This is a genomic window from Kitasatospora sp. NPDC127060, assembly GCF_042724935.1.
GTDB lineage: Bacteria > Actinomycetota > Actinomycetes > Streptomycetales > Streptomycetaceae > Kitasatospora.
The window spans coordinates 1-57,440 of the sequence record NZ_JBHXEG010000060.1; the positions used below are offsets into that span (position 1 = coordinate 1).

Below are 57,440 nucleotides of genomic sequence, written 5' to 3' on the forward strand. Positions count from 1 at the left end.
ACCCACACCCTCGGACCACCCCGTACCGTCCGCACCCACCCCGAACGACTTGCACCGACCGTCCCCCGCCAACCCCTGCTGACGCGAGAACTCGACGAAGGTGGTCGGGGTCGCCATGACGCTGACCCCGCCGGCGAGCGCCATCGTGCACTCGCCGCGCCGCAGCGACTGGACGGCCAGGTGCAACGCCACCAGCGACGACGAACACGCCGTGTCCACCGTGATCGCCGGACCCTCCAGACCCAGGGTGTAGGCGATCCGGCCCGAGGCCACACTCGCGGCGGCACCCGTCATCAGGTAGCCCTCCACCCCGTCCGGCACCTGCTCGGCCCGGGCGGCGTAGTCGTGGTAGGCCACGCCCATGAAGACGCCGGTGCGGCTGCCGTGCGCGTCGGCGACGGGGATGCCGGAGCGCTCCCAGGCCTCCCAGGACACCTCCAGCAGCAGCCGCTGCTGGGGGTCCATGGCCAGCGCCTCCCGGGGGCTGATGCCGAACAGGCCGGCGTCGAACTCCCCGGCGTCGTACAGGAACCCGCCGTGCCGGGTGGCCGAGCGGCCGGGCCGGTCCGGGTCCGGGTCGAAGAGGTGCCCGGTGTCCCAGCCGCGGTCGGTCGGGAACTCGCCGATCGCGTCCACCCCGTCGGCGACCAGCCGCCACAGGTCCTCGGGCGACTGCACGCCGCCCGGGAAGCGGCCCGCCATCGCCACCACGGCGATCGGGTCGTCGTCCTGGCCGGCGCCGCCCGCGGACGGGTGTGCCGGGCGGTCGGGCGCGGTGGCGGGGGCCGCCTCCGCGCCGTCGGGGCCGAGCACCCGCTCGCGCAGGTACCCGGCGAGGGCCAGCGGGGTCGGGTGGTCGAAGAGCAGGGTGGTCGGCAGCGGCAGGCCGGTCGCGGTGCGCAGCCGGTTGCGCAGCTCCACCACGGTCAGCGAATCGAAGCCGGACTCCCGGAAGGCCCGCTCCAGCGGGACGGCGTCCCGGTCGGCCGCGTCGTGGCCGAGGACGGTGGCCGCGTGGGCGCGGACCAGGTCCAGCAGCTCGCGGTCCTGGTCCGGCCGGGACAGCCCGGCCAACCGGGCGGCGAGTCCGTGCTGTTCGGCGACGACCGCCCCGGGCCCGGCGCTGTCGGCGCGGGTCGGCGGCCGGACGATTCCCCGCAGCAGCGCGGGCAGGTCCTGGTCCCGGGCCCGGTCGCGCAGCGCGGCCGAGTCCAGGTTCGCCGGGAGGAGCAGGGCGCGCCGCGTCCCGAGCGCCGCCGTGAGCAGCGCGAAGCCGTCCGCGGTGGTCATCGGGGCGAGGCCGGTCCGGCGCAGCCGCGCCAGGTCCGCCTCGGCGAGCCGCCCGAGGCCGCTGGCCTGCTCCCACAGCCCCCAGGCCAGGGAGAGCCCGGGCAGGCCCTGGGCGCGGCGGCGGTGGGCCAGCGCGTCGAGGGCGGCGTTGGCGGCCGCGTACGCGGACTGCGCGGGCGTGCCGAGCACGCCGACGGCGGAGGAGAAGAGCACGAACGCCGTCAGCGGGAGGTCGCGGGTCAGTGCGTCGAGGTGGAGCGCGCCGTCGGTCTTGGGGCGCAGCACGGCCGCCAGGCGCTCGGGCGTCATGGCGTCGAGCGGTGCGTCGTCGACGGCGGCCGCCAGGTGGTAGACGCCGGTGAGCGGGTGCTCGGCGGGGATGCCGGCGAGCAGGGCGGCGAGCTCGGAGCGGTTGGCGACGTCGCAGCGGCGGACGGCCACCTCGGCACCGGCGGCGGCCAGTTCGGCCCGCAGCTCGGCCGCGCCCGGGGTCTGCCCGCCGCGCCGTCCGGTGAGGATCAGGTGCCGGGCACCCGCCTCGACCAGGCGCCGGGCCAGCTCGGCGCCGAGGCCGCCGAGGCCGCCGGTGATCAGCACGGTGCCGTTCGGATCCGCGGCGGGGACGGGCGAACCGATCGTCCGGACCAGACGGGGGACGAGAACGGTACCGTCGCGCAGCGCGGCCTGGGACTCCCCGGCCGCCAGTGCGAGCGCGGCCGCGCGGCGCACGGCGCGCTCGTCGGTGCCGTCGGGACGGGCGGCGTCGTCGGGCCGGGCAGTGCCGTCGGGACGGGCGGCGTCGTCGGGCCGGGCAGTGCCGTCGGGCCGGTCGGCGGCGGGGTCCGTGTCGAGCAGCAGGAACCGGTCGGGGTGCTCGGCCTGGGCCGAGCGGACCAGGCCCCAGACGGCGCCCTGGGCCGTACCGGTCACCTCGGCGTCGCCGCCGACCGCCACCGCTCCCCTGGTCAGCACCACGAGCCGGGCGGCCGGCCGCTGTTCGTCGGCCGCGAAGGCCTGGAGGGTCTTGAGCACGGGGGCCAGGACGGCGGCGGTCGCCGGCTCGGTCGGTGCTGCCCCGTCCTCGGCGGGCGTGCCGTCCCCGGCGAGCGCGGCGGCGTCGAACAGGACGAGGGCGGGCTCGTCGACCGGCCGGGCCGGCAGCGGCTGCCAGTCGAGGCCGTACAGGGCCCCGCCGCCCGTCGGGCCGGCCGTCAGGCCCGCCACCGGGACGGGCCGCAGCAGCAGCGACTCCACGTCCAGCACCTGGGCGCCGGTGGCGTCGGTCGCGGTCACCCGCACCGCGACCCCGCCCGCCGGGGCGACCCGTACCCGCAGCGCGGTGGCGCCGGCCGTCGGAACGCCCACGCCGGTCCAGCTGAACGGCATCCGCAGCTGCCCCTCCCCGGGGGCGGCGGCGCGCAGGAGTTCGGCGTGCAGGGCCGAGTCGAGCAGCGCGGGGTGGACGGCGTAGCGGCGGGCGTCGCCGTGCCGGTCCGGGTCGAGGGCGACCTCGGCGTACATCTCCTCGCCCAGTCGCCAGGCGGCTCGCAGGCCTTGGAACGCCGGTCCGTAGCCGTAGCCGTCGGCCGCGCGGTCCGGGTAGAAGCCGGTGACGTCCACGGGTTGCGCGCCGGGCGGGGGCCAGGCGGCCGGGAACGGGCCGGGGGCCGGCGCGGCGGAGGCCTCGGCCAGCGCTCCGGCGGCGTGGCGGGTCCAGGGCTCGTCCGCGCCGGTGGCCGGGCGGGCGTGCACCGTGACGGGCCGTACGCCGTGCCGGTCGCGGGCGCCGACCGTCACCCGCAGTTCGGCGGCCGTCCCGGCGGGGAGCAGCAGCGGCCGCTCGACGGTCAGTTCCTCGATCCTCGGGCAGCCCACCTCGTCGCCCGCGCGCAGCGCGAGTTCGACGAAGCCGGTACCCGGGAACAGCGCGGTGCCGCCGATCGCGTGGTCGGCGAGCCACCCGGGCGATCGTGGCGCCACCCGGCCGGTGAGGACGACCTGGTCGCCGTCGACGGCGGCGAGCACCGCGCCCAGCAGTGGGTGCCCGGCGGGCGTGAGGCCGGCGGCCTGGACGTCGGCCGGGCCGGTCCCGGGCTCCAGCCAGTGCCGACGCCGCTCGAAGGGGTAGGTGGGCAGGGCGGTTCGGCGGGCCCCGGTCCCGGCGAGGGCCGGGGTCCAGTCCACCGCGACACCTCGGACGTGCGCCTCGGCGAGCGAGCGCAGGAACCGCCCTCGGCCGCCCTCGTCGCGTCGCAGGGTGCCCAGGGCCGTCGGCTGGTGCCCGGCCTCCTCCGCAGTGTCCTGCAGCGCCGAGGTGAGCAGCGGGTGCGGGGAGCACTCCACGAAGGTGCGGTGGCCGTCGCGCAGCAGGGCGAGCACGGCGCCCTGGAAGTCCACCGGCTCACGGGCGTTGCGGAACCAGTAGTCCGCGTCGAGGTCGTCGGCGCCGAGCGGGCCGGCGGTCACCGTCGAGTAGAAGGGGACGCGCGGCGGATGGTGGGCGACTCCGCCGATCAGCTCCCGCAGCGGTTCGCGCAGCGGCTCCACCAGCGCGCAGTGCGAGGCTCCGGCCCGGACCACGACGCGGGCCCGGATGCCCTCGGCCTTGCAGCCGGTGACGAAGCGTTCGACCTCGTCGGGCTCCCCGGCGACGGTGACGGCGAGCGGGCCGTTCACCACGGCCAGGTCGAGGCGCGCCCCCCGCTCGGCGATGCGCTCCCGCACGCCGTCGGCGGAGAGCTCGACGGCGGCCATCATGCCCCGGCCCGGCAGTTCCTCCGACCAGAGGCGGCTGCGCCGCACCACCACCGTCGCGGCGTCCTCCAGCGTGAGCACCCCGGCGACGCAAGCGGCGGCCAGCTCGCCCTGGGAGTGGCCGACGACGGCGTCGGGCCGCACTCCGTGCGCCTCCCACAGCGCGGCCAGCGAGACCATCATCGCGAACAGCACCGGCTGGGCGACATCGGTCCGTTCGGGGTCAGCGGCGGCACCGGGGCCGCCGAGGAGGGTGTCGAGCAGCGACCAGTCGACGAGCGGGTCGATCGCGGCCGCGCACTCCCGCAGGCGCTCGGCGAACGCCGGGGCCTGGGCGTACAGTTCGGTGGCCATGCCGGGCCACTGCGACCCGTGGCCGGGGAAGACGAGGACGCTCCGGCCCGGCTCGCCCGCGGTGCCGAGCACCACGGAGGCGTCCGGGGCGCCGCTCGCCAACGCGTCCAGGGCGCTCGCGAAGCCGGCCGCCCCCGGGGCGACGACGACGGCGCGGTGGGCGAGGTCGGCGCGGCCGTGGACCAGTGAGAAGGCCACGTCGGCCGGGGCCGGCGGCCGCGGCTCGCCGAGGCGGGCGCGCAGCCGGGCGGCCTGCTCCCGCAGGGCGCCCGGCGTCCGCGCCGACAGCGGCCAGGCCAGCGGGCCGACCGGGTCGAGCTGAACGGCCGGGGCGAGCTGAGCGGCCGGAGCGGACGGGTCGGGGGCCGGAACGGCGTCGGAGTGGTCGGACGCCGGGGGCGCCTCCTCCAGGATCAGGTGGGCGTTGGTGCCGCTGATGCCGAACGACGACACCCCCGCCCGGCGCGGCCGCCCGGGCGCGCCGGGCCAGTCGACCGCCTCGGTGAGCAGCCGCACCGCGCCCGAGCTCCAGTCGACGCTCGGGGTGGGCTCGTCCACGTGCAGGGTGCGCGGCAGCACCTCGTGCCGCAGGGCCTGCACCATCTTGATGACGCCCGCCACCCCGGCCGCGCTCTGGGTGTGCCCGATGTTGGACTTGACGGAGCCGAGCCACAGCGGCCGGCCCTCGGCGCGTTCGCGACCGTAGGTCGCCAGCAGCGCACGGGCTTCGATCGGGTCGCCCAGCCGGGTACCGGTGCCGTGCGCCTCGACGGCGTCGACGTCGGCGCCGGTCAGCCCGGCGGCCGCCAGGGCCCGTTGGATGACCCGCTGCTGGGCCGCGCCGTTGGGCGCGGTCAGGCCGTTGGACGCGCCGTCCGAGTTGACGGCCGAGCCGCGGACCACGGCCAGCACCGGGTGGCCGTGGCGGCGGGCGTCCGAAAGCCGTTCGAGCACGAGCAGCCCGGCGCCCTCGGCCCAGCCGGTGCCGTCGGCGGCCGCCGCGAACGCCTTCGAGCGGCCGTTCGGGGAGAGCCCGCCGAGGCGGCTCAGTTCGGCGAACACCCCGGGCGTGGGCATCACCGTCACGCCGCCCGCGAGCGCCAGCTCGCACTCCCCGCCGCGCAGGGCGCGGGCGGCGTCGTGCACGGCGACGAGGGAGGCGGAGCAGGCGGTGTCCACGGTGACGGCCGGGCCGCGCAGGCCGAGGACGTAGGCGATCCGGCCGGAGGCGACGCTCGGGGTGCTGCCGGTGTAGAGGTAGCCGTCGGAACCGTCGCTCGGCTCGCCCAGCCTCGGCCCGTACTCCTGGGCGGTCGCCCCGACGAAGACGCCGGTGTCGGTGTCCCGGAGCGAGGCGGGGTCGATGCCGGCGTGCTCCAGGCTCTCCCAGGCGGTCTCCAGCAGCAGGCGCTGCTGCGGGTCCAGGGCGGCGGCCTCGCGCGGGCTGATCCCGAAGAACGCGGCGTCGAACCCGGCCACGTCGGCCAGGAAGCCGCCTTCGCGGACGTACGAGGAGCCCCGGCGCGCGGGGTCGGGGTCGTACAGCGCCTCGACGTCCCAGCCCCGGTCGGCCGGGAACCCGCCGATGGCGTCGACGCCTTCGGAGACGACGCGCCACAGCTCCTCGGGGGAGCCGACGCCGCCGGGGAAGCGGCAGGCCATGCCGACGATGGCGATCGGGTCGGCGTCCTCGGCCGCTGCCGCGCCGGTGGAGCCGGAAGCCTCTGCCGCCCCGTCGGCCCGCTCGGGGGTGTTCGGGCCGTGGGCCAGGTGGCGGGCGAGCAGGCCGGGCGTGGGGTGCTCGAAGACCAGGGTGTCCGGCAGCGGCAGGCCGGTCGCGGCCGCCAGCCGGGCCCGCAGTTCCAGGGCGGTGGCCGAGGTGAGGCCGAGGTCCCGGAAGGCGGTGTCCGGCGCGATCTCTCCGGGGGTGTCGGAGCCGAGGACGGCGGCGGTGTGCTGCCGCACCAGGTCGAGCGGGTCCCGCAGCGGCGCGCCGGCGGGTGTGGCGGCGCTCGGCCCGGGTTCAGGCGCGCCGGGTTCAGCCGCGCCGGGGCCGGCGATCCCGGGCCCGGCGGTCCCGGCCGACTCCCCCGGTTCGTCCAGCCCGGCCAGCCAGTGCCGGCGCCGCCGGAACGCGTAGGTCGGCAGGGCGACCCGGGACCCGCCGCCGATCACGGCGGCGAGGTCCACCTCGGCGCCCGTCGCGTGCAGTCCGGCGAGGGCCTCGACCACGGTCGCGGGCTCCGGCCGGTCGGCGCGCAGGGCGCTGAGGAAGGTGCGGTCGTCGGGCAGCGCCGCGCGGGCGGCGGGGGCCAGCACCGCGTCCGGCCCGAGCTCCAGGTAGGTGGTGACGCCCGCCGCGTCCAGGCGGCGGACGCCGTCGAGGAAGCGGACGCAGTCACGCACGTGCCGCACCCAGTACTCGGGGTCGCACAGCTCGGCGGCGCCGGCGAGGTCCCCGGTGAGGTTCGACACGACGGCGAGCCGGGGCGGCCGGTAGGTCAGCGAGCGGGCGACCGCGCGGAACTCGTCGAGCATCCCGTCCATCAGGTGGGAGTGGAAGGCGTGGCTGACCCGCAGCCGCCGGGTGCGGCGGCCCCGGGCCCGCCACCGGTCGGCGAGGGCGTCGACCGCGTCGGCGTCGCCGGACAGCACCACGGCACGCGGTCCGTTCACCGCCGCGAGGCCCACCCGGCCCGCCGACTCCGCCAGTTCGGCCGCCAGTTCCTCCTCGGCCGCCTCGACGGCGACCATGGCGCCCGTCTGCGGCAGCGCCTGCATCAGGCGGCCGCGCGCGGCGACCAGGGTGCACGCGTCGGGCAGCGACAGCACCCCGGCGACGTGCGCCGCCGCGAGCTCGCCGATCGAGTGGCCCAGCAGGAAGGAGGGGCGCACCCCGAGCCCGGTGACGAACCGGTGGAGCGCCACCTCCACGGCGAACAGGCCGGGCTGGGCGAACTCCGTACGGTTGATCAACTCTGCGTCGGGCGAGCCTGGTTCGGCCCAGATCACCTCGCGCAGCGGCCGGTCCAGCACCGCGTCGAAGCGGGCGCACACCTCGTCGAAGGCCGCCGCGAAGGCCGGGTGCGCGGCGTGCAGCCGCCGCCCCGTGCCGAGCCGCTGGGCGCCCTGCCCGGTGAACAGCACGGCCACCGCGCCGTCCGTTCCCGCCCGGCCGACGACCGTCCCCGCACCGGCCGCTCCCGCGCCCAGGGCGTCCAGCCGGGTGAGCAGCGCCTCCCGGCCCTCGGCGACCACGACGGCGCGGGTCGCGAAGGCCGTACGGGTGGTGGCGAGCGAATCGGCGAGGCCCGCCGGCGGCAGCTCCGGCCGCTCGCGGATCCACTGCGCGAGCCGGCCTGCCTGCGCGCGCAGGGCCGGCTCGTCCCGGCCCGACACCGCGAACGGGAGCGGCAGTTCCGGCCGGCGCCGGTCGTCGGCCGGAGCAGCCGTACCGGCCGCGCTCCCGGTGGCGGGCGGTGCCGATGAGAGCACCAGGTGGCAGTTGGTGCCGCCCATCCCGAAGGAGCTGACCCCGGCGACCCGTGGCGCGTCGGCGTCCCGCCACGGGGCGAGCCGGTCGTGGACCCGCAGCCGGAGCTCCTCCAGCGGGATGAGCGGGTGGGGGGTGCGGTAGTTGAGGCTCGCGGGCAGCTCGCCGGCCCGCAGCGCGAGCACGACCTTCAGCAGCCCGGTGACCCCGGCGGCGCCCTCCAGGTGTCCGACGTTGGTCTTCACCGAGCCGACGAGCAGTGGCCGGTCCGCCGGGCGGTGCCGGCCGAGCGCCTCCCCGAGGGCCCGCGCCTCGACCGGGTCGCCGACCCTCGTCCCGGTGCCGTGCAGTTCGACGTAGCCGACGTCACCGGGCGCGACCCCGGCCCGCCGGTACGCCGCCTCGATCACCTCCCGCTGGGCCCGCGGGTCGGGCGTGGTCAACTCCGGGCCGCCGCCGTCGTTGTTGACGGCGCCGCCGCGGATCACGCACCGGACCTCGTCGCCGTCGGCGAGCGCCCGGCCCAGCGGCTTGAGCACCAGCACCGCGCCGCCCTCGCCCCGCACGTAGCCGTTGGCCCGTGCGTCGAAGGTCCAGCACTCGCCGTCCGGGGACAGCGCGCCGAAGTGCTCGACGCCGACGGTCGCGGCGCCGGCCAGGTTCAGCTGCACGCCGCCCGCCAGCGCGAGGTCCGACTCCCCGGACCACAGGCTCTCGCAGGCGCGGTGGACAGCGACCAGCGAGGAGGACTGGCCGGTGTCCACGACCATGCTGGCCCCGCGCGCACCGAGCAGGTAGGACAGCCGGTTGGCGACGAGGGCCCGGTTGAGCCCGGCCAGGGTGTGCGGCGAGACGGCGTCGGCGCCGGCCCGGGCGGTCAGCCGGGCGTAGTCGTCGGCGGTCGCGCCGAGGAAGACGCCCAGCCGGGTGCCGCGCACCCGGGCCGGCACGATCCCGGCGTCCTCCAGGGACTCCCAGCCCAGTTCCAGCGCGAGCCGCTGCTGCGGGTCCATCGCGGCGGCCTCGCGCGGGGTGACGCCGAAGAACTCCGCGTCGAAGTCGGCGACCCGCTCCAGGAAGCCGCCCCGCGGGGTGCGGACGGCGGCGTCCCGCCAGCGGTCGGCGGGGGTGTCGGTGATCGCGCTGCGCCCGTCGCGCAGCAACTGCCAGAACGCGTCGGGATCGGCCGCGCCGGGCAGACGGCAGGCGATTCCGATGACGGCGACGGGTTCCGGGGATTCGACGGCGACGGGATCCGGGCATTCGAAAGCGGGATCCGGGGATTCGACGGCGACGGCTTCCGGGGATTCGAACTGCGCATTGACGGCCACGTCGAACGACGATAGGCACGGCGGTCCACCGCCCGGCAACTCGCTGGAATCCGGCCGCCGGGAATTCCCGGTGAACCGTCGATTACCCGACCCGCACTAGGTTGCGCACCGGACCAGACGGAGTAGGGAGCTGCCGTGAACCCCTTTTTGGAAGCGATCGTCGAGAACCGGCCGCCGGAGGCCCTCGAACGCCTGGAGTTGCCGGGAGAGTTCGCGGCCGCACACCTGCGCGCGGACGAGACCGCGATGTTCCGCGGCGTGGCCGACAAGGACGTACGCAAGTCGCTGCGCGTCGGACCGGTGGCCATGCCGGAACTGGCCCCGGACGAGGTGGTCGTCGCGGTGATGGCCAGTTCGATCAACTACAACACCGTGTGGTCGGCCACCTTCGAGCCCGTCCCGACCTTCGAGTTCCTGCGCCGCTACGGCGCGCAGGGCGGCTGGGCCGCCCGGCACGACAGGCCGTTCCAGGTGGTCGGCTCGGACGCGTCCGGGGTGGTGGTGCGGATCGGCTCCGGCGTGCGCCGGTGGCGGGTCGGCGACCACGTCGTGGTGCACCCGGTGCACGTGGACGAGCAGGAGCCGGTCACGCACGAGGACGCGATGCTCGGCACGGAGATGCGTGCCTGGGGCTACGAGACGAACTACGGCGGGCTCGGTGAGTTCGCCGTCGCGCGCGCCAGCATGCTCGTCCCCAAACCACCGCACCTGACCTGGGAGGAGGCCGCCGTCACCCCGATGTGCGGCAGCACCGCCTACCGGATGCTGGTCGGCAGCCACGGCGCCCGGATGAAGCAGGGCGACGTGGTGCTGGTGTGGGGCGCGGCCGGCGGCCTCGGCACGTACGCGGTGCAGCTCGTCCGCAACGGCGGCGGCATCCCGGTGGCCGTCGTCGGCTCGGAGCGCAAGGCGGAGGCGGTGCGCCGGCTGGGCTGCGAGGTGGTGGTCAACCGCTCGGAGATCGGACTGAGCGACGACCCGAACCCCTCGCCCGAGGCCGTCCTGGCCGCGGGCAAGCGGCTGGGCGGCATCATCCGCCGCGAGACCGGCCGGGACCCGGACATCGTCTTCGAGCACGTCGGCCGCGCGACCTTCGGCATCTCGGTGTTCGTCGCCGGGCGCGGCGGGACGGTGGTCACCTGCGGTTCCAGCACCGGCTACCACCACGAGTTCGACAACCGGTACCTGTGGATGCGGCTGAAGCGGGTGGTCGGCAGCCACGGCGCCAACCTCAAGGAGCAGCTGGACCTCGGCCGGCTGGTCGCCACCGGCGCCATCGCGCCCGCCCTCTCCGCGCTCTACCCGCTCGCCGAGGTCGGCGAGGCGACCCGGCTCGTCCAGCGCAACGAGCACATCGGCAAGGTCGGTGTGCTGTGCCTGGCCCCGGAACCGGGCCTGGGCGTCACCGCACCGGAGCTGCGCGCGCGGATCGGCGCGGACCGGATCAACCCCCTGCGGGACTTCGCGCCCGCGTCCTCCCTGTGAGAGCAGGACTGCCCATGCGAGGAGCGCACTGATGGAAGAACTGGTGGAAGAACCGGCGGAGAGCCTGGCGGCGGAGGAGCCGGCGGAGGAGCTGGCGGAGCGTTACCTGAGCCAAGCCCTGTCCGTCTGGGGCCTGGACGTCGAGTACGTCCGCGCCGAGGGCGACACGATGTACCTGCCGGGCCCCGAGGGCGGGCAGAGCCCCGTCGTCGACTTCGTCGGCGGCTTCGGCTCGCTGTTCTTCGGGCACAACCACCCGGAGCTCGTCGCGCACGCCACCGGCCTGCTGACGGCGGGCACACCCAGCCACGCGCAGCTCTCCCGGCGCACCGAGGCGCAGCGGGTGGCGGCGGCGCTGAACGCCGTCACCGACCGGGAGTTGGAGGCCGGCGAGCCGTACGAAGTGGTCTTCGCGAACAGCGGGGCCGAGGCCGTCGAAGCGGCCATGAAGCACGCCGAGCTGGCGCGGGTCCTCCGGCTGGGCGCGCTGGCCGCCGAGCTGGCGGAGCACGCGCGCGAGGTCCTCGACGCGGCCGGCACCGGCCTGCAGCTGGGCCCGGAGGCGGCCGAACTCGCCGGTCCCGGCGGGGACGTGGCCGCGGTGCTGGCGGAGGCGGAGCGGCACAACGCGAAGGCGCTGGGCCGCTCGCCGGAGTTCTTCGCGCTGGAGGGCGGGTTCCACGGCAAGCTGGTCGGCAGTCTCCAGCTCACCCACAACCCGACCTTCCGGCTGCCGTTCGCGGCGCTCGGCGCCCGGGCCCGCTTCGTGCCGGCCGGGCAGCCGGAGGAGGCGCTGAAGTACGTGGCGGCGGAACAGCCGTACGCGCTGGACGTGCTGGTGCTGGACGGCACCGTCCAGGTGCACCGGCGGCCGGTGCCCTTCGTGGCCGGGTTCGTCGTGGAGCCCGTCCAGGGTGAGGGCGGCATCCGCGAGCTGACGGCCGAGCAGGGCGGGCGGATCGCCGAGGTCTGCCGGGCCCTGGAGTGCCCGCTGATCGTCGACGAGATCCAGAGCGGCGCCGGGCGGACCGGGGCGTTCTTCGCGAGCGCGGGGATCGGGCTGACCGGCGACTACTACACCCTGGCCAAGAGCATCGGCGGCGGCCTGGCCAAGACCTCGCTGCTGCTGGTCCGACGCTCCCGCTACGTCAAGGAGTTCGAGCTGCTGCACAGCTCGACCTACGCCAAGGACAGCTTCTCGTGCTCCGTCACCGAGAAGGTGCTGGAACTGCTGGAGCGCGACGGCGGGGCCGCCTACCGCCAGGCCGCCGAGCGCGGGGAGCGGCTGCGCGCGGCACTGGAGGAGGTCCGGGCCGAGTTCGGCGACGTGGTGCGGGACGTGCGGGGGCGGGGCCTGCTGGTCGGCTTCGAGTTCGCCGACCAGTCGGACGCCGAGTCCCCGGTGATCCGCGACTACGCCCGCGGCGGATTCTTCGGCTTCGCCGTGGCGGGCTTCCTGCTGCGCCGCCACGGCCTGCGGCTGATGCCCACCGGCAGCGCCCCGCACACGCTTCGCATCCAGCCCTCGTACGCGATCGGCGACGAGGCGATCGACCGGCTCGCGGCCGGGCTGCGGGACATCTGCGCGCTGCTGCGCCGCCAGGACGCGCTGCCGCTGGTGCACGCCCTGACCGGCGTCGACACCCCGGCGCCGCGCGCGCAGGCGCGGGACTTCCGCACCACGCGACGGGCCGGCGGGAGCGACGGAGCCGGTGAGAGCGACGGAGGCGACGGGGCGCCCGCGCGCCGGATCGCGTACGTCGCGGAGCTCAGCACGCCGGACGCCCTGCGCCGCTTCGACTCGACCCTGGCCGACCTGGACGACGCGACGCTGCGGGCCTTCGTGGCCCGCTCGGCGCCGGTGCGGGCCATGGCTCCGCTGCCGCCCGTCCGGTGCGCGGCCACGGGCGGCGCGGGGGCAACGGTCGGTGCCGAGGTGACGGTCTTCCCGCTCCTGGTCGACGAGGCCATCGGCGGGGCTCCGGGCGCCGGTGCGGGCACGCTGCCCGCCGATGTCGCCGGCCAGGTCGGTGCGGCCCGCGCGGCGGGCCACCAGGTCGTGGTGGTCAGCCCCTGGCTGTGTGGCCTGACCGGGGCCGAGGTCCGCCCGGAGACGGTGCGCGGCCCGGCCGGTTTCGCCCTGCCGGCCGGCTTCGGAGCCGATGGTGCCGACGAGGCCGACGGAGCCGACGGCGGCCCGGTGCTGCTGCCCGTCGAGCTGGCCGAGGCACTGTCCCCGGCGCCCTCGGGCGCCTGACTGACGGCCCCACGGCAGAGGCCCTGCCCCGGCGCGATGCGTCGGGGCAGGGCCTCTGCCGTGGGTACCGGGCTCAGAACAGCAGGGAGACCGGGGCGCCGGTGCCGAGCAGCGACCGAGCGTAGTCCTCGAAGATCATCGGACGGTTCAGCGCGGTGTGCCGGCTGCCGATCTCCAGGTCGCGCCAGTACCGCTGGACGGGGTTGGCCTGCGCGAAGCCGCTGGTGCCCGCCAGGTCCAGCAGGCGCTGCATGGCCTCCCGGGCGCGCTCCAGCGAGGTCACCATGTGCATGCGCAGCCGGGCCCGCTCGGCCGGGGTGGCGTCCTGCCCCTCCGGCACCGCGTCGAATCCGTCGGCGACGGCCAGCATGTGCATCACGGCGGTGTCGATCAGGTGCGTCGCCTCGGCGAACTCCTGCTGCACCGAGAGCGAGTCGACGGCCCGGGAGTAGGTGGAGAAGGCTAGCGGCTTGTGCTCCTCCAGCTTCGCGCGGACCAGGTCCAGCGCGCCGTGGGCCGCGCCCACCAGCGAGGACAGGGAGTGCAGGTTGCCCTTGATCAGCACGGTGGCCGGGACGGGGGACACCGGCTCGCCGGACGGCTCCAGCGGAGCGAACTGCACGAAGCGGTCCGGGACGAAGAGGTCCTCGGCGATCATCGCGTGGGTGCCGGTGCCGAGCAGCCCGGCCACCTTCCAGGTCCGCTCGATCCGCAGGTCCGAGGGCGGCGCCAGCAGGTTCGCCACGCCGGTCTGCTTGCCGTCCTCGTCGTACACCGGCACCCAGGCCAGGAAGGCCCAGTCGGAGAGCTCGCAGCCCGAGGCGTACGGGAAGCGGCCGTTGACCTTCAGCCCGCCGGCCACGACGTCGGCGCGCAGGGCGGGGTCGAGGCTCGCGGCCGAGAGCATGACGGCGTCCGGGTCGGCGCCGTAGATCTCCTCCAGTCCGGGCTTCGGCATCAGCATCACGAGGTCGACGGAGGCGGCGTGGTTGGCCGCGATCCAGCCGGTGGACGGGCAGCCCCGCCCCAACTCGGCGAGCACCTCGACCTGGTGACGCATCGGCAGCTCCCAGCCGCCCCAGGCGCGGGGCGTGCTGAGTCGCAGCAGACCCGCCTCGCGCAGCGCGGACATGTTCTCCGCCGGGACTTTCGACTCCCGTTCGGTCAGGTCGGCATTACGGCGCAGCAGGGGGACGAGCTCCTGTGCGCGGCCGATCAACTCCTCACGCGTGGGGACTGTTTCGGCGGTGTGCTGAGACATGGTGGTTCCCTTCTCGGGGCCGACCGCGGGGCGGCGAGGTTTCGCGTCCATGGGGATTCCGCGAAGCGGTCGCCCGGGCCGTCGGCCCCAACGTCCCGGAGAAACGCGCGAATTCACCCATGCCGGCCCACGCTAGCGGTCGCCTCCCGAACCGCGCCCACGGCGCCGTAATCGGTTGTCCACCGCTGCGGAATCCTCCATTACCCGCCACAGAACGGGCGGTGGAAACCCCCGTTCTACGGTGAGCGGGTGAATGGCGGAACACAAACCCAGCGTCAGGTCCGCATCCTCGGTGTCGGCGGTTCCACCCGTCGGGGGTCCTCCTCCGAACGGGCCCTGAACGCCGCCCTGGCCGCCGCGACCCGGCACGGCGCGGCCGTGACGGCGATCAGCGGCGCCGACCTCGTCCTGCCCATGTACGACCCCGCGGACCGGACCCTGCCGCCGCCCGCCGAACGGCTGTTGGCCGCGCTGGCCGACGCGGACGGCGTGCTGATCGCCAGCCCGGCCTACCACGGCAGCACGTCGGGCCTGCTCAAGAACGCCCTGGACTACGTCGAGGAACTGCGCGACGACGCCCGCCCCTACCTCAGCGGACGCGCCGTCGGCTGCCTGGTCGTGGCGCAGGGCTGGCAGGCCGGCGCGTCCACCCTGGGCGGCCTGCGCACGATCGTGCACGCGCTGCGGGGCTGGCCCACGCCACTGGGAGTGGTACTGAACACCACGGCGAGCGGCTTCACCGAGGACGGCGAGTACGCCGACCCCCGGGTCCGCGAGCAGGTCGAGACGATGGCCGGCCAGGTCGTCGACTTCGCCCGGGCCCACCGCTCCGCTCCCCGGGGACCTGGCGCGGCCGCTCCCTAGTCCCTGGCGCGGCTGAGTGCCGCCGGGCGCCTCGAACCCCGAGCATGGGGGCCACACCCCCGCTCCGAGGAAGGGCGCCCGACCCGATGAACCACCCCAGCCCGCAGAACGCCCGCCCGACGGCGCCCCGGCGCCGGTGGCCGGTGGCGGCCGCCGTCGGGCTGCTGCTGTTCGCCGCCCTGGCGGCGCTGCTCGCCGACCACGGCTGGGCGCCGTACGGCTTCGAACGGGACGCCAACGACTGGAGCGCCGCCCACCGGCCCCCGGCGGCCCGGGCGGCGGCCGTGGTGGTCACCTCGCTCGGCTCCGCCGTGGTGCCGTACCTGCTCGCCCTGACCGCCGGGGCCGTCGCCGTCCGGGCCCTGCCCGTGCCGCGGCCGAGCCGCCTGGCCGTACCGCTGTTCCTCGCGCCGGTGCTGTGGCTGATCGCCGGCCAACTGGTGCGCCTGGGGCTGATGCACGTCTTCGCCCGGCCCCGGCCGCCGCGGCCGAGCTGGGCGACCGACGCATCCGGCTTCTCCTTCCCGTCCGGGCACTCCTTCACCGCGGCGGCCTGCGCCGGGCTGCTCGCCCTGGCCGTCGCCCGCGCCCGACCGACGGCCGCCCGGGGCGCCGCCGCGGGAGCCGCCCTGTTCGCGGTCGCCGTCGGCCTCAGCCGGATCTACCTCGGGGTGCACTGGCCGCTGGACGTCCTCGGCGGCTGGCTGCTCGCCGCCGGCTGGCTCGCCCTCGGCACGGCGGCGACGGCGGCAGCCGGACCAGCGCCGACGCCCCCCGACGGCGGCCGTGACGCATGACACCAGGCGGGCTGTCACATGAGGGCGGGCCCACCGCGTTACCTGGACATGGATCAAGAATCGAGTGCGGGCGCCCAGGCCGAGCCGCCCTGGCCGGAGTTCCCGGCGTTCGTCGCCTCGCGGGCGCGGCATCTGTTGCGGACGGCGTTCCTGCTCACCGGGGGTGACGCCCACCTCGCGGAGGACCTGGTGCAGGAGGCACTCGGCCGGGTGTACGTCAAGTGGCGGAAGATATCGCGGCTGGAGAACCCCAGTGGCTACGTCCAGACCGTGCTGGTCAACACCTTTCTGTCGTACCGGCGCAAGCGCAGCGCCTCCGAGCGCGTCACCGACGAGTTCCCCGAGGTCGGGGTGCACGACCCGGACCCGGCCCTGCGGCTGACGTTGCTGCGCGCGCTCGCCGAACTGCCCGCGCCGGACCGCGCGGTGCTGGTGCTGCGGTTCTGGGAGGACCGCAGCGTCGAGGAGACGGCCGCCGCGCTGCGGCTGAGCGGCACGGCCGTGCGCACCCGGTGCCGCCGGGCGCTCGCCCGGCTGCGCACGGTGCTGGGCGAGGACCTCGCCGCCGCCCTCGGCGACTCGACCGGAACGGACCGACCCGACCCCTCTCCGCAGAAGGCGGTGCTGCGCCATGCCCAGTGACGACGAGTTCGCCGACGAGTTCGCGGACGGCTTCGCCCGTGCCCTGCGCGGGGCCGCCGAGCTGGCGCCCGAGCCGGTGCGGCACACCCTGGCCGCCCGGGCCGAGCAGCACGGTCGCCGGTGGCGCCGCCGCCGGCGCACGGCCGTCGCAAGCGCGCTGGTGGTGCTGGTGCTGGCCGGGGGCGGTTTCGCGGCCGCCGGGCCGGGCGGGTTCGACCTGGTGGGGCCGACCGGTCCGCCGGAGCCGAGCCTGCCGACGATGGACCCGCGGGAGATGGTCGCGCTGTTCAGCGGCCTGCTGCCGAAGGGCACGGTGACGGAGCTCAACAGCGCGCCGCCGAAGAAGGTGGACAGGCACCGGACCGGCGCGACGCTGCTGTTCGACGACGGAGCGGGGGCGAGCATCGTCGGGTTCTCCGCGGAGCGGACCAACCTGGCGCCCGAGGCCGCCGCGGTCTGCATGGACGGGTTCCAGACGCCCCAGGACTCCTGCGAGCGGACGGTCCGGCCGGACGGCTCCGTGCTGGTGATCGACAAGCTGCGGAGCACCAACACCCAGGGCGGCCGCGAGTGGCGGGTCACTTGGGCGGCGCCGGACGGGCGCCGGGTCGGGTTCACCGAGTACAACGGGCAGCCGGCCATCGCCAACCGGCCGAGCCCGCCGGTCTCCGACGACACCCAGCTGACCGACCTGGTGACCTCCCCGGTCTGGGACCAGATCTTCGCCACCCTCGCCCCGGCCGAGGGAGCCCCGAAGCCGGCCCACTCCCCCGCGCCCACGGCCACCGGCCCGTCGAACGCGGACCTGCTCGCGAAGCTCGTCCCGCTGCTGCCCGCCGGGGCGAAGGTCGAGGGCCAGGACCCCGGGCACGCCGCACTGACCGTCACCTTCGAGGGCCGCACCAGCATGCTGACCGTCGCGTTCGACCCGCCGTCCCAGCGCGGCCGGGACGAGCTGGCGACCATGGACCGCAATCTCCCGACCCCGCTGGAGGTCCGGGAGAAGCGCCCGGACGGCTCGCTGGTCGTCACCAACCGCTTCGGCAACGGGAAGACGGCGACCAACCCGGTGCTGCACTGGCTGGGCGCCGTGTACTACCCGGACGGCAGCCAGGTGCGGATCAACGAGTGGAACGGCCCGAACGCGTACACCTTCGAGCCCGGCGACCCGGCACTCGACGTGGACCGGCTGAAGGCCGTCGCCACCGCCCCGGTCTGGCACCCCTGACCGGCGAAGGCCCGTCCCCGGAGCGGGGACGGGCCGGGGCCGGTCTACCGCCGCGCGGAGCCGCAGCCCGCCGGGACGTCCGGCGCCCGGTCGGCGCCCCGGCCCGCGTCTCGGTCGGCGCCCCGGCCCGCGCCCCGGCGGGAGTCGAAGTCGGCGAGCCAGCGCAGCGCGTCGCCCTCCGAGGCGTCCCAGCTCGCGCCCAGTCCGACGGCGTCCTCCAGCGCCTGGTGCAGGCCGGAGGCCTCCAACGGGCCGGCCGGCTCGGCGCTCTCGCCGACCAGGGCGACCCGGCCTCGGACCCGGCCCGAGGCGGCGGCCCGGTCGGGGACCGTCCGGACCCGCCAGTCGCGGCCCATGGTCAGCACGTTGCGGGCGGCGTAGCCGATCTCCGGGAAGGCCCCCAGGACGTGTTCCAGGTCCACCCGGGCGCCGTCGAGGTCCGCGCCGTCGAGGTCCGCGCCGACGTGGTCCGCGCCGACGTGGTGGTGCCGGGTCGCGGAGAGGCTCAGGTACCGGGAGTCGGGCAGCGGGTAGTGCGCCACGTGCCACTCGGCGCCCACCCAGCAGGTGGCCGCGCCGTCCTGCCAGCGGTCGGCGACCAGCTCCATCGGGATGACGGTGTGGTAGACGGCGAGCCGCGGCCGCAGGGCGCGAAGGCCGGACCAGCGCGGGTCGTGGCGGACGACGGAGCGGGCGGCGCCGGAGAGGATCAGGGCGTCACCGGTGACGCTGCGCCCGTCGGCGAGGGTGGCCACCACCGATTCGCCGTGCTCGGTGTAGCCGACCACCCGGCTGTCGGCGCACAGCCGAACGGCCTCCAGCTCCCAGCAGGCTTCCAGCAGCGGCTCGTACACGTCCAGCCGGTGGGCGGTCGCGTGGGTGGCCCGGCCGTCGCCGTGCCGGGCGGGCAGCGCGATCGAGCTGACCAGTTCGCCGCTGGCGCCGTCCATGATGCGGAACCCGTCGATGACCAGCGACCGGTCCCGGACGGCGTCGCCGACGCCGAGCCGGTCCAGCAGCCGGAACGCGGGCGGCGCCAGCCGGACGCCCGCGCCGCCCTCGGTGAGCACCGGCCGCTGCTCCAGGACGAGGACGTGATGGCCTCTCGCCCCCAGCGCGACCGCCGAGGCCAGACCGCTGACTCCACCGCCGGCAACCAGAATTCGCATGGTCCGATGATGGCTCCCGGGCGGCGGGCCGGGCGACGCGGTCAGGGCGCCTGTGTCAGAACCTCCGACGGAGGTGACACAGAACCAAGTCAGAGGTTTGAACCGCTCAATGTGCTGAAATGTCCGTTTCTCAGTGTTCAGAGCGCGCGTCCCATCCGGCTCGTCGGACCCATCCGTCCCACCTGTCCCATCCGCTCCATCGACACCATGCAGTGCGTCCACGGCCGGACCCGGGCCCGCGCCGCGGCGACCACCTGGGCCACGTGCGCGGCCGCCGCCAGGGTCATGTGCCGGTGCCAGCCGTCGGAGCCGCGTCCCTCGTAGTCGTCCAGGGCACCGGCGTGCGAGGCCGACCCGGCGTGGTCCAGCTCCACCCGCTGCGGGAACGTGGTCAGCCGCAACAGCACTCCGAGCGGCGTCGCCGTCAGGTTGGTCAGCCAGCACCCGACCGGCTGCTGCCGCTCGGGGTCCCACTGGCCGAGCAGCAGCAGCGGGAGCCCGGCCCACTCCACCTGGACGCCGCCGACCAGGCTCCGGCGCACGGCACCGGTCGCCGGGTCCGTCCACTCCACCGGCCGCCGCAGCATCCGGTGCAGCTGCAGCACCCGGGCGGCGGGCAGCGGACGGGCGCCGCGCCCCGCCCCCTGGTCCAGCACCGGCAGTTCGGCGGGCACGGCGGACAACAGCGGTGCCCCGGCCCGGGCGTAGCGCTCGAAGACCGGCCGCAGGTCGGCACCCGGGATGTCCAGCACCACCGGGCGGGGCCCGATCGTGCTCGGGTCGCACACCCGGGCCGCCGTCGCCACACAGGCCGCCGCCCGCTCCCCCGGCGGCAGCAGGCTCCACTTCACGGGCACGGTGATGTCGCCGCCCACCCCCCACATCCCGATCGCCCGCCGGCCCTTCCTGGGGACGGGCAGTGCCTTCACCACCCAAGCGGAGAACCGCAGTTCGTTGTCGGCGTGGCGCTGCAGCGCGCGACTGACGGGTTCCCAGTCCCAGGTGGAGGAGGCGATGAAGTGGTGCAGGCTCTGGGCGAGTTCGGGGCCGCCGACCTGCGCGGCGATGTTCCGGATCGACTTGCGGCCTTCGGCGGCGATCAGCCCGCGCAGGTAGAGGGCCCCCTTGGCCCGCTGGTCGCTGCGCGGCAGCGGGGCGAAGAGCACCTCGGCCAGCTCGTCCAGGACGGTGCTGCCGGTCAGGGCGGAGGAGTCGGTCAGGGCGGACGGGCCGGGCGTCTTCCGGGCAGTCCGGCGCGGTGCGCCGGACTGCCCGGACCGAATGAAGGTCGTATCCACACCAACCGCAACGGCCGCACCGCCGGGCCTATTTCCGCTCCGCCCGGCTTGGCCGAAACTCGTCCTCCCGGTACGTGCGGTGCACGGCGCAGCGGGCCTGACGAGCCGCCGCACCGTCCCGCCGGTGGACGGTCGGCGGTGCGGCGGTGCGGCGGTGCGGCGACCGTACGGGAGTTACGGCTTCCGGGCCAGCCCGGCATCGACGGCCTCGACCGCCCCGACGGCATCCGGCTCCGCGACCGCCGGGGCCGCGGCCACCGGCGCCTCCTCCCGACGGCCGCGCGCCCACATCACCACCGAGAGCCCCAGCGCCAGCGCGGTGGCGAGGGCGGCGGTGAGGGTGACGGCCCGGGCGTCGTAGCCGAGGTCGATGGTGGCGCCGCCGAGCCAGGCCCCCAGCCCGTTGCCCAGGTTGAACGCGGACACGTTGGCGGACAGGGCGAGGGCCGGCGCGGCGGCGGCCACCGCGAGGATCCGTGCCTGGAGCGCCGGGATGATGGAGAAGCCCGCGGCACCGAACAGGAACAGGGCGATCGCGGCGGGGATCTGGTGGGGCGCGGCGAACCAGAACACCAGCAGGGCGACCAGCAGGGCGCTCTGGGCGCGCAGCACGCCGCGCATCACGTTGGCGTCGGCGGCCCGGCCGCCCAGGATGTTGCCGAGGACGGAGCCGATGCCGAAGACGATCAGCAGGATGCCGACCATGGCGGGCGCGAAGTGGCCGATGTCGCGCAGCAGCGGCGCCAGGTAGGTGGAGGTGGTGAAGACCGCGCCCTGGGCCAGCACGGTGATCAGCATGGAGAGTTGGAGACTCCCCCGGCGGAACACCTTCAGTTGTTCGCGCAGCGAGAGCCCGCCCTCCGCGCCCGCGTCGCCCTCGGTGGACAGCGCGCTGGGCACGAACCTGACGATGAGCAGCAGGCAGATCACCGCGAAGGCGGTGACGTAGCCGAAGGTGGCGCGCCAGCCGAAGTGCTGTCCGATGAAGGTGCCGATCGGAGAGCCGAGCACATTGGCGAAGTTGAAGCCGAGCGCGATCTTGGCCATGGCGGTGGCCTGCTTGTCCGGTGGGGACATCAGCGCGGCGACGTGCCAGGCGACGGCCGCGAAGGTGCCGTGGCTGAGCGAGGTGAAGATCCGCGCGCCCATCAGCGTCGGGTAGTTGGGGGCGAGCACGGCGATGACGTTGCCGAGGATGAAGACGCCCATGAGGCCGAGCAGCAGGCCTTTGCGGGACCACTTGGTGGTCAGCAGCGTGATGATCGGACCCCCGATGGTCACCCCCAGCGCGTAGCCGGTGACCAGCAGACCGGCCGTCGGGATGGTCACGTCCAGGTCGGCGGACATCTCGGGCAGGATGCCCGCGATGACGACCTCGGCGGTGCCGACGCAGAACACTCCGAGCATCAGGGCCAGGAGGGGCAGTGGCATGGCGGCCCAAGCCTTTCGTAGGGAGCCAGTAGGGAGGAGGGAGGCAGCAAGGATGATGTATGCGATTGCATAGAGATAATGGACGAACCTGCCCGGGTGGTCAACTGCCGCAAAGAGTTACGCTGGGCAACAGTGGCGAACGGACACGTGCAACGTTTCGAAGGACTTCGAAGGACTCAGTGAGGGGCCGCGTCGTATGGAGACTTGGGGACCGGGGAGCGGACGGGACGAGATCGCCATCTGGCGGCAGCTCACCCGGCTGATGGAGCAGGTCAACGCGACCGCGGGCAGGCGACTGACCCGCGGCCACGGGGTCTCCATGAACGAGCTGCTGCTCCTGCTCTCGCTCACCGAGCAGCGGGACGGCACGCTGCGGATGTCGGACCTGGTGAAGGCGCTCGGCGCCAACCAGCCCGCGGTCAGCCGGATGACCGCCCGCCTGGAGGACGCCGAGTGGGTGGTGCGGCGCAGCGCCGCGGACGACAAGCGCGGGGTGGACGTGCAGGTCACCGAGGCCGGCCGGCGGCTGGCCGGGGTCGCCGAACAGACCCTGCGCAAGGCGCTGGCCGAGGCCCTCGACTCCGCCGCCCTGAATGACTCCACCGCCTCGCTCGTCGCCCGGCTGCGCTACGCGCCCGCGGTCCCGATGGACTGAGCGCCTCCACCCCGAACCAGCCCCGGCCGCGGTCCACCACCCGCGACCGGGGCCGCTTCACGCCCGTTCACACGCCCGCAACGCGGGGCCATGCCAGGCAACCGGTAAGAAATATGCATTTGAATGCATCTACTGTGATTGCTGTCACGTTGCGATGTATACGGATGGAGCACTAGCGTTCGATCCCACCAGGCGGACCGGCCGACACGTCCCCCCGCCGCGGCCCCGCACGGCCGCAGCGACCCCACCGGCCCCCGCCTGCCCCGCGCCGCCGCGGCGCGCCCGGACGGGCTTCCGGGCCACCGCCGGCCACGGCGATGCCGCACACTCCCCCGCTCGAGCACGCTCACGGAGGTTTCGTCATGTCTGGTACCGCACTTCCCCGCCCGACCGGCCTGAACCCGGTCGCCGATCTCCCCAAGCCGCCCGGCCTGCACTGGAACGTCCGCGCGGACCAACCCGTCGCCTACACCGTCAGCATGGTGCGCGGGCTGCTCGACCCCGAGAACCCCGCCCTCGCCCGCGCCGTCGGCGGCGGCCAGGGCCGCCCGGTCCGCTGCCTGCTCGCGATCGACTCGGTCGTCGACACCCTCTACCGCGAGCGCTTCGCCCGGTACTTCGACCACTGGCAGATCGACGCGACCCGGCAGGTCGTCCAGGGCGACGAGGACGCGAAGTCCCTGGAGCAGGCCGTACTGGTCACCGAGGCGATGTCCCGGATGGGCATCCTGCGCCGCACCGAGAAGGTCGTCGCCGTCGGCGGCGGCGTGGTCCTGGACATCGTCGGCTTCGCGGCGAGCATGTACCGCCGCGGCGTGCCCTACCTGCGCGTCCCCACCACCCTGGTCGGCCAGATCGACGCCGGCATCGGCGTGAAGACCGGCGTCAACCACGGCCACCACAAGAACCGCCTGGGCGCCTACTTCGCGCCCGAACTCGCCCTGATCGACCCGCACTTCCTACGCACCATCGACCCCCGACACGTCGCCAACGGCATCGCCGAGGTGATCAAGATGGCCCTGGTCAAGGACGCCGTCCTGTTCGACCTGCTGGAGGCCACCGTCGGCGCCATCACCCCCGACACCCTGGCCGGCTGCGGCTCGGCCGTCAGCGAGGTGATATCCCGCGCCATCTCCGGCATGCTCGACGAACTGGAACCCAACCTGTGGGAGCAGGTCCTGGAACGTTCCGTCGACTACGGCCACACCTTCAGCCCCTCCCTGGAACTGCGCGCCGACCCGCCGCTGCTGCACGGCGAGGCCGTCGCCGTCGACATGGCCGTCTGCCTCGCCCTCGCCCACCTGCGCGGACACCTCTCGGCGCACGACACCGACCGAGCCCTGAGACTCCTCCAGGGCTTCCAACTGCCCATCGCCCACCCGATATTCACCCAGGGGCTGTTGGAGGAGGCGCTCGCCGACGCGATCAAGCACCGCGACGGCCTCCAGCGCGTCCCGCTCACCCGGGGCATCGGCGCCGTCGTCTTCGCCAACGACCTCACCCCGGACGAACTCGGCCGGGCCCTGGAGTTCATCGGCTCCTGGACGGCGGGCGCGCGGGCCGGACTCGTCGGCGCGGCGGTATGAGCACGGACGCCACCGCCCCCGAGGGCATCACCGTCTTCGACGTCGGCGGCACCCACATCCGCCGGGCCACCTGGCTGCGCCACGGAGAGCTGCGGGCCCGCACCTCGCACCCCTCCCCCAGCTTCCGGCGCTTCCCCGCCGCCGGCGTCGCCGAACTCCAGGAGATGATGGTCCGGCAGCTGTGCGAGGCCGTGCCGCGCACCCCCGAGCCCGTCGTCGGCCTCTCCTTCGGAGCCGCGCTCGACCACCGCTCCGGCCTGGTCTACGCCTCCGCTCCGCTCTGGGGCGAGCACAGCGAGCCGTACGACCTCCGGGCCGCCCTCACCGCCCGCCGGGCCGACGTCCGCTGGCACATCGTCAACGACGTCACCGCCGCCCTGCTGCACGCCGCCGCGGCAGCCGACCGCAGCGCCCACCGCAAGGTGCTGCTGGCGACCGTCAGTTCGGGCATCGCCTGCCGGGTGATCGACCAGCGGCAACGCCGGGTCCCGGTGGACTGCTGCGGACTCCAGGGCGAGATCGGTCACCTGCCGGTCCACGCCGAACTGGCCGGGCGCCCGATCGAGCTGGACTGCGACTGCGGTCGGCCCGGCCACCTCGCCGCCTACGCCTCCGGCCCCGGCATCGCCCGGATGGCCGAGGCCCTCGCCCGCCGGGAGCCGACCCGCTGGGCGGCCTCCCGGCTCGGCCGGCTGACGGCCGGCGGCACGGGCTTCGAGACGGCGCTGCGCCAGGCCCTGGACGAGGAGGCCGGCCCGGACCAGCACGTCGTCCTGGACCAGCACGTGGACCCGGAGCAGCACGCGGGGCGGGCCGGGGACGGCCTCGCCGCCGAACTCCTCGACGCGGTGACCGCCCCGCTGGCCGACGTGCTGCGCACCGCGCTCTGCCTGGACCCCGAACTGGACGAGGTGGTGCTGACCGGCGGCGTCGTCCACGGCCTCGGCCACCACTACCGCCGCGCCCTGATGGGCCACCTCACCCGCGAGGGCCTCTACCTGACCAGCGAGCGCACCCCCGACTGGCTGGAGCGGCGGATCACCGTCACCGGCCCCGGCGAGGCCGACAGCCTCGCCGGGGCGGGGATCGCCGCCAGCGCCGGAGTCCCGGCATGACGGCGGCCGAGCCCACCCCCGCCGACCGGACCCGCACCAAGCAGACCCGCACCGACCGGACGCGCACCGACCGGACCCCCGCCGACCGGACGCCCAGTCACCGGGCACTGGTCCGCGAACCGGGCGGCGTACGGCTGCGCCTGCGCCCCACCCAGCGGCCCGCGCCCGGCGAACTGCTGGTCGCCACCCAGGTCGCCGGCCTGTGCGGCACCGACATCCAGATGCTGCGCGGGCTGCGCGACGACCCGGCGCCGGTGATCGGCCACGAGGGCATCGCCCGGGTGATCGCCGCCGGTCAGGGCGTCCCCGCCGCCCTGCGCCGTCCGGGCACCCCCGTGGTGGTCAACCCGACCCACCGGTCCGACCTGTCCTTCCTGCTCGGGCACACCGTCGACGGCCTGCTGCAGGAGCGCACCCTGGTCCCCGCGACGGCCGTCCGGGGCGGTCTGGTGGTGCCGCTGGAGCGGACACCGGACCCGGTGCTCGGCGCCCTGATCGAGCCGCTGGCCGCCGTCCGCTACGCCCTCGACCTGCTGGCCACCGCCCGTCCGCGCACCCTGGTGGTCCACGGCGACGGGACGATCGGGCAGCTCGCCGTCCGGGCCGCCCGGCAGCGGCTCGGCGCGGACCTCCGGGTCGTACTCGTCCACCACACCCCGGCCGGGCTCGCCTGGAGCACCCAACAGGCCGTCCCCGGCGTCGAGTTGACGATCGGCGCGGCGCCCCCGGCGCTCCCCGGGCCGATCGCGGTCCTGCTCGCCACCCCGCGCGACGCCACCCTGGACGCGCTCGCCGCCGCCCTGCGGCTGGGGAGCGGCGAACCGACCGCCGAACCGACCGGCGAGCTGACCGTCAGCCTGTTCGGCGGCCTCCCGCCCGGCGCCGCCAGTCCCGACCTGCCCGGCGTCGACCTGGCCGCCGTCCGGGCCGCCAACTGCGCCGGGCAGCCCGTCCCGTACGCCTTCACCACCGCGCGCACCGCCGACGGCCGGCCGGTCCGGCTGACCGGCCAGCGCGGCGTCGGCAACCACCACCTCGCCGAGGCAGCGGCCGAGTTGTGCCGGCGCCCGGAGACCCACCGCGGCCTGGTGACCCATGTCGTCGACCCCGCGGAGGCCGCCCGGATCATGACCGGTCTGGCCGCCGGCGGCGGGCGCGCCGTCGCCGGGCGCCGGCTCGTCAAACTCGCGGTGCGCTTCGCCCCGGCGCCGCCCACACCCCTGGAGACCTCGTGACCGCACCTGACCGCAACCGCCGCCGCGCCCTGGTGGTCGGCGGGTCCACCGGCATCGGCCGGGGTGTCGCCGACGCCTGGGCCGCCGAGGGGCTCGACGTCACAGTGCTCAGCCGCTCCCGGCCCGCCGGGCCCGGGGCCGATCTGCTGCGCTGGGCGGCCACCGACCTCACCGACCCCGACCGGGTCGCCGAGCACCTCTCGCTCGCCGCCGCCGAACCGCTGCACGCCGTCTGCTACTCGGCGGTCCACTACGGCGACCGGCGGACGCTCTTCCGGGAGTGCACCGAGGCCGAGTGGCGCCGCCAGCTCGACGTCAACCTCAACGGCCTGTGGCTGACCGTCTCCTGGACCATCCCCGCGCTGCGCCGCACCGACCGCCCCGGGGTCTTCCTCGGGGTCTCCTCCGAGGTGGTCTACAACGCCGGCCCGGGGCGCTCCGGCTACGCCGCCACCAAGGCCGCCGCGGCGGCCCTGCTCGACTCCGTCGCCCAGGAGGAGTGCCCTGGGGCGCCCGGCACCGAGGCCCTGCGGATCGTCCAGGCCCTGCCGGCCGGCATGGTCGACACCCCCGGCATCCGGCGCCGGCGCCCCGACGGCTTCGACTACAGCGCCTACATGCGCCCGGCGAGCTTCGCCCCGCTCGCCCGGGAGCTGGCCGCGACGGCCGGGGCCGGACTGCACGGCGCCCACCTGGTGGTCGACGCCGAGGGCGGCTGGTCCCCGGTGAGCGAGCGGCTGCCGGTCTCGCAGAGCCGCCCCGTCCCCGCCGGTGCCGGATCGTGACCGCCGCCCCGCTGTTCGGACCGGCCGGCTGGCGGCTGCCCGCAGGCCACGTCGACGCCGTCGAACTGGCCCACCGGGCGGGGGCCGACGGCCTCCAGCTCGACCTCGGCGGCCCCGGCCGGGGGCCGTGGCTCGACGCGCCGGGCACCCTCGAACGGATCCTGGACGCCTGCGCCCGCCACGGGGTGCGTCCGCTCGCCGTGGCCGGCAACACCCTCAACGACATCGGGCTGCACGCCCCGACCGGCAGTCAGGACGCACTGCGGGCCCGCCACGTGCTGATCCGGGTGCTGGACGCCGCCCAGGCACTCGGCGCACCGCTGGCCTTCGTGCCGAGTTTCCGCCGCAGCGCCATCACCGACCGCCCGGAGCTGGCGCGGACGGCCACCGTACTGGCCTGGGCGGCGGCGGAGGCCCGGGCCCGCGGACTGCTGCTGGCCAACGAGAACGACCTCGACCCGCTCCGCGCCCGCGACCTGGTCGAGCGGGTCGCGGCGGACGGCTTCCGGCTGCTGCTGGACACCTACAACCCCCGGGTCGCCGGGGTCGACGCGGTGGCCCTGGTCGAGGCCGTCCACCCCTGGCTCGCACCCCAGGTGCACCTCAAGGACGGCACCGGCGGCAGCGTCACCCAGGGCCTCCTCGGCGACGGGGACGGCCCCGTCCGGGAGGCGCTCGCCGCCCTCGCCGCGCACGGGTTCACCCCCGAGGCGCTGGTCCTGGAGAACGACTACCGCGACGGCGACCCCGCCCGCCTCGCCCGGGACCTCCACCGCGCCCGCACCCTCCACGCATCCGCCTCGCACCCCTGAGGAGCCGAAGTGCCGAACCTCCCGGCCGAGTACGTCACGACCACCCTCCGGGACGGCGTGGTCAGCCTCGGCGCCCGTCCCTTCCCGTACGACGCGCTGCGCGCCGACACCGTCCTCATCAAGCCCAGCCACCTGGGGATCTGCCGCGCCGACGCCAAGGAGATCCTCGGCTCGCGCGACGTCCCGGAGGACCGCGGCCCGCTCTTCGGCCACGAACTCGTCGGCACCGTCGCCTTCGCCGGCGCCCGCACCGGCTTCCGGGAGGGCGAACTCGTCACCCTCAACCCCAACATCACCCCCACCCGCACCACCGGCTTCGCCGAGTACGTCTTCGTCCACGGCACCGAGGCCCAGCTGGACCAGGCCGTGGTGCGCGTCCCCGAGGCGGACATCCGGGCGGACGTCTGGATGCCCGAACCCTTCGCCTGCATCGTGCACGCGCTGCGCAAGGTCCTCCAACTGACCGACCTCGCCGACCTCCGCGGCCGGCGCGTCGCGGTCCTCGGTGCCGGCTGCGCCGGGCTGACCTTCGCCCTGTACGCCCGGCACCTGGGCGCCGCCTCGCTCGCCGTCTTCAACCGCGGCGAGGCCCGCCGAGCCTTCGCCCGGCAGCAGGGCCTGCTCGCCGAGGACGAGATCCACCCGCTCACCGACGCCCGGGCCGAGCGGCACCGGGGGCGGTTCGACCTCGTGATCGTCGCCCCCACCATCGCCACCACCGAACTCCTGGACACCGCCGCCGACCTGGCCGCCGACGGCGCCGTCCTGCTCGTGTACGGCGGCACCCGCAAGGGCGACACCTTCCCGCCCGGCCGGGCCGACGTCGACGCCATCCGCCGCCGGGAACTGATCGAGCCGGTCGAGCACCACGGCAAGTGGCTGCGCATCGCGGGCGCCTACGGCTGCCGCCGCGAGGACTACGAGGAGGGCTTCCGGCTGCGCGCCCGACACCCGCACGCCTTCCCGCTGGAGAAGCTGACCTCCCACCGGATCGGCCTGGCGGCCTTTCCCCGGCAGATCACGGACATCGCGGCGGAGGTGACGGACTTCCCCGGCAAGGTGATCATCGACCTCGCTCCGGTGGGCTGATCAGCCCACCGGCGGCCTGGTCGCCGGCGGCTGCCCGTCGTCCCCGACCCAGGCGCCGACCCCCAGCCGCCCGGTGGTGCCCAGGTCCAGCTCCGGAACGACCATCACGGGCGCGGCCCCCGGCGCCACGCGCACCCGGACGTACGGGGCGTTCGCCGGGTCGCCCGCTCCCGCCTCGCTGGTGTTGCGCCACACCAGCGAGCTGCGGGCGCCCTCCCCCGGCTCCAGCGCGATCGCCCGCGGCGGCTCGTCCGCACCGGTCCCGCTCGCGATCTGGGCACCGCCGCGCAGGATCCGCACCCCGTCCACCGGCTGGTGCGCCAGGTCGAGCAGTTGCAGCTCCGGGTAGCCGTTGACGGTCACCGTGGCCGTCCCGCAGTTGCGCAGGTGCAGCCCGACCACGCGCAGCCCCATCGCCGCGTCCCCGTCGTCCACACTCACCCGTACCCCGGAGGCCGGGCACGGACCGCCCGTCCGCGAGGCCTCGGCGCTCGGCACGCTGCGCACCTTGAGGACCTTCAACCCCGGTGCGGTCCGCTCCAGTTCGACCCTCCCCTGCTCGGTCGCCCCCGGCGCCAGCCCCTCCACCGTCCTGGTCACGTTCTCCATCGCGCCCCCGGACGCCCCCGTCCGGCTGAACACCACCGTGATGTCCGACTCCTCGCCACCCCTGTTGGTCACCTCGTACGCGGCGCACGCCCGGTTCACCGCCGTGATCCGCACCCCGTCCTCCGCCACCGCCGTCGGCGAGGCCGACACCACCCCGCACGGCCCGGCACTCCCGGACGCCGAAGGCCCCCCGGCCGCCCCCACCACCTGGCTCCCGCACCCCACCAGCAGCACCCCGGCCGCCACCCCGGCCACCCCCTGCCGCACTCGCAACGCCCCGGCCCTCTCGAAGTCACCCATCCGACCATCCGACCACGAACCACCCCGCCCCACCGTGACCCACACCACTCCCCCTGCAACAGCCCGGCAACACTCCGCCCCCCGGAGGGACCGCTTCCCCGGCTGCACCACCGATGCGACGCGTCGCGACGGGTTTCTCGTCCGTACTCCGTCCTCGTCTCCCGCTTCCGACCGGTCCCCGGTCGCCGGCGACCAGGTGCTTACCCGCTCTGCCGTCGCAAGGTCGGCGGACCACTGCCGGAAGAGCTGGGCGTGCTGCCCGAGCGCCCCCTCCAACTCCGTTGTACCCGCCGTCTGATGACGGTTGCCGTCCTCGCGAGGCCTCCGTCGGAGAATCGGCCAGCGGGCGCACTGTTCGCCCTGTTCGATCTTGCGCCGGCTGACACGCTCCAGGCCGAAATACGCGCCCCCGCGGTCGCCAGGAATAGGATGACGGCCGATGAATGCCCGATCTCCGCAGGAGGCCCGGACGTGAAGAAATCAACCGACGGGGAGTCGCCTCGGGAATCCGCAGAGGGATCAGGCCGACGCAGATCCAACAACGGGCTGGGATTCCTCATCGTCTACGGGAACAGAAATCTGGCCGGCAGCGGACTTACCGTCGAGGGGGATCCGAATGCGGGGAAACCCAGGAGCACGGACTCACCTCCCGAGCTTGCCGATGATTCAGCCCTCGGCAAGGTCAAGAACGGATTGGGGTTCCTCCTCGCGGCCTTTGCCGCACTGTTGAACGTCCTGGGCCTGCAGAGCTCCGAGCTCTCATCGGTGCTGCGCAACGAGCCGCGCCAGGCCGCGATCGCGGCCTCCCTCCTGGCCGGAGCACTGGCGGCCGCGGCAGCCAGCATCTTCATCCCGAACAAGACCTCGGTCTCCGCGTACTGGATCCCGGTCACTGCCGCGTGCCTGGTCGGCATGACGGCTTTGGTGATCGACGCGATCCGGATCCCTGGAGTGTCGTCCGGCGCGGACGGGGAACTGGCGGGATTCTCCGCCGGCGGCCTCGTGCTTGCGACTGTCGCCGCCGTGGCCGTCGTGAGGCGACACAAAAAGACTCCGAGAGCTTCCGTCACATCAATTCTTCTGATCTGCTCAGTAATCCTGCTGTCCCTCGCAGGGTTCGCGGCCGCCCGGGTGGAGACGAGCAGCCAGGTGAACTCCACGCACCCTCAGATTTCGGCAGTCATCAGGCAGGCCGATTCCCGGTCGACCGTCTCGATTTCCTTCAGCGCCTCCAAGCTCCGAGATGAGGAACAGATCGGAATCGTGGTGCGCGGAGTCCCTCGCGCCATGGATCTGAGCGCAAGGTGCAAAGGGAGTCCCCGGGTCGACACATGCCTTGTCAGCAAGGTGTGCGCATATCAGGACGACCCGTGCGAGATGATTGCCAGCGGGCCGCTCAAGCCCGATGCGACCGGTGCCGTCAAGGCGGATGTCGAGGTCCCCTTCCCGGTTTCGGCCTACCAGTTCATCGACATCAGGGCGACGCTTTGCCAACTTGACGCCGGTTCACAGAACTGCAAATACAGGAACAAAGACGCAGTGCTCTTCCTCAGTGTGCCTCCGGCCCCTTCTTGACCGGTCGTGCGACGGGTGACGTACGCGGACCCCGGGCGACCGAACGGCGGATCAACGGGTGCCGGCGTGCACGGCGGTGGTCACCAGGGGGGTGCAGTGCACCGTGAAGCGGCCGCCGCGGGCGTCGATGGCACGGGCGGCCGCGCCCAGGACCTCGGCCAGCCGATCGGGACGAAGCCGGCTGAGGCCGCCGGTGGCGGGCAACGGGTCCAGCCACGGGTCGCGCGTGCAGGACCGCTCACGCTCTTCCAGCAACCCCACGACCGACGGCATGAGGGTTCGACGTCACCGTGAGCACAACCGGTTCAATGCCGACCGGCTCTCGTCGTCCGCGGCGCGGCAGATCATCAACCGCCGGTCTGGATCCTGGAACCGACTTCACCGCCTCCCAACTGGCCCGCCCGGACGAGGCCAGCGCGATCGAACTCGGCTTCCCGCACGACGTGCTCGCCGGCGACAGGAGGCGCGCGGTGACCCACGGCGACATGAAGGTCGAAACCCGCCGCTGATACCCGACGAGCCCCGGGGCAGCACTACCGCCGCCCCGCCCAGCGGCCACCGTCCGAGCGGACCCTCAGACGTCCTGCTCCTCGGTGAGGCGCCGCAGGAGACCGAGCAGGGTCGCACGGTCCGTGTCGGGCAGGGCGGCGAAGCACGAGGCGAGCACCTCGTCGGCGACCCGGTGGCCGACCGTCAGCAGCTGCTCGCCCGCCGGCGTGAGGTGGTGCTCGATGCGCCGGCCGTGGCCCGGCCGGCGCTCGACGAGGCCCTGGGCGGTGAGGCGGCCGACGAGCGTGCCGAAGGCCTGCTCGGTCTGGAACGTCGCCGCAGCCAACTCGCGCCCCGAGGCCCCGGGTGAGCGGCTGATCGCCCGCAGGGCGTCCCACTGGGCCAGCGTCGTACCGGCGGCCGAGAGCGCGCTGTCGAGCGCCCGGTGCTGACGGTACTGGGCCTGCTTGACCGCTCTGCCGAGTTCTTGCAGCTCATCATGCATGGGTCGAGTCTACGCCAATCCAAACTAGCTTATATAAACATCCTTAGTTACTCTGGGGGCATGACCCCGGACACCACAGCCCCGTACGCGGACCTGCCCCTCACCCTCACCGAGGCCGGAGCGGGCAGGCCGGTCCTCATCCTGCACGGAGGCGGCGGCCCCGCCACCGTCGCCGGACTCGCCCGACACCTCTCCGCCCACACCCACACCATCACCCCGGTGCACCCCGGCTGGGACGGCACCCACCGCCCCGCCTGGCTCACCGGCATAGCCGACCTCGCCCGTGCCTACCTCCACCACCTCCACGGCCGCGGACTGCGCGACGTCCTCGTCATCGGCTCCTCGCTCGGGGGCTGGACGGCCGCGGAGATGGCCGCCGGGGACGACGCCGGCATCATCACCGGCCTCGTCCTGATCGACGCCGTCGGCGTACGGATCGAGGGGGAGCCGATCACCGACCACTTCGGCCTCGACGCCCGCGGCCTCGCGGAGCACTCCTGGCACGACCCGGACCGGTACTACCTGGACCCCGCCCGCCTCCCCGCCGACGAACTCGCGCGCAGGCAGGCCAACACCGCGACCATGCGCCTCCTCGCCGGCGACCCGTACATGCACGACCCCGAGCTGCTGGGCCGACTCGGCCGCGTCCAGGCACCCACCCTCCTGCTCTGGGGCGCTGCCGACCGCATCGTCACACCCGCCTACGGCGCCGCGTACGCCGAGGCCTTCGGCAACGGCCGACTGGAGATCGTCCCGGAGGCCGGCCACCTCCCGCAGATCGAACAGCCCGAAGCCACCCACGCCCTGATCGACGCCCACCTCCGGCGCACCGGCACCCGCCACGGATCCTCCGCCTGAGGGCCCGGCGGCGTACGGCGCCCGGGCACGGCAGTGGCCGGGCGCGCCCGGGCCGGGCGCGGCCGGGCCGGGCGCGGCCGGCCTCGGCGCTGCCGCGGGGGGTGAGCGCCCCCCCTGGAAGGTCAGAGGATTTCGATGTCCTTGACCTTCGGGGGACGGTTCGGGTACGAGATGTCGGTCCAGCGCGGGATCTTGACCGAGTCCCCGTTGGCGTCGTAGTAGATCAGGTCGTTGTTACCGGTGGAGATGCGGTCGACCCACCAGCTGCCGAAGGACATCCGGCCGGCGTTCGCGTAGCAGTCCACGCTGTTCCTGCCGTCGCTGTGCGACCAGATCTTCAGGAAGTTCTCCCCGCCCCTGCACTCGACGTGGTCGATGGCGTAGGCGTTGGACGGCACGGCCACGGTGAAGGCGGCCGCCGCGGCGAGCGCGGCGGTCAGGGAGCTCACGATCTTCTTCGTCTTCGAGAACACGGATTCTCCTCAGTCGAATTCATGCGAGTCGATCGAGTCATTCGGATCGCATCGAAATGCCGAATCGGGAATCCACGCCGCGGTCCGCCTCCGGATGCGTCGTACCCGACCAGACTCACCGTGCCCGCCGGACGGGTCAATCGAATCCATCGTGGACCGACCACGTGTCGGCCGGATCCCTCCGGGCCGCCCGTGCGGAGCGGGTCCGCTGGTGCGGACGGGGCGCGGGTGGCCACCCCGCGAACCATCCGAACCATCGCTCCCAATGGCGGCGCCCGTCCCACTCGCCCCGCCCTGAGCTGGGACGACGCCTCAACCACCGGCCGTCGGCCGGCCCACCGGCAGCGAGCGTGCGGGGGCCGGACGGCGGGCGGACGGCGGCCGGGTCGATCCGGCCGGCACCTGACGGCGCGGGAGGCGCTCGGTGGGCGCACAACCTATCCTCCGCTCCGATCGGCGCAGCCTCGCGCCGGCTACCGGGGAGTGAAGACGTCCACCCCGGTAGCCCCCGCCGCCGCCCCCGCCGCACCGGGCGCACCGGTCGGCACGGGCACCGCCTCCGGGTCCGGCCGGTAGCGCTCGGCGCGGGCGTGGTACTCGAAGTCGCCGCGCAGCAGGGAGCGGTGGTGCTCGGCGTAGAGCTGGACGGCAGCGCGGATCGGCTGGGTGGCGCCGGCCGCGGCCAGTTGCGCGGGCAGCTGCCGCTCGGCGCTGACGGCCCGTTCGACGCAGGCGGCCCGCAGGTCGTCGACCCGGGTGACGGCCTCCTGGACCGTCCCGCCCCGGTGGTGGCGCAGCACGAAGACGGCGTTGTGGTAGTAGCCGGCCGCGCCCTCCTTCCGTGCCGAGCAGATGTCGTTGTAGAGGGCGATGTGGTCGACCACCGCGCCGCGCAGGGCGACCAGTGCGGGCAGGCGGCGCACGTGGTCGGGCAGGTCGATGGCCGGCGGGGTCTCGAAGAGGTCCAGGAACATCCCCATGCCGATCGAGTGCCGGCGGTGGGTGAGGTAGTCCTCGGGGAGCGGGGTGTGCCCGGCGGCGCGTTCCACGGCCTCGCGCCAGTACGTCCACAGCCAGGAGGTGACGTCCTCGCGGAAGGTCTGGTGCCAGGACGGCGAGCGACCGGCCCGGGTGCGCCGCCAGAGGTCGGCCAGGGCGAGCGCCGCCGGGCTGGTGGGGCGGCGGCCGCCGGTCAGGACGCCGGTCAGCTCGTCGATGGCCGCCCGGCTGCGGGCGAGGTCCTGGCCGCAGCCGTCGTCGTCGAAGGCGTCGTCGACGACGAACGCCCAGAACGTCCACTGGCAGCGCAGCGCGAGCGGCCCCACCTCGGCGGTCGGGTCGGTCAGCGCGCACCACAGCTCGGACTGGGTGCGCAGCATCCGGCGGCGCACCTCGGGCGAGGAACAGAGGCCGAACTCCTCGGCCCAGGCCCACATGCGTAAGCCCGCCTCGTCCTGGTGCGGGTTGCCACCGGTGGCCGGGAAGGGCATCCGGAAGGCGGGAAGGGTGATCTGGTCCATGGCGCGCGTGCTCCTGTCTGGTCGGGACGGCAGTGCGGCCGTGGAACCTTCCGACAGTTTGTTCCCCCTGTCCAGCGCGGGTCGTGCCAGATACCCGCCTGGGTATCCACCCAACCCGCGCCCGCCGTCCGCCCGGCCAGCACCGGCCAGCACCGGCCAGCACCGGAGGCAACGAACTGCTGCCGCACCGCAGTTGAACACCGGCAGAACCTCCCCACAGCGTCGGCACCACAGTCGGGCGGCGGCATCAGCCCCGTGGCACCGGGCATGCATGAGGGGTCGTCCGGCACCGGGCCGTGACGACCCGGCACCGGCCGCGGCATCGACCGGACGCACGAGGAAGTGGCGGGCATGGGCGAACTGGACGGCAGGACAGCACTGGTGACGGGCGGGTCGCGCGGAATCGGACGGGCGGTCGCACTGCGGCTCGCGGCCGACGGGGCACTGGTCGCGGTGCACTACGGCGGCGACGCGGAAGCCGCCGCCGAGACCGTGGGGCTGATCGCCAAGGCCGGCGGCCGGGCGTTCGCGGTGCGGGCCCGGTTCGGCGGGAGCGACGGGTTGGACCAACTGTTCGGGGGCCTCACCGCCGGGCTGGCGGAGCACGGCGAGGACGGGCTGGACATCCTGGTCAACAACGCGGGCATCCACCTGGCCGGTTCGATCGGTCAGATCACCGAGGAGGAGTTCGACCGGGTGATGGCGATCAACGTGCGCGCGCCGCTCTTCGTGATCCAGCGATCCCTGCCGCTGCTGCGGGACGGCGGGCGGATCGTGAACGTGGCTTCGGCGGCCACCCGGATCGGCTCCCCGCTCCAGATCGGCTACACCGTCAGCAAGACGGCACTGGCGGCCCTCGCCGCGCCGCTCGCCAACGAGCTCGGCCGGCGAGGGATCACCGTCAACACCGTCAACCCGGGGGTGATCCTCACCGACATGACCTCCGAGTGGACGAGCGCCCCGCCGGCGATGGCCGGACTGGAGTCGATCACCGCACTGGGCCGGATCGGCGAGCCCGAGGACGTCGCGGACGTCGTCGGCTTCCTGGCGGGCCCCCGGGGCCGCTGGGTGACCGGTCAGACCGTCGACGTCTCCGGCGGCACCTACCTCGGCCCGATCCCGCCGGCCTGAGCGCCTCTCCCCCGGGTGTCCCAGCTGTCCGCTCCGCCAGACGCAACTTCTTCGCATTAAGCTGGGTGCATGAGTTCCCGAGCGACCACACGCCCCGGCGGGCGCAGCGCCCGCGTCCAGCAGTCCGTGCACCAGGCCGTCCGTGAGCTGGGGGCGGAGCTGGGGCGGGAAGCGCTCACCGTGCCGCTGATCGCGGCCCGCGCGGGGGTGACGCCGTCGACCGTCTACCGGCGCTGGGGTGACCTGCGGGAACTGCTGTCGGACGTGGCCGTCGAGCGGTTGCGCCCCGACGCCCCGCCGGCCGACCACGGCAGCCTGCGGGCGGACCTGGAGGCGTGGGCCGTGCAGTTCGCCGAGGAGATGTCGTCGACGGCGGGCCGCACCTACCTCCGGGACGCCCTGTTGGGCGACCCGGAGCAGGGCAACGCGGCCCGCTGCTCCGACTACGCCGTCGAGCAGTTGAAGGCCGTCGGGGTGCGCGCGGCCGGGCGGGGGGAGGCCGTGCCGGACGTGGAGACCCTGCTGGACGTCATCGTCGCCCCGCTGATGTACCGGATCCTGTTCCGCTCCTCGGAGCTGTCCAGGGCCTACACCGACCACCTGGTCGCGGCGGCGCTCGGCCGCGCCACGCCTCCCCTCGCACCTAAAAGCTAAACATTTGCGTTTGGAAGCCCGGGGTCCTTAGAGTGCTTGACGCAAAGCATTCGCCTCAAGGCTCAGAGGTGCTTCCATGACCAGCGTCACCGCCCCGCCGTCCCGCCCGGCCACCCCTGCCGGCCCGGCCGCCCCCGCAACCAGCACGGGATGGCTCCTCGGCGGCATCGCCGTACACCGCGTCGACGAGCTCGAACTGCCGCGGCAGACCGGCCCCTGGCTGCTGCCGGACGCCACCGGGGACGTGCTGGACCAGGCGCCCTGGCTGCGCCCCGACTTCGCCGACGCCGACGTCCCCCGTCTGGCGAGTCACAGCTTCGCGGTGGAGGCCGGCGGGCTGCGGATCGTCGTGGACACCGGCATCGGGAACGCCAAACCGCGCGCCAACCCGGCCTGGCACGGCCTGGACACCGACTTCCTGGAGCGCCTGACGGCGGCCGGCTTCCCGCCCGAGTCAGTGGACCTGGTGATCACCACGCACCTGCACACCGACCACGTCGGCTGGAACACCCGCCTCACCGGCCGGGACTGGGCGCCCACCTTCCCCAACGCCCGCTACCTCACCAGCCGCACCGAACGGGACCACTGGGCCGCCACCGACCTGGACGAGGCCCGCGCCCAGATGTTCCGCGACTCCGTGCACCCCGTCCGCGACGCCGGGCAGTACGACGCCGTCGCCGTGCCCGAGCAGGGGCACGAGGTCGCACCGGGCGTCCTGCTCGTCCCCGCCCCGGGCCACACCCCGGGCCAGGTCGCGGTGGAACTGCGCGGCGGCGACCGCCGGGCGCTGATCACCGGCGACAGCATCCACCACCCCGTGCAGCTCTCCCACCCCCAGGTGAGCAGCTGCGTCGACACCGACCCGGCCCAGGCGGTCCGCACCCGCGCCCGGCTGCTGGACACCCTGGCCGACACCGACGCGCTGCTCCTGGGCACCCACTTCCCGCGGCCCACGGCCGGCACCGTCCGCCGGGAGGACGGCCGCTACCGGCTGCTCGCCGAGCCGGCCGCCGAGATCCCGACCGCCGCCTGATCACCCGGCGGCGCCGCCCGGCACGATCACCCTCGGACCGCGCCACCCCGGCCTCGCCACCCCCCGGCCGCGCCACCATCGGCCGCGCCACCATCGGCCAAGAAGGAGCGCCAACCATGCCTGCCGCCGACCTCACCCCACCCGAGGCAGCCCGCTGGGCCGCCCGCGCCGGACTCGCGCTCCCGGCCGAGCGCCACGCCGCGGTCGCCGCGGTCGCCGACCACATCCACAGCGTCGTCTCGGTCCTGCGCGAGCTGGACTTCGCGGACGTCCCGCCCGCCGCCACCTACCACCCCGCACCGGAGACGCACCATGCCGCCGTATGACCAAGCGCATGAGCAGCCGTCCGAGCAGCCGTACGAACTGTCGCTCGCCGCCGCCGCGGACGCGATCCGCGCCGGGCGACTGTCCCCCGTCGAACTGGTCGACTCCGTCCTGGAGCGCATCGAGGCGACGGAACCGCACCTCGGCGCCTACGTCACGGTCACCGCCGAGCACGCCCGCCGGGCCGCGGCCGAGGCCGAACACGAGGCGGCGCACGGCCGTTACCGGGGGCCGCTGCACGGCATCCCGATGGCGCTCAAGGACCTGATCGACGTCGACGGGATGCCCACCACCGCCAGCTCCCGGGTCCGCGCCGACCACCGGGCGACGGCGGACAGCACGGTCGCCGCGCGGCTGAGCGCGGCCGGCGCGATCCTGCTCGGCAAGACCCACACCCACGAGTTCGCGTTCGGCCTGACCACCCCGCAGACCCGCAACGCCTGGGACCGCAGCCGGATCGCCGGCGGCTCCAGCGGCGGCTCCGCGGTCGCCGTCGCCTCGGGCGCCGCGACCTTCGCCCTGGGCACCGACACCGGCGGGTCGATCCGGGTGCCCGCCGCGCTCAACGGAGTCGTCGGCCTCAAGCCGACCTACGGCCTCGTCCCCCGACACGGCGTCACCTCCCTGTCCTGGTCCCTGGACCACGTCGGCCCGCTCACCCGCACCGTCGAGGACGCGGCCCTGGTCCTCACCGCACTGGCCGGGCACGATCCGCGGGACCCCGCCTCGCTGGCCGTCCCCGCCGCGCACTACCGGCCCGGCGCCGGAACGGACCTGACGGGGCTGCGCGTCGGCGTGCCGCGCACCTACTACTTCGACCGCGTCCATCCGCAGGTGGAGGCCGCCGTCCGGCACGCCGTCGGACAGCTGGAAGCCCTGGGCGCGCGGCTCGTCGAGGTCGACATCCCGATGGCCCGCTACATCCACGCCACCCACTGGGGCCTGATGGTGCCGGAGGCCGGCGCCTACCACGAGGGCAGCCTGCGCGCCGTCCCCGAGCTGTACCAGGACGACGTCCGCATCCTCCTGGAGGCAAGCGAGTTGATGAGCGCCGGCGACTACCTGCGCGCCCAGCGCGCCCGCACGCTCATGCGCTCCGAGTGGGCCCGGATGCTGGAGGAGGTCGACGTGATCGCCGCCCCGAGCGTCCCGATGACCGCGGTCAGGGCCGACGAGACGACGCTCAGCTGGCCCGACGGCACGGTCGAGGACGTCTCCGACGCCTATGTACGCCTCTGCGCCCCCGCCAACATCACCGGAGTGCCCGCTCTCACCGTCCCGGCCGGCCGCGACGCGGCGGGCCTGCCGATCGGCCTGCAGCTGCTCGGCCGGCCCCTCGGCGAGCCCACCCTGCTGCGGGTCGGCCACGCCTACGAGCAGACCGGGCCGGCCGGCGCACTACCGGCCTGAGCGGGTCGGCACCGCCGGCCAACTCTTCCCAGGCGCTAGCCTGTTCCGCATGCCGACCACCCGCCCCGCAAGCCCGCGCCCCTCCACCCGCGACCGTCTGCTCGCGTTCGGCACCCTGCCCGCGGCGGCGGCCGTGCTCACCGGGGTGAACGCGCTCTACCTGCTGCTCGTGGTCTTCGGGAACGTCACCGACTTCGGCACCAACCAACAGTTCGTCCAGCACGTGCTGGCGATGGACACGACCTTCCGGGACCGGGACCTGATGTGGCGCTCCGTCACCTCCCCGGGCCTGCAGAACGCGGCGTACGTCGCGATCATCGCCTGGGAGGCGCTGAGCGCCGTGGTGCTGACGGCGGGGGCGCTCGCCTGGTGGCTGCGGCCGGAGCTGGCGCGCCGGCTCAGCAGCCTCGGCCTGCTGTTGATGCTGCTGCTCTTCGGGGCCGGTTTCATCGGGATCGGCGGCGAGTGGTTCGCCATGTGGCAGTCGAAGGCGTGGAACGGCCTGGACGCGGCGATCCGCAACGTCACCCTGGCGGGGCTGGCCCTGGTCGTGGTGCACCTGCCGCACCGCGCAGCCACCCCGTCGGAGGCAGCCACCCCGTCTGAGTGAGAGCAACCGCACCGGCCGCGCTCACGCCGTCGGCACGGCCAGGTCGGACGCCGGGCACGGCCCGGTCGGGCAGCGGCACGGCGTGCAGGCAGGGGTGGAGCGGGGCACCGCCCGCTGTCGGGTCCGGAGCCGTCAGGACGGTGGCCACCTCGCCGGTGATCTCCACCCGGAGGTCGCCGTCGAGACTCTCCCAGACCGGCCCGCCGCCGGGCCCCGGGGCGTCGGTGGCGTACACCACCACGACGGCCGGCGGCGCGTGGCCGCCGATCGGTCCGGGCAGGGTCACCGCGTAGCGGCGTTCAAGGCTCTTCATGGCCGGCCTCCTGGTCGGAACTCCCCGCCCGTATCGTCGATTCTCCTCCGGACCAGGGCCGTCGTACACGAACGGTGTGCGTCTTGACGCCATTCGGCGGGTGCCCGTGGCAGCCGCCCGGGATCGGGGATCACCCGTCGCGCCTACCCGGCCCCGCCCACTCCACACCCCGGAGCCCTGGTGCGTGCCGTCCGGAGTGGGCAGGCTGCTGCTGCACCCGCCGCCCGACCACGGAAGCGAGACCGCGAGCATGATCGAGGACCCCCGAGCCGGCACCGTCGACGGGCTGCTGCGCCGCAGCGCCGGCCGCACACCCGACCGCATCGCGCTCACCTTCGGTGACCGCGGCTGGACGTACCGGCAGCTCGACGAGGCGGTCAGCCGGGCGGCCGGGCACCTGCTCGGGCTCGGCCTGCGCCCCGGCGACCGGGTCGCCGCGTACGGGCGCAACTCCGACGCGTACGCGATCGCCTTCCTCGCCTGCGCCCGGGCCGGACTGGTGCACGTCCCGGTCAACCACGCCCTCACCGGCGAGGAGTTGCGCCACCTGCTCGGCCAGTCCGGCAGCCGTGCGGTGCTCGGCGACCCGGCCCTGACCCCGGAGGTCGAACGGGTCCGGGACGGGCTGGGCGTCGAGCACGTGGTGCCGCTGCGGGACGACCCGGCCGGACTGCTCGAAGCCGCGCTGGACGGCCCGGTGCCCGAGCTCGGCACCGGAGCGGCCGACACCGACCTCGCCCAGCTGCTCTACACCTCCGGGACCACCTCCCGACCGAAGGGCGCGATGATGCCCCACCGCGCCCTGGTGCACGCGTACCTGTCGAGCATCCACGCCCTCGACCTGCGCGCGGACGACCGGCCGCTGATCTGCATGCCGCTGTACCACTCGGCCGGCCTGCACGTCTTCCTGCTCCCCTACCTGGCGGTCGGCGCCTCCGTCCTGCTGCTGGAGGCACCCGACATCCCCGAGCTGCTCCGGCGGATCGAGAGCGACCGGATCGGCTCGCTGTTCCTGGCGCCGACGGTGTGGGTGCCGCTGGCCAACCACCCCGACCTGGACCGGTACGACCTCTCCTCGCTGCGCAAGGCCCAGTACGGCGCCTCGGTCATGCCGGTGGCGGTGCTCGACCGGCTGCGCGCCCGCTACCCGGGGGTGGGCTTCTACAACTGCTTCGGCCAGTCCGAGATCGGCCCGCTGGCCACCGTGCTGCGGCCGGAGGAGCACCCGGACCGGCCCGCCTCCTGCGGCCGCCCGGTGCTGTTCGTCGAGACCCGGATCGTCGACCGGGACGGCGCCGAGGTACCGCCCGGTACCCCGGGCGAAATCGTCTACCGCTCCCCGCAGTTGTGCCTCGGCTACTGGGAGGCGCCGGAGCAGACCGCCGAGGCGTTCAAGGACGGCTGGTTCCACTCCGGGGACCTCGTGGTCGCCGATCCGGAGGGGTACCTCACCGTGGTCGACCGGATCAAGGACGTCATCAACACCGGCGGGGTGCTGGTGGCCTCCCGGGAGGTCGAGGAGGCCCTCTACGGCCACCCCGCCGTGGCGGAGGTCGCGGTGATCGGCGCGCCCGACCCGAAGTGGATCGAGGCGGTCACCGCGTTCGTCGTGCTGCGGCCCGGCTCCGCCGCGCCCACGGCGGCGGAGCTGATCGCCCACGTCCGGAGCCGGCTCGCACCGTTCAAGGCGCCGAAGAGCGTCGTCTTCGTCGCCGAACTGCCGCGCAACCAGAGCGGCAAGCTGCTCAAGCGGGAGCTCCGGGGTCAGCTGGCGCACTGAGGTCGAACCCGTCTCCCCCCGCGGAGCGGCCGGTCGGCTAGCAGGCGTCGGCCTTCCCGGCGGGAGCGGCCAGCAGGGCGGTCTGGAAGACGAAGCGGTTCCACGGGGTCCGCGGGTCCCGGCCGGTGACGGCGGCCAGGCGGCGCAGCCGGTAGCGGACGGTCTGCGGGTGGAGGTGCAGCCGGGTGGCCGCGCCGGCGGCGCCGTCGGAGTAGATCACGGTGTCGAGCGTCCGCCGGGTGGTCTCGTCCTGCGCGAGGTGGCCGAGGACGGACTCGGCGACCCGGGCCGGGTCGGCGTCGGGGTGCCCGGTCACCAGGGCCACCACCTCCAGGTCGCCGCGGTCGAGCATCCGGCGCTCGGTCCACACCAGCGGCGAGGCGTGCCGGACGCCGTGGGCGGCGATCCGGTAGGCGCGCGGCGCGGTGGCGGCGGTGACACCGGTGAGCAGGGCACCGGTGAGCCCCTGCCCGGCCGCCAGGCGGTCCAGCGCGGCCGGGTCGACGGCCTTGGCCAGGGCGACCCCGAGACCGTCCATGGTGGTGTGCAGCGTGGTGAGTTCGAGGTCGGCCGCCTCGCCCGCGGCCCTGGCCACCAGGGCCGCGGTGACCAGCGCGGCCGCCCGCTCCGCGTCGTCCGGTGCGCCGGCCGCCGGGGAGAGCACCATCAGGTCGAAGGCGGCCGGCAGCTCCGCGTCGAGTTCGCGCAGCCGCGCCCGCAGGGTGCCGGGGTGGCTCTGCCGGCCGAGCAGCAGGTCGGTGAGCAGTCCGCGCAGGGCGTGCTCGCGGTCCTCGCTGAGGCTGCGCCCGGTGGACTCGTAGCCGTCGAAGATCGCCTCGGAGGACTGGTCGAGCACGGTCAGCCAGACCCGGGCGAGCGCGCTGAGGTCGCGCACGGTGACGGCGTCGGCGAAGCGCTCGCCGATCCGCTCGAAGAAGGTCAGCGCGGCCACCCGGTAGGCGCGCAGTACGGCCGCCAGCGGGCGGGCGTCGCGCGCCCGGACCGCGCCGACACCGCGGAACATCCGGATGTCCTCGGCGCCCAACGCGCCGTCCACGGACCAGAGTTCGAGCACCCGGCGGAGCGTCCAGACGATGATCGAGCGGACCTCCTCGAGCTGACGGGCGTCGAGGTTGGCGTAGGCGGGGATCTCCCGGGCGATCGCGGTCATGAAGGCGTCGACCATGTCCGGCTCGTCCGCCAGGATCAGCGCCACCGCGCCGGACCGGTCGGACCGGGGCTCGACCGCACCGGACGCCGACGCGCCCCCTACCGATGGGCCTTGTGCCGATGGCACAGTCTTCTTCATCACCACCTGACAAGCCTAGTGCCGGCGCCCACGGCCCGCCCGTGACCATGGGACGGCACGGCCGTCGCACCCGGGCGACGGCGACTGCCCCGGAGGAGAACCGCATGCCGTTCCAGCCTGAGGTGATCGTGGTCGGCGCCGGCCTGGCCGGACTGGTGGCCACCCATGAGCTGGCCAGGGCCGGCCGGCGGGTGCTGGTGGTCGAGCAGGAGAACCGGCGGAACCTGGGCGGCCAGGCGTTCTGGTCGCTCGGCGGACTGTTCTTCGTCGGCAGCCCCGAGCAGCGCCGGGCCGGGATCAAGGACTCCCTGGAGCTGGCCCGGCAGGACTGGTTCGGCTCGGCGGGCTTCGACCGGCTGGACGACGAGGACCACTGGGGCCGGCAGTGGGCCGAGGCCTACCTGGCCTGGGCGGCCGGCGGCAAGCGCGGCTACCTGCGCGAGCTGGGCCACCGGGTGGTGCCGCTGGTGGGGTGGGCCGAGCGGGGCGCCGGCTCGGCCACCGGCCACGGCAACTCGGTGCCGCGCTTCCACATCACCTGGGGCACCGGGCCCGGCGTGGTGGAGGCGTTCCTGCGCCCGGTGCTGCGGGCGGAGCGCGGCGGGCTGGTGCGGTTCGCCTTCCGGCACCGGGTGGACGAGCTGCTGACCGAGGAGGACGGCACCGTGGTCGGCGTCCGGGGTGCGGTGCTGGCGCCGGACGACTCCGGGCGCGGGATCAGCTCCTCGCGCGCGGTGACCGGGCCGTTCGAGGAGCGGGCGGCGGCGGTCGTGGTGACCTCCGGGGGCATCGGGCACAACCACGCCCTGATGCGCGCCAACTGGCCCACCGAGCGGGTCGGGCCGGCCCCCGAGCACCTGATCTCCGGGGTGCCCGCCCATGTCGACGGCCGGATGCTGGCCATCACCGAGCGGGCCGGCGGCCGGGTGGTCAACCGCGACCGGATGTGGGCCTACACCGAGGGCGTCCACAACTGGGACCCGGTCTGGCCGGACCACGCGATCCGGATCCTGCCCGGCCCGTCCTCCATGTGGTTCGACGCCGAGGGACGCCGGCTGACCGGCATGTCCGGGGTGCCGGGCGCCGACTCGATCGGCGCGATGAAGCAGATCCTGGCCACCGGCCACGACTACTCGTGGTTCGTGCTGACCCAGTCGATCATCGAGAAGGAGTTCGCGCTCTCCGGCTCGGAGCAGAACCCCGACCTGACCGGCCGTGACCTGAAGTTCGCGGTGCGGAGCAGGCTGGCGAAGGGCGCCCCCGGCCCGGTGGAGCGGTTCAAGCGGCACGGCGTGGACTTCGTCGTGGCCCGGACCCTCCCCGAACTGGTCGCCGCCATGAACGGGATCGCCCGCGGCCCGAAGCTCGACCCGGCCGACATCGAGCGGCAGATCGTCGCCCGCGACCGGGAGTTGGGCAACGAGTTCAGCAAGGACGTGCAGGTGATGGCGATCCACAACGCCCGCCGCTCGCTCACCGACCGGATCGCCCGGGTCGCCAAGCCGCACCGGATCCTCGACCCGGCGCACGGCCCGCTGATCGGCGTGCGGCTCAACATCCTGTCCCGGAAGACCCTCGGCGGCCTCCAGACCGACCTGGACTCCCGGGTGCTCGGCGCCGACGGCGCGCCCGTCCCCGGCCTCTACGCCGCCGGCGAGGTGGCCGGCTTCGGCGGCGGGGGCGTGCACGGCTACAACGCCCTGGAGGGCACCTTCCTGGGCGGCTGCATCTTCTCGGGGCGGGCGGCCGGCCTGGCGATCGCCCGGGGTCGCTGATCCCCGGTGACCGTCAGCCGGTGAGCCAGGGGGCCTCGGGGAGCTTGGCGTCGGGGTTGCGGCCGGTGAAGTCCACGGTGGTCGGTGTGCCCAGGCCCGCCATCCGCATGGTGACCCGGCGCAGGGCGCCGTCGGCGTCCACCCAGTAGGTGAGCGGGGAGCGGTTGCCGTCCGGTGCGGCGCCCTGGGCGCGCGGGCCGGCGAAGCGGTCGTAGCCGCGACCGTCGATGCGGTCCTGGCCGAGCCAGCGGGCGCCGGACTGGGCGAGCAGCAGCGGGTTGTCCGGGCGGTCGGCGCCGACCTGGGTGAGCAGTTGGAGGCCGGCGTCCAGCGGGTCGGCGGTGTACGAGCGCGGGGACCAGCCGCTGCGCGGCACGCGTTCGGCCTGCTCCCAGGCCGGGCTCCGGTCGCCCGCCGGTTCGGGGGCCAGGCCCAGGCCGCCGGCGTCCCAGATCACCAGGCCGTGGTCCATCTCGCCGCCGCCGGCGCCGGTGGACCGGTAGCGGCCGACGCCCCGGTGGGTGCGGTAGTCCACGACGCCCTCGACCCGGATCCGCACGCCCCCGCCCTCGTCGGCGGTGAGCACCACCCCGACCGGGCTGGCCTGGTAGAGGTTCAGCCGGGACACCGCCAGCCGGGCCGCCTCCTCGGTGGTGACCGGGCGTTCCGTGGCCCCGGCGGAGACGGCCTGGTACGCGACGAACCCCCCGGCCACGGCGGCGCACACCGCGGTCGCGATCAGTGCCGTCAGCCAGTGGGGCCGGCGGCGCCGGGGCGGGCGGGCGGCGGCGGCCTTCGTCTTCCGGGCCATGCGGTGATGTTCTCCGATCCGTCGTTCGGGGCGTGCGCGCCCTCGGGAGTGGCGCGGGGGTGGTCGGCGGTGGTGCGGGGGTGGTGCGGGCCGGGCCGGTCGGGCACGGGAACCGGGCGGGTTCGCGGTCCTCGCGGTCCGCGGACCCGCCCGGTCCGGGTGCCGCCCCGTCAGGACGGGGCGGCAGGGGCGACGGCTACCGGTGCTGGGCCCGGCGTCGGCGCACCAGCACGAACAGTGCCGTGCCGAGGGCGATCAGCGCCGCGGCGCCGGTCGCGATCAGCGGCATCCCGCTGTTCGCCCCGGTGTGCGGCAGTTCGCCGCCGGGAGCGGGAGCCGGTGGGGCCGGCGTGCTCGGCGGGGTGGTCGGGGTCGGCGTCGGGGTGGGCGTCGCCGACGCGGTGGGCGTCGGGGTGGGGATCAGCTTGTTGACGGCCGTGACGCTGACCCCGTCCTCCAGGTTGTCGGCGGTGAGCACCAGCGGTCCGAAGACCGTGTTGTCGGGCGCCGAGTAGCCGTCGGGCGGGCTCAACTCCTGCCAGTAGTACGTCCCGGGCACGCCGGTGCCCTGGCAGATGCCGTCCTTGCCGGTCGTGCAGGGGTCACCGACGGGCGTGTCCGGCTTGGTCCCGCTGGCCTGCAGGCCGTCGGTGCCGTTGGTCTCGTGCCACAGCTGGAACTTGGCACCGGCCAGCGGCTTGCCGTCCTGGTCGTTCTTGACCAGCTTCAGCGCGCCCTCCTGCTGGCGGTAGCCGAAGTCGAAGGTGTGGTCGTTCTCGCCCGGTCCGCCGGTGGTCAGCGCCCGTTCGGGGAACTTGGCGCCGGCGGGGACGATGCCCTTGGAGTCGATGAAGTGGTTGTCGCCGACGTCGTGGTCCGTGGGCACCCAGTGGTACAGCGGGCCGCCCTTGGCGTAGTCCGCCGGGTTGTCGATGCGGATGGTGTACTTGGTGTGCGGCTTGAGGCCCCCGGCGACGTCGCTGTCGTCGAAGTAGTACTCGCCGCGCGGGGTGGTCTTGGTGGTGCCGACCACCTTGCCCGACTCGTCGTAGAGGTTGACGGTGGCGCCCTTGACCGGGGTCTGGCCCGGGTTCTGGATGCCCTTGCGCTCGGGGTCGTACCAGACCCGGTTGCCGATCTGCAGCGGCGCCTGGTCACAGAGCACTTCGAGGTCACCCATGGCCGCGCCCTTGCCGAACGGCGAGCCGGTCCCCGCCGGGGTCAGCCGCAGGCCGAACTTCGGGTCGTGGGTGCCGTCGACGCGCTCCATGAAGGAGGTGCCGTAGCCGACCGCCGTGTGGTCCGGGTCGAAGGCGGAGGCCGCGACGGTGCTCTCGACCTTGGACAGGGCGATGCCCGCGAACACCGAGTTGTGGTGGCCCACCTCGTCCCAGCCGGTGGCGAAGAACCGGGCGCCGCGGACGGTCTTGCCGCAGCCGAGGTTGACGTCCATCACGTACTTGCCGTTCGACGGGCAGGCCTTGTTCAGGTCGCCGCCGGACATCACGGTGGCCGAGTTGGGCGCCGGGGCGCCCGGGCCGCGGTCGGCGAAGCGGTCCTTGAAGGCCAGCAGCATCGAGCCGTCGGTCTCGAACAGGATCTCGCCCAGCTCCGGTTCGGGGAACGCGATGGTGGTGTTGCCGCAGACCTTGCCGTTCTGCGAGGACGGGAAGGTGCTGGTCCACGGGAACCAGCCGGCGCCGTCACACGGGCCGGTGCCGACGGTGGACTGCCGCGGGTAGTCCAGCGGCTGGTCCAGCACCGGCTTGCCGAACGCCCCGGTGCCGAGGTCGAACGGCAGGACCAGCGCGCGCACGTCCGTGAGCTTGCCGGTGGACTCGCCGGAGCAGACCCCGCCGAGGAAGCCGGTGCCGTCCTGCAGACCGAGGCCGTACGGCCGCCAGTCGCCGGCCGACGGGCAGCCCGGGTCCGGGATCGGGTACGAGGCCTTCGGCGCCGAGGCCGTCGGCGCGCTGGCGTCGTAGCGGTAGAGCTTGCGGTCGTTCAGGTTGACGACGAACAGGTCCTTGCCGTCGTCGGTGATCTTGATGCCGCCCAGGCTCTCCTTCCCGGCGACGTCGAGGAAGGCGTCGTCCGTCCCCGGCCCGTGCGCGGTGCTGCCCGCGTTCGGCACGGTGGTGAAGACGTTCGTCTTCTTCGTCGCCAGGTCGGTGACGTAGATCCCGCCGGAGCCGCCGGGGCCGTAGTCGGTGGTGCGCTTGGCCGTCGCCGCGGAGAACACCCGCTTGTCGGCCTTGTTCCAGGCGATGCCGAAGATCGTGCCGGTGTCGGCGTCGGTGGCGAGGTTGGTCGCCACGACGTCCTTGCCGGGGCCCTCCTGCCCGCGCGAGCCGTACGGGAAGGACACCAGGGTGCGCTGGGTGCCGCCCTGGTAGGTGGCCGTCTGGCAGGCGGTCACCAGCGGCGCGTTCTTCTGGCAGTAGTCCGCCGGGTTCCAGAGCCCGGTGGTGTAGGAGACGTTCTTGCCCCCGCTGAGGTCGACGAACTCCTCGTTGGAGCTGAGCTGGTTCGGCGCGCCGTCCAGGCCCTGGCGGGAGGCGAAGGCCGGGAAGAGCACGCCCGGCTTCGGGTTCACCACCTGGACCCGGTACTTGCCGCCGGTGGCCTTGCTCGTGGCGGGCGACAGGGTGACCGTGCCGTCCGCCGCCGTGGTGCCGTCGATCGAGACCCCGGCGTCGTCGGTGAGCGTCACCTTGACGCCCGCCATGTTCGGCTCCAGCGCGGGCGTCCACGTGCCGGAGTTGTCCACGGCCCGGATCACCCGGACCGTGACGGTGCCGTCGCCGGGCTGCGAGACCGCCGACGGGACCACCGCCAGCGAGCTGCTGCCGACGACGATGGCGAGCGCCGCGACCCGGCCGACGGCCCGGCGACCGGGCAGACCCGACCGTGACCGGCCCGGGCCGCGCGCGGCGCCGTTCGTCAGTTCATTCGTTGTTTTCATCCCTGCTCTCATCATCCAAAGAGCCCACATGGCCCGCCTACAGAAGCGAGCCCACAGCGTGGCCTGAAACCGCCGTGATTAACGTGAGCTTAAAGGGAATTCACCCAACCGGGTGGCCGAACGTGGAACTTTGATGACCTGTCAGACGTATCCACCACGGCCTGCCTGACGAATGGTCACCCCAGCGGTGGCCCCACCAGCGGGAATCCGACTCCGGGCACGCTCTTGACACGAAACAGGCGCCATGTCGACAAAGCCGCTCGACCACGGAGGGTGACCGAACCTCGAACTGCACTACGAATGCCCCGGGAATTCGGCACAGCCTGCACAGAACCGTCCACGATTCATTCCAACCCACCAGCCCCAGGAGCAACGTTCGCCCGGAGCCCACCGGCCACGAATGGCGGCGCACGCCCCTGTCCACCGTCAACACCGCTGACATAACCTGCGGGGCATGAGCGAACGCGTGGTCCCCGAGCCCCAGCGCCGCCGGCGGCGCCCCACCAAGCAGGGCGTCGTGCTCTCCCGGGAGCTGATCATCGACACCGCGCTGCGACTGGTCGAACAGCACCGCGCCGACGCCCTCACCGTCCGACGGCTCGGCGCCGCCCTCGGCGCGGACCCCAGCGCCGTCTACCGCTACTTCCACAGCACCGACGACCTGCTGCTGGCCATCGCCGACGAACTCATCGGCCGCGCCCAGGCCGGCTGGCGCCCCACCGGTGACTGGCGCGCCGACCTGCGCGCCATCGGCCTGCGGATCCACTCCGCCTACCTCGCCCACCCCCAGGCCGCCCTGCTCGCCGCCCACCGCACCACCGGCCGCACCCACGAGACCGCCGCCGTCGAGCGGATCCTCGGGGTGCTGCGCACGGCCGGCTTCCCCGATCCGGAGGCCGTCGGCATCTACCACGCCTTCGTCGACCAGAGCCTCGGCTTCGCCGCCCTCGACGCCGCCGCCCTCGCCCTCCCGGCCGCCGCGGCCACCGCCGACCTCCAGGTCTGGCAGGCCTCCTACGCCCGCCTCGACGCCACCACCCACCCCCACATCGCCGCCACCGCCCACCTGCTCACCACCGACATGCGCCGCAGCGGCTACCCGTACGCCCTCGACCTGCTCCTCGACGCCGCCGCGGCCCGGCTCGCGGCGGCGGTGGCGACGGGCGCGACGGGGGCGACGGGGGCGACGGGGGCGACGGGGGCGACGCGCTGAGCGGGCCGCGGCAGCGTCGAGGAGCGATGGGGCGCGCGGTGCCCGGCTACTCGGCGACGTACACGGCCGCACCGCCCACGTAGGTGCGCAGCACCCGGGCGTCGGCGATCCCCTCCGGGTCGCCGGTGAGGATGTCGCGGTCCAGCACGACGAGGTCGGCGAGGTGCCCGACCGTGAGGGTGCCGGCGCCGTCGTGGCCGTTCACGTGGGCGGAGCCCGCGGTGTACGCGGCGAGGGCGGAGGGCAGGTCGAGGCGCTGCTCGGGCAGGAAGACCCGGCCGTCGGTGGCGCCCGGTTCCATCCGGTTGACGGCCACGTGGAGTCCGGCGAGCGGGTCCGGGCTGCTCACCGGCCAGTCGCTGCCCGCCGCCAGGGTGGCGCCCGCGCGCTGGAGCGCGGCGAAGGGGTACTGCCGGGCGGCGCGTTCGGGGCCGAGGAAGGGGATGGTCAGTTCGTCCATCTGCGGCTCGTGGGCGGCCCACAGCGGCTGGATGTTGGCGATCGCGCCGAGGCGGGCGAAGCGGGTCAGGTCGTCCGGGTGGACCACCTGGAGGTGGGCGAGGTGGTGCCGGGTGCCGCGTCGGCCGTTCGCCGCCCGGGCGGCCTCGACGGCGTCCAGGGCCTCGCGGACGGCCCGGTCGCCGAGCGCGTGGAAGTGCACCTGGAAGTCGAGGGCGTCGAGTTCGGTGACGTATCCGCACAGGGCGGCCGGATCGACGAAGCTGAGGCCGGAGTTGGCGGTGGCGCAGCCGCAGGCGTCCAGGTAGGGGCTGGTCATGGCGGCGGTGAAGTTCTCCGCGATGCCGTCCTGCATGATCTTCACCGAGCCGGCCCGAAACCGTCCTTGGCTCAACTCGGCACGCCGCGCGACGAGTTCGGGGATCTGCTCGGCGCCGCGCTCGCGGTCCCACCAGAGCGCGCCGGTCACCCGGGCGGTCAGCGCGCCGGAGTGGGCGGCGGCCAGGTAGGCGTCCGAGGGGTCCGGCTGGCCGTTGAACTCGCCGAGCAGGGCGTCCTGCCAGCCGGTGATGCCGAGCGAGTGCAGCAGCCGCTGGGCCCGGAGCAGTCCGGTCAGCCGCTGGGCGGCGGTGGGCGGCGGCACCAGCCGGGCGACCAGGGCGGTGGCGCCCTCCTGGAGGGTGCCGGCGGGGGTGCCGTCGGGTTCGCGTTCGATCCGGCCGTCGGCCGGGTCGGGGGTGTCGCGGGTGAGGCCGGCCAGTTCGAGGGCCCGGGTGTTGGCCCAGGCGCCGTGGTGGTCGCGGTTGGTGAGGTAGACCGGGCGGTCCGGGACGACGGAGTCGATCAGCTGCCGGGTGGGCAGGCCGCCGTCGAAGCTCTCCAGCGACCAGCCGCTGCCGGTGATCCACTCCTGGTCCGGGTTGGCCTCGGCGTAGGCGCGGATCCGCTCCAGGTACTCGGTCACGCCGACGGTGCCGGTGAGGTCGCAGGCGGCGGCCTCGACGCCGCCGAAGACCGCGTGGACGTGGGCGTCCTGGAAGCCCGGCAGCAGCAGTTTGCCGGTGAGGTCCACGACCTCGGTGCGCGGTCCGATCAGTTCGCGGACCTCGTCGTGTCCGACCGCGGTGATCCGTTCGCCGGTCACGGCCAGGCCGGTGGCCCGGGTGCGGGCGGCGTCGCCGGTGTGGACGGGGCCGTGGGTGAAGACCAGGTCGGCCTCGGTCATGGGTGGTGCTCCGTTCTCGGTGGTGCTCAGGGGGGAGGGTGGGTCAGGCGCTCGGGTCGAGGAAGTACGGTGAGCGCCGCCGCCAGCGGGCCCAGGCCGCCGAGGGCAGTCCGGTGACGATCATCATCGCCACCACCGTCAGCTCGAACCAGCCGTTGTCGGCGGAGAGTTCGAAGTGGTCGGTGGAGTCGTAGAAGCTCCAGGCCAGGTACCCGCCGACGGCGAGCAGGGCGGCCGCGCCGAGCAGCGGGCCGACCACGGCGCGCAACCCCTGCCACGGGTCGGTCCGCAGCAGCCCGCGGAAGCGGACGGCGGCGGCGACGGCGGTGAGCGCGTAGTAGAGGGCGACGATGATGCCGATCGCGTTGACGGCGGCGGAGATCAGGTCGTTGACGGTGGGGATGGCGATCGAGGCGAGGGCGAGCAGCACGGCGATGCCGGTGATCAGCAGGGTGCCGACGGCGGGGGTGGTGTGCCGGGGGTGCAGCCTGGTCCAGACCGGGCCGAGCACGCCGTCGCGGCCCATCGCGTACATCCCGCGCGCGGTCGGGATCACCGAGGACTGCAGCGAGGCCACCGCGGAGAAGGTCAGGGCGATCAACGGCAGTGCGGCGAGCGGCTGGTGGGCCAGGGTGGTGCCGAAGTAGGTCAGTCCGTGGGCGCCGTTGTCGGCCAACTCGTCGAGCGGCAGCACCCGTTGGAAGGCCGTCCCGGCGAGCAGGAAGAGCAGCATCATCACCACCAGGGCGAGGAAGCCGCCCCGGGAGGCGTCGCGCGGCTCCCGCACCTCCTCGCCGACGCTGAACACCGACTCGAACCCCCAGTAGCAGAACACCGCGAGCACCATGCCCTGGGCCACGGCGTCGAAGGAGGGCAGGTCGAAGGGGCTGTACCACTGGAGGGAGAACGGCTGGTCGCCGGCGAACAGCCCGTAGCCGCAGAAGCCGAGCAGCACCGCGTACTCGAAGACCAGCAGCGCCTTCTGCAGCCGGGCGGCGAGGTCGAGTCCGCGGACGGCGACGAGGGCGGCACCGACCAGCACGACCAGGCCGAGCAGGGTGCACTGGACGGTGGAGTCGGCGTCCAGGCGCAGGCCCGCGACGCTGCGCAGGTGGGCCTGGTCGAGGAGTTGGATGACCGCGGAGCCGGTGACGGTGGTGGTGTAGGCCATGAAGACCACCGTGCCGACGGTGTTCACCCAGCCGGTGAGGAAGCCCAGCCAGGGGCTGAGGGTGCGGCCGACCCAGCGGTAGCTGCTGCCGGCGTCGGGTTCGACCGCGTTCAACCGCCCGTAGCCGCCCGCGATGGCGAGCACGGGCAGGAAGGCCAGCAGCATGATCGCGGGCAGGTGCAGGCCGACGACGCCTGCCATCAGGCCCAGGCCGATGCCGATGCTGCTGGTGGCGGCCGTGCTGGAGGCGGCGATGACGGCGCCGTCCAGCAGGCCGATGGACCGGTGCATGGCGCCGTGGCCGGCACCCGTTCTCGGGCCGTTGCCCGTGTCGTCCTTCACCGTCGATGCCAACGGGTCACCGCCTTCTTCGTGGGGGGCGTGGGGGTGGGGCGGGGGAAGTGCGAGCCATGAAACCGGTGGGTTCGTTTCACGTCAATGCCGTTGTCATAAGGGCGCCCAGCCAGCCCGCACCGCCCGCACTCTCGTCCTGAACAGTTGTTTTGACGTACCGTCGACAATCCCTGCCCCTGTCACCCTCGCCGGAGCATCCGTGATCCCCATCCGTAAGGCCCGCACCGCCGTGCTCGCGGTGGCGGCCCTGCTGGCCGCCCTCGTGAGCACCGCCCCACCCGCGCAAGCGGCAACCGCCACCACCACACCGGTCCTCAGCGGCGCCCAATTGGCCGCCTCCTGGACCGGCCCGCTGAGCACCCGCGGGCGCTACGTCGTCGACGCCAACGGCGACCGGTTCAAGCTCAAGGCCGGCAACTGGGCAGGAGCCCAGGGCACTTGGGAGGGCAGTGGCTCGACCACCGACCCGGCGGACAACCAGGCCGGCCAGGTGTCGTACGACATCCCGCTCGGCCTGGACCGGGCGCCGATCGGCCAGATCCTGGCGGGCTTCCACGGCCTGGGCCTGAACGCCGTCCGGCTACCGTTCGCCAACGCCCTGATCCACGACACCACTACCGTGCCGGACGTCGCCGTCGCCGCCAACCCGCAGCTCAAGGGCCGGACCCCGCTCCAGGTCTACGACGCCGTGGTCGCCGCGCTGACCGCCGACGGCTTCGCGGTCATCCTCAACAACCACACCACCAGCTACCGCTTCTGCTGCGGCCTGGACGGCAACGAGCGCTGGAACAGCGGCCAGAGCACCCAGCAGTGGGAGGACGACTGGGTGTTCATGGCGAACCGCTACGCCTCGAACAAGCGGGTCGTCGGCGCGGACCTGCGCAACGAGGTCCGCCGGGACACCTGGGACGACCCCAACTGGGGCCTGGGCGACGCCCACGACGAGTACGGCGCCTTCGAGGAGGCCGGAAACCGGATCCTGCGGACCGACCCGGACCTGCTGGTCATCATGGAGGGCATCAACTGGTACGGCATCCCCGCCGCCGGATTCTCCCACGGCCGGCCGATGCTCACCCCGGTGGCGACCCTCTCCAACACCCTGATCCGCTCCGACAAGCTGGTCTACGCCGCCCACTTCTACGCCTACACCGGCCCGGCCAACACCGGCGCGGGCAGCGGCCCCGGCTCCACCTCCGACCCGCGCTACGAGGACTTCACCCCCGAGCAGCTGGCCCAGGTGGTGGACCAGGAGGCGCTGTTCGTCACCCGGTCCGGCCAGCACTTCACCGCCCCGGTCTGGGTCAGCGAGTTCGGCGCCGGCGGGCGCGGCTCCACCGACGCCAAGGAGCAGGCCTGGTTCGACCGCTTCACCGACATCCTGGCCGCCAATGACACCGACTTCGCCGTCTGGCCGCTGGTCGGCTGGCAGAACAACGGTGTCCCCAACGACACCTGGGCGCTGCTCTCGTACGACGGCGCCGGCCGGCAACTCGGCCTCAACGACCCCGGCGACTGGCGCGCCGCCGACTGGCACAAGCTGATCGACGCGCCCTCGTACACCGGCCAGGTCGCACCGGTCACCCGCTGGAACATGCTCGACCTCGACCACGGCGACCAGAACGTCTCCGCCCGGATGCTGGCCCGGCCCGACTGGAGCCCCGGCAACCGCAAGGGCGTCTGCCCGGACGGCCAGCGCCTGGCCGGCCTCGGCCGCGGCAGCAGCCGCGGCCTGTGCACCGACGCGGGGCAGCCCGCCTTCGGCGTCGGCGACTGGGTGACCGTCACCGACCAGCGCTACGTCACCGGAGGCGACTGGGCCTCCGGCTACGACAAGCTCCAGTGCCCGGACAGCACGTTCGCGGTGGGCTACAGCGTCCACAGCAACGCGATGTCCGCCCTGCTCTGCGCCCCGTCCGCCACCTCCCTGCCCGCCGCCGGCCGCACCGTCTGGTTCGACCGCGGCGACAACCGACCCGCCGCCGGCGGCTCCACCGCCAGTGACTGGGCACCCGGCTCCTACAAGGGCCAGTGCGCCGACGGCGAGTACGTGGCCGGCGTCGCCGACACCTGGAGCCGGCTGGAGTACGGCGTCCCGGACGCGCTGCTCTGCCGCCCGCTGGGCTGACCTCCGAGGGCGGGCACGTGCCCGGCGGATGCGCCATCCGCCGGGCACGTGCAAGGTGGTGGAGTACGAACCGCCCGGCCGGCGACCGTCCGTGGCCCCGCGGACACCGTCCGCCGGGCCACCGGCCCCCAGCCGCCCCTCGACCGAAGGAGGCGCCATGCCGACCAGGACGATCCCCCGTCGGGCTCTGGTGCTGACCGTCGCCGCCCTCACCGTCCTGCCCGCCGCGGCGATCAGCGCGCCCGCGCAGGCGGCCTCCGCGCCCCCGGCCACCGCAGCCGCCACCTCCGGTGCGGCCGCCGCACCGGTGCGCTTCGTGGACCTGCCCGACTCCGCGCTGCCGACCGACCGCGCGCCGCACCGGCTCACCTTCCGTTACCGCAACGACACCCCGACGGATCAGACCGTCGCCCCGCAGATCCTGCTCGTATCCCCCCAGCAGGGCCCCTTCCTGGGCACCTCGGACTTCCGGCTGGAGATGCGGGGCACGGACGGCCGCTGGCACACCGTGCCGCTCGCCAGCCAGACCGGCACGCTGTACACCGCGCTGGTCCCGGCGAAGATCGTCCTGCACTCCGGCCACACCCTCACCGAGAGCTACCGGCTCACCGCGCTCCACGGGCCCGCCCGGGGGACGGTCGAGCCCCGGATCGCGATCTACGCCTGAGCCGGCGGCCGGCCGCCCGGGGTGCGCTGACCGTCGTGGCGGCCCGCTCCGGGCGCTGCCCGGAGCGGGCCCGGCTGCTCCGGCTCCGCAGATGGCTCGGCCAACTCAGACGACTCGGGTGACTCAGGTGACTCGGCCAGCCCCTCCGCGACCCCGGCGCGGGCAGCCGGCCGGCGGTGACTTCGGCCACGGTTTCGCGCCGTCCCCGGTCTCCATCTCCCCGCCCGGACGGAAGCGACATATGTGGCCGGAAAGCACTGAAAGTCGTCCCGCAATGGCCTGATTCGAGCGACATTCATCGGACTTGTCTGCCCGGCGGCAGCCCTGATGAAGAGTTCCGTACCTCGGCGATTAACCGCGTGTTCACATGCACTCGTCAACCGTGTTCACCGCTACGCTCTAGCGTCTAGCCGCCGCGCCGCTCGTGCTACGCGCGTCACGGCCCCAACTTGACACGTATGACGATGACGTCCGAGGAACCGACATGCACGCAGTTCCCAGCCGCAACAGGTGGCTCCGCTACGGCGCCGGCCTGATCGGCGCGGCCTCGCTGACCGCCTTCGGCACCGCGCCCGCCGCCTTCGCCGCCGACGGCCCCCAGACCGCCACCCCGATCAAGCACCTGGTGGTGATATTCCAGGAGAACGTCTCCTTCGACCACTACTTCGGCACCTACCCGAACGCGGCCAACACCGCCGACGACAAGGTGAAGTTCACCGCCAAGCCCGGCACCCCGAAGGTGGACGGCCTCAGCGACGACCTGCTGCACAAGAACCCGAACCGGAACAACCCGGTGCGGCTGACGCCCTCCCAGGCCGTCACCTGCGACCAGGACCACACCTACAAGGACG

Annotated in this window: 44 protein-coding genes (1 of these 44 running past the window's edge); 28 read left to right on the forward strand and 16 right to left on the reverse strand. The window is 74.4% G+C overall.

Annotated elements, in window-relative coordinates; genetic code table 11:
- Positions 1–9,222: type I polyketide synthase (locus tag ACFWIS_RS28070; protein ID WP_380463306.1), on the reverse strand; the 9,222-nt coding region annotated here is incomplete at its 3' end.
- A 135-nt stretch (positions 9,223–9,357) separates the two neighbouring features.
- Between ACFWIS_RS28070 and ccrA the strand changes: the two genes are divergently transcribed.
- Both ccrA and ACFWIS_RS28080 read left to right on the forward strand, forming a co-directional pair.
- Positions 9,358–10,707 carry a crotonyl-CoA carboxylase/reductase gene (gene ccrA / locus ACFWIS_RS28075; RefSeq protein WP_380463303.1) on the forward strand — a complete coding sequence of 450 codons (1,350 nt, stop codon included), beginning with the start codon at positions 9,358–9,360 and terminating at the stop codon, positions 10,705–10,707.
- Between the two features lie 31 nt (positions 10,708–10,738).
- On the forward strand, positions 10,739–12,964 hold the full coding sequence (locus ACFWIS_RS28080; RefSeq protein ID WP_380463301.1) for an aspartate aminotransferase family protein: 2,226 nt from the start codon (positions 10,739–10,741) through the stop codon (positions 12,962–12,964).
- Between the two features lie 73 nt (positions 12,965–13,037).
- On the opposite strand, the gene ACFWIS_RS28085 is transcribed toward ACFWIS_RS28080, so the two are convergent.
- Entirely contained in the window at positions 13,038–14,225 is a 1,188-nt protein-coding gene (locus ACFWIS_RS28085; RefSeq protein WP_380459972.1) for an acyl-CoA dehydrogenase family protein, read from the reverse strand.
- A gap of 249 nt (positions 14,226–14,474) precedes the next feature.
- Between ACFWIS_RS28085 and ACFWIS_RS28090 the strand changes: the two genes are divergently transcribed.
- The 4 genes from ACFWIS_RS28090 to ACFWIS_RS28105 all read left to right on the forward strand — a co-directional run bounded on the left by ACFWIS_RS28090 (position 14,475) and on the right by ACFWIS_RS28105 (position 17,756).
- Positions 14,475–15,089 carry an NADPH-dependent FMN reductase gene (locus ACFWIS_RS28090; RefSeq protein WP_380459974.1) on the forward strand — a complete coding sequence of 205 codons (615 nt, stop codon included), beginning with the start codon at positions 14,475–14,477 and terminating at the stop codon, positions 15,087–15,089.
- Between the two features lie 86 nt (positions 15,090–15,175).
- Positions 15,176–15,886 (forward strand): phosphatase PAP2 family protein, encoded by a 711-nt coding sequence (locus tag ACFWIS_RS28095; RefSeq protein WP_380459976.1) that lies wholly within the window; start codon positions 15,176–15,178, stop codon positions 15,884–15,886.
- A gap of 48 nt (positions 15,887–15,934) precedes the next feature.
- Positions 15,935–16,528, forward strand: coding sequence for a SigE family RNA polymerase sigma factor (locus ACFWIS_RS28100; RefSeq protein WP_380459978.1), 594 nt, complete (start codon positions 15,935–15,937; stop codon positions 16,526–16,528).
- Positions 16,518–17,756 (forward strand): hypothetical protein, encoded by a 1,239-nt coding sequence (locus tag ACFWIS_RS28105; RefSeq protein ID WP_380459980.1) that lies wholly within the window; start codon positions 16,518–16,520, stop codon positions 17,754–17,756. The genes ACFWIS_RS28100 and ACFWIS_RS28105 overlap by 11 nt, the downstream gene beginning before the upstream one ends.
- Before the next feature lie 44 nt (positions 17,757–17,800).
- Here ACFWIS_RS28105 and ACFWIS_RS28110 read toward each other — a convergent pair whose 3' ends face one another.
- The 3 genes from ACFWIS_RS28110 to ACFWIS_RS28120 form a co-directional block, all read right to left on the reverse strand.
- Positions 17,801–18,925, reverse strand: coding sequence for an FAD-dependent monooxygenase (locus tag ACFWIS_RS28110; protein WP_380459982.1), 1,125 nt, complete (start codon positions 18,923–18,925; stop codon positions 17,801–17,803).
- Between the two features lie 137 nt (positions 18,926–19,062).
- Complete coding sequence (locus ACFWIS_RS28115; RefSeq protein WP_380459983.1) at positions 19,063–20,223, reverse strand: transposase; 1,161 nt, start codon at positions 20,221–20,223, stop codon at positions 19,063–19,065.
- A 174-nt stretch (positions 20,224–20,397) separates the two neighbouring features.
- Positions 20,398–21,654, reverse strand: a complete 1,257-nt coding sequence (locus tag ACFWIS_RS28120) for an MFS transporter (RefSeq protein ID WP_380459985.1) — start codon at positions 21,652–21,654, stop codon at positions 20,398–20,400.
- Positions 21,655–21,850: 196 nt separating this feature from the next.
- Between ACFWIS_RS28120 and ACFWIS_RS28125 the strand changes: the two genes are divergently transcribed.
- The 7 genes from ACFWIS_RS28125 (at position 21,851) to ACFWIS_RS28155 (ending at position 28,931) form a co-directional block, all read left to right on the forward strand.
- Entirely contained in the window at positions 21,851–22,309 is a 459-nt protein-coding gene (locus tag ACFWIS_RS28125) for a MarR family transcriptional regulator (protein WP_380459987.1), read from the forward strand.
- Positions 22,310–22,671: 362 nt separating this feature from the next.
- Positions 22,672–23,895, forward strand: coding sequence for a sedoheptulose 7-phosphate cyclase (locus ACFWIS_RS28130; RefSeq protein ID WP_380459989.1), 1,224 nt, complete (start codon positions 22,672–22,674; stop codon positions 23,893–23,895).
- Positions 23,892–25,010 carry an ROK family protein gene (locus ACFWIS_RS28135; RefSeq protein WP_380459990.1) on the forward strand — a complete coding sequence of 373 codons (1,119 nt, stop codon included), beginning with the start codon at positions 23,892–23,894 and terminating at the stop codon, positions 25,008–25,010. The genes ACFWIS_RS28130 and ACFWIS_RS28135 overlap by 4 nt, the downstream gene beginning before the upstream one ends.
- Entirely contained in the window at positions 25,007–26,245 is a 1,239-nt protein-coding gene (locus ACFWIS_RS28140) for an alcohol dehydrogenase catalytic domain-containing protein (protein ID WP_380459992.1), read from the forward strand. Before ACFWIS_RS28135 ends, ACFWIS_RS28140 begins: the two co-directional genes overlap by 4 nt.
- Positions 26,242–27,030 carry an SDR family NAD(P)-dependent oxidoreductase gene (locus ACFWIS_RS28145; RefSeq protein ID WP_380459995.1) on the forward strand — a complete coding sequence of 263 codons (789 nt, stop codon included), beginning with the start codon at positions 26,242–26,244 and terminating at the stop codon, positions 27,028–27,030. The genes ACFWIS_RS28140 and ACFWIS_RS28145 overlap by 4 nt, the downstream gene beginning before the upstream one ends.
- Positions 27,027–27,842, forward strand: a complete 816-nt coding sequence (locus ACFWIS_RS28150; protein ID WP_380459996.1) for a sugar phosphate isomerase/epimerase family protein — start codon at positions 27,027–27,029, stop codon at positions 27,840–27,842. The genes ACFWIS_RS28145 and ACFWIS_RS28150 overlap by 4 nt, the downstream gene beginning before the upstream one ends.
- A 9-nt stretch (positions 27,843–27,851) precedes the next feature.
- Positions 27,852–28,931 (forward strand): alcohol dehydrogenase catalytic domain-containing protein, encoded by a 1,080-nt coding sequence (locus ACFWIS_RS28155; protein ID WP_380459998.1) that lies wholly within the window; start codon positions 27,852–27,854, stop codon positions 28,929–28,931.
- Here the strand turns inward: ACFWIS_RS28155 and ACFWIS_RS28160 are convergent, their stop codons facing one another.
- Positions 28,932–29,840, reverse strand: coding sequence for a DUF4232 domain-containing protein (locus ACFWIS_RS28160; RefSeq protein WP_380460000.1), 909 nt, complete (start codon positions 29,838–29,840; stop codon positions 28,932–28,934). It abuts the gene before it with no gap.
- 297 nt (positions 29,841–30,137) lie between these two features.
- Between ACFWIS_RS28160 and ACFWIS_RS28165 the strand changes: the two genes are divergently transcribed.
- The gene (locus ACFWIS_RS28165) at positions 30,138–31,415 is read left to right on the forward strand and encodes a hypothetical protein (protein WP_380460002.1); all 1,278 of its coding nucleotides are present in this window, start codon (positions 30,138–30,140) and stop codon (positions 31,413–31,415) included.
- Positions 31,416–31,466: 51 nt separating this feature from the next.
- Here the strand turns inward: ACFWIS_RS28165 and ACFWIS_RS28170 are convergent, their stop codons facing one another.
- Positions 31,467–31,676, reverse strand: a complete 210-nt coding sequence (locus tag ACFWIS_RS28170; RefSeq protein WP_380460004.1) for a hypothetical protein — start codon at positions 31,674–31,676, stop codon at positions 31,467–31,469.
- Positions 31,677–31,723: 47 nt separating this feature from the next.
- On the opposite strand from ACFWIS_RS28170, the gene ACFWIS_RS28175 reads away from it, so the two are divergent.
- Positions 31,724–31,924 (forward strand): hypothetical protein, encoded by a 201-nt coding sequence (locus ACFWIS_RS28175; protein ID WP_380460006.1) that lies wholly within the window; start codon positions 31,724–31,726, stop codon positions 31,922–31,924.
- Positions 31,925–31,989: 65 nt separating this feature from the next.
- Here ACFWIS_RS28175 and ACFWIS_RS28180 read toward each other — a convergent pair whose 3' ends face one another.
- Positions 31,990–32,409, reverse strand: coding sequence for a MarR family winged helix-turn-helix transcriptional regulator (locus ACFWIS_RS28180; protein WP_380460008.1), 420 nt, complete (start codon positions 32,407–32,409; stop codon positions 31,990–31,992).
- 60 nt (positions 32,410–32,469) lie between these two features.
- On the opposite strand from ACFWIS_RS28180, the gene ACFWIS_RS28185 reads away from it, so the two are divergent.
- Positions 32,470–33,267, forward strand: coding sequence for an alpha/beta fold hydrolase (locus ACFWIS_RS28185; protein WP_380460010.1), 798 nt, complete (start codon positions 32,470–32,472; stop codon positions 33,265–33,267).
- 122 nt (positions 33,268–33,389) lie between these two features.
- Here the strand turns inward: ACFWIS_RS28185 and ACFWIS_RS28190 are convergent, their stop codons facing one another.
- A complete protein-coding gene (locus ACFWIS_RS28190; protein ID WP_380460012.1) occupies positions 33,390–33,740 on the reverse strand; it encodes a beta/gamma crystallin domain-containing protein in 351 nt (116 codons plus the stop codon).
- Between the two features lie 473 nt (positions 33,741–34,213).
- Positions 34,214–35,260 (reverse strand): terpene synthase family protein, encoded by a 1,047-nt coding sequence (locus tag ACFWIS_RS28195; protein WP_380460014.1) that lies wholly within the window; start codon positions 35,258–35,260, stop codon positions 34,214–34,216.
- A 351-nt stretch (positions 35,261–35,611) separates the two neighbouring features.
- Here ACFWIS_RS28195 and ACFWIS_RS28200 point away from each other — a divergent pair, with 351 nt between their 5' ends.
- The 6 genes from ACFWIS_RS28200 (at position 35,612) to ACFWIS_RS28225 (ending at position 40,422) form a co-directional block, all read left to right on the forward strand.
- Complete coding sequence (locus ACFWIS_RS28200; RefSeq protein ID WP_380460016.1) at positions 35,612–36,391, forward strand: SDR family oxidoreductase; 780 nt, start codon at positions 35,612–35,614, stop codon at positions 36,389–36,391.
- Positions 36,392–36,460: 69 nt separating this feature from the next.
- Entirely contained in the window at positions 36,461–37,045 is a 585-nt protein-coding gene (locus ACFWIS_RS28205; protein ID WP_380460018.1) for a TetR/AcrR family transcriptional regulator, read from the forward strand.
- 76 nt (positions 37,046–37,121) lie between these two features.
- Positions 37,122–38,078 carry an MBL fold metallo-hydrolase gene (locus tag ACFWIS_RS28210; RefSeq protein ID WP_380460020.1) on the forward strand — a complete coding sequence of 319 codons (957 nt, stop codon included), beginning with the start codon at positions 37,122–37,124 and terminating at the stop codon, positions 38,076–38,078.
- A 116-nt stretch (positions 38,079–38,194) separates the two neighbouring features.
- Entirely contained in the window at positions 38,195–38,404 is a 210-nt protein-coding gene (locus ACFWIS_RS28215; protein WP_380460022.1) for a hypothetical protein, read from the forward strand.
- Positions 38,391–39,812 carry an amidase gene (locus ACFWIS_RS28220; protein ID WP_380460024.1) on the forward strand — a complete coding sequence of 474 codons (1,422 nt, stop codon included), beginning with the start codon at positions 38,391–38,393 and terminating at the stop codon, positions 39,810–39,812. Before ACFWIS_RS28215 ends, ACFWIS_RS28220 begins: the two co-directional genes overlap by 14 nt.
- A gap of 49 nt (positions 39,813–39,861) precedes the next feature.
- Positions 39,862–40,422 carry a DUF2165 domain-containing protein gene (locus tag ACFWIS_RS28225; protein WP_380460026.1) on the forward strand — a complete coding sequence of 187 codons (561 nt, stop codon included), beginning with the start codon at positions 39,862–39,864 and terminating at the stop codon, positions 40,420–40,422.
- Here ACFWIS_RS28225 and ACFWIS_RS28230 read toward each other — a convergent pair.
- A complete protein-coding gene (locus tag ACFWIS_RS28230; RefSeq protein ID WP_380460028.1) occupies positions 40,337–41,059 on the reverse strand; it encodes a DUF6296 family protein in 723 nt (240 codons plus the stop codon). The two genes, ACFWIS_RS28225 and ACFWIS_RS28230, sit on opposite strands and share 86 nt — an antisense overlap.
- On the opposite strand from ACFWIS_RS28230, the gene ACFWIS_RS28235 reads away from it, so the two are divergent.
- Positions 40,986–42,515 carry an acyl-CoA synthetase gene (locus tag ACFWIS_RS28235; protein WP_380460030.1) on the forward strand — a complete coding sequence of 510 codons (1,530 nt, stop codon included), beginning with the start codon at positions 40,986–40,988 and terminating at the stop codon, positions 42,513–42,515. The two genes, ACFWIS_RS28230 and ACFWIS_RS28235, sit on opposite strands and share 74 nt — an antisense overlap.
- Positions 42,516–42,552: 37 nt before the next feature.
- Here ACFWIS_RS28235 and ACFWIS_RS28240 read toward each other — a convergent pair whose 3' ends face one another.
- Positions 42,553–43,731: a helix-turn-helix domain-containing protein gene (locus ACFWIS_RS28240; protein ID WP_380460032.1), complete on the reverse strand. Its 1,179-nt coding sequence runs from the start codon at positions 43,729–43,731 to the stop codon at positions 42,553–42,555.
- A 197-nt stretch (positions 43,732–43,928) separates the two neighbouring features.
- Here ACFWIS_RS28240 and ACFWIS_RS28245 point away from each other — a divergent pair, with 197 nt between their 5' ends.
- On the forward strand, positions 43,929–45,599 hold the full coding sequence (locus ACFWIS_RS28245) for an FAD-binding dehydrogenase (protein WP_380460033.1): 1,671 nt from the start codon (positions 43,929–43,931) through the stop codon (positions 45,597–45,599).
- 13 nt (positions 45,600–45,612) lie between these two features.
- On the opposite strand, the gene ACFWIS_RS28250 is transcribed toward ACFWIS_RS28245, so the two are convergent.
- Both ACFWIS_RS28250 and ACFWIS_RS28255 read right to left on the reverse strand, forming a co-directional pair.
- Positions 45,613–46,410 (reverse strand): hypothetical protein, encoded by a 798-nt coding sequence (locus ACFWIS_RS28250; RefSeq protein ID WP_380460035.1) that lies wholly within the window; start codon positions 46,408–46,410, stop codon positions 45,613–45,615.
- A gap of 196 nt (positions 46,411–46,606) precedes the next feature.
- On the reverse strand, positions 46,607–49,375 hold the full coding sequence (locus ACFWIS_RS28255) for an SdrD B-like domain-containing protein (protein ID WP_380460036.1): 2,769 nt from the start codon (positions 49,373–49,375) through the stop codon (positions 46,607–46,609).
- A gap of 454 nt (positions 49,376–49,829) precedes the next feature.
- Between ACFWIS_RS28255 and ACFWIS_RS28260 the strand changes: the two genes are divergently transcribed.
- Positions 49,830–50,588 carry a TetR/AcrR family transcriptional regulator gene (locus tag ACFWIS_RS28260; protein WP_380460038.1) on the forward strand — a complete coding sequence of 253 codons (759 nt, stop codon included), beginning with the start codon at positions 49,830–49,832 and terminating at the stop codon, positions 50,586–50,588.
- Positions 50,589–50,634: 46 nt separating this feature from the next.
- On the opposite strand, the gene ACFWIS_RS28265 is transcribed toward ACFWIS_RS28260, so the two are convergent.
- Together ACFWIS_RS28265 and ACFWIS_RS28270 are read right to left on the reverse strand one after the other, a co-directional pair.
- Positions 50,635–52,272, reverse strand: coding sequence for an amidohydrolase (locus tag ACFWIS_RS28265; protein WP_380460040.1), 1,638 nt, complete (start codon positions 52,270–52,272; stop codon positions 50,635–50,637).
- 43 nt (positions 52,273–52,315) lie between these two features.
- On the reverse strand, positions 52,316–53,734 hold the full coding sequence (locus tag ACFWIS_RS28270; RefSeq protein WP_380460048.1) for an APC family permease: 1,419 nt from the start codon (positions 53,732–53,734) through the stop codon (positions 52,316–52,318).
- 262 nt (positions 53,735–53,996) lie between these two features.
- Here ACFWIS_RS28270 and ACFWIS_RS28275 point away from each other — a divergent pair, with 262 nt between their 5' ends.
- From ACFWIS_RS28275 to ACFWIS_RS28285, 3 genes are all read left to right on the forward strand, one after another.
- Positions 53,997–55,922, forward strand: coding sequence for a glycoside hydrolase family 5 protein (locus tag ACFWIS_RS28275; protein ID WP_380460042.1), 1,926 nt, complete (start codon positions 53,997–53,999; stop codon positions 55,920–55,922).
- A gap of 157 nt (positions 55,923–56,079) precedes the next feature.
- Positions 56,080–56,589: a signal peptide protein gene (locus tag ACFWIS_RS28280; protein WP_380460044.1), complete on the forward strand. Its 510-nt coding sequence runs from the start codon at positions 56,080–56,082 to the stop codon at positions 56,587–56,589.
- A 484-nt stretch (positions 56,590–57,073) separates the two neighbouring features.
- Positions 57,074–57,440: the 5' portion of a phospholipase C gene (locus ACFWIS_RS28285; protein ID WP_380460046.1), read on the forward strand. The gene runs 1,472 nt beyond the window's last position; the window shows 367 of its 1,839 coding nt (coding positions 1–367); it begins with the start codon at positions 57,074–57,076; the stop codon falls past the right edge of the window.

What these genes read in the sequence shown, in the direction of transcription:
- ACFWIS_RS28080 (WP_380463301.1), top strand. Translation starts at nt 10,739, where the DNA reads ATGGAAGAACTGGTGGAAGAACCGGCGGAGAGCCTGGCGGCGGAGGAG.
- ACFWIS_RS28085 (WP_380459972.1), bottom strand. Translation starts at nt 14,225, where the DNA reads ATGTCTCAGCACACCGCCGAAACAGTCCCCACGCGTGAGGAGTTGATC.
- ACFWIS_RS28095 (WP_380459976.1), top strand. Translation starts at nt 15,176, where the DNA reads ATGAACCACCCCAGCCCGCAGAACGCCCGCCCGACGGCGCCCCGGCGC.
- ACFWIS_RS28100 (WP_380459978.1), top strand. Translation starts at nt 15,935, where the DNA reads ATGGATCAAGAATCGAGTGCGGGCGCCCAGGCCGAGCCGCCCTGGCCG.
- ACFWIS_RS28105 (WP_380459980.1), top strand. Translation starts at nt 16,518, where the DNA reads ATGCCCAGTGACGACGAGTTCGCCGACGAGTTCGCGGACGGCTTCGCC.
- ACFWIS_RS28110 (WP_380459982.1), bottom strand. Translation starts at nt 18,925, where the DNA reads ATGCGAATTCTGGTTGCCGGCGGTGGAGTCAGCGGTCTGGCCTCGGCG.
- ACFWIS_RS28120 (WP_380459985.1), bottom strand. Translation starts at nt 21,654, where the DNA reads ATGCCACTGCCCCTCCTGGCCCTGATGCTCGGAGTGTTCTGCGTCGGC.
- ACFWIS_RS28125 (WP_380459987.1), top strand. Translation starts at nt 21,851, where the DNA reads ATGGAGACTTGGGGACCGGGGAGCGGACGGGACGAGATCGCCATCTGG.
- ACFWIS_RS28130 (WP_380459989.1), top strand. Translation starts at nt 22,672, where the DNA reads ATGTCTGGTACCGCACTTCCCCGCCCGACCGGCCTGAACCCGGTCGCC.
- ACFWIS_RS28135 (WP_380459990.1), top strand. Translation starts at nt 23,892, where the DNA reads ATGAGCACGGACGCCACCGCCCCCGAGGGCATCACCGTCTTCGACGTC.
- ACFWIS_RS28140 (WP_380459992.1), top strand. Translation starts at nt 25,007, where the DNA reads ATGACGGCGGCCGAGCCCACCCCCGCCGACCGGACCCGCACCAAGCAG.
- ACFWIS_RS28160 (WP_380460000.1), bottom strand. Translation starts at nt 29,840, where the DNA reads ATGGGTGACTTCGAGAGGGCCGGGGCGTTGCGAGTGCGGCAGGGGGTG.
- ACFWIS_RS28165 (WP_380460002.1), top strand. Translation starts at nt 30,138, where the DNA reads ATGACGGTTGCCGTCCTCGCGAGGCCTCCGTCGGAGAATCGGCCAGCG.
- ACFWIS_RS28175 (WP_380460006.1), top strand. Translation starts at nt 31,724, where the DNA reads ATGCCGACCGGCTCTCGTCGTCCGCGGCGCGGCAGATCATCAACCGCC.
- ACFWIS_RS28180 (WP_380460008.1), bottom strand. Translation starts at nt 32,409, where the DNA reads ATGCATGATGAGCTGCAAGAACTCGGCAGAGCGGTCAAGCAGGCCCAG.
- ACFWIS_RS28185 (WP_380460010.1), top strand. Translation starts at nt 32,470, where the DNA reads ATGACCCCGGACACCACAGCCCCGTACGCGGACCTGCCCCTCACCCTC.
- ACFWIS_RS28195 (WP_380460014.1), bottom strand. Translation starts at nt 35,260, where the DNA reads ATGGACCAGATCACCCTTCCCGCCTTCCGGATGCCCTTCCCGGCCACC.
- ACFWIS_RS28200 (WP_380460016.1), top strand. Translation starts at nt 35,612, where the DNA reads ATGGGCGAACTGGACGGCAGGACAGCACTGGTGACGGGCGGGTCGCGC.
- ACFWIS_RS28205 (WP_380460018.1), top strand. Translation starts at nt 36,461, where the DNA reads ATGAGTTCCCGAGCGACCACACGCCCCGGCGGGCGCAGCGCCCGCGTC.
- ACFWIS_RS28210 (WP_380460020.1), top strand. Translation starts at nt 37,122, where the DNA reads ATGACCAGCGTCACCGCCCCGCCGTCCCGCCCGGCCACCCCTGCCGGC.
- ACFWIS_RS28215 (WP_380460022.1), top strand. Translation starts at nt 38,195, where the DNA reads ATGCCTGCCGCCGACCTCACCCCACCCGAGGCAGCCCGCTGGGCCGCC.
- ACFWIS_RS28220 (WP_380460024.1), top strand. Translation starts at nt 38,391, where the DNA reads ATGCCGCCGTATGACCAAGCGCATGAGCAGCCGTCCGAGCAGCCGTAC.
- ACFWIS_RS28225 (WP_380460026.1), top strand. Translation starts at nt 39,862, where the DNA reads ATGCCGACCACCCGCCCCGCAAGCCCGCGCCCCTCCACCCGCGACCGT.
- ACFWIS_RS28235 (WP_380460030.1), top strand. Translation starts at nt 40,986, where the DNA reads ATGATCGAGGACCCCCGAGCCGGCACCGTCGACGGGCTGCTGCGCCGC.
- ACFWIS_RS28230 (WP_380460028.1), bottom strand. Translation starts at nt 41,059, where the DNA reads ATGCGGTCGGGTGTGCGGCCGGCGCTGCGGCGCAGCAGCCCGTCGACG.
- ACFWIS_RS28245 (WP_380460033.1), top strand. Translation starts at nt 43,929, where the DNA reads ATGCCGTTCCAGCCTGAGGTGATCGTGGTCGGCGCCGGCCTGGCCGGA.
- ACFWIS_RS28250 (WP_380460035.1), bottom strand. Translation starts at nt 46,410, where the DNA reads ATGGCCCGGAAGACGAAGGCCGCCGCCGCCCGCCCGCCCCGGCGCCGC.
- ACFWIS_RS28255 (WP_380460036.1), bottom strand. Translation starts at nt 49,375, where the DNA reads ATGAAAACAACGAATGAACTGACGAACGGCGCCGCGCGCGGCCCGGGC.
- ACFWIS_RS28260 (WP_380460038.1), top strand. Translation starts at nt 49,830, where the DNA reads ATGAGCGAACGCGTGGTCCCCGAGCCCCAGCGCCGCCGGCGGCGCCCC.
- ACFWIS_RS28265 (WP_380460040.1), bottom strand. Translation starts at nt 52,272, where the DNA reads ATGACCGAGGCCGACCTGGTCTTCACCCACGGCCCCGTCCACACCGGC.
- ACFWIS_RS28270 (WP_380460048.1), bottom strand. Translation starts at nt 53,734, where the DNA reads ATGCACCGGTCCATCGGCCTGCTGGACGGCGCCGTCATCGCCGCCTCC.
- ACFWIS_RS28280 (WP_380460044.1), top strand. Translation starts at nt 56,080, where the DNA reads ATGCCGACCAGGACGATCCCCCGTCGGGCTCTGGTGCTGACCGTCGCC.